The organism is Enhygromyxa salina (assembly GCF_000737335.2).
Taxonomy (GTDB): domain Bacteria; phylum Myxococcota_A; class Polyangia; order Nannocystales; family Nannocystaceae; genus Plesiocystis; species Plesiocystis salina_C.
On the sequence record NZ_JMCC02000074.1, the window covers coordinates 1 to 57,671 of the forward strand.

47 protein-coding genes and 1 pseudogene (1 of these 48 running past the window's edge) are annotated in these 57,671 nt (G+C 67.7%); 24 read left to right on the top strand and 24 right to left on the bottom strand.

Annotated elements, in window-relative coordinates:
- A pseudogene (locus tag DB30_RS25890) lies at positions 1 to 801 on the bottom strand (hypothetical protein); the annotation flags it as partial.
- A gap of 316 nt (positions 802 to 1,117) precedes the next feature.
- Here DB30_RS25890 and DB30_RS25895 point away from each other — a divergent pair.
- Positions 1,118 to 1,549, top strand: a complete 432-nt coding sequence (locus DB30_RS25895; RefSeq protein ID WP_052553731.1) for a YeeE/YedE family protein — start codon at positions 1,118 to 1,120, stop codon at positions 1,547 to 1,549.
- Entirely contained in the window at positions 1,546 to 2,013 is a 468-nt protein-coding gene (locus tag DB30_RS25900) for a DUF6691 family protein (RefSeq protein WP_052553734.1), read from the top strand. The genes DB30_RS25895 and DB30_RS25900 overlap by 4 nt, the downstream gene beginning before the upstream one ends.
- A 167-nt stretch (positions 2,014 to 2,180) precedes the next feature.
- Here the strand turns inward: DB30_RS25900 and DB30_RS25905 are convergent, their stop codons facing one another.
- The 4 genes from DB30_RS25905 to DB30_RS25920 all read right to left on the bottom strand — a co-directional run bounded on the left by DB30_RS25905 (position 2,181) and on the right by DB30_RS25920 (position 7,310).
- Positions 2,181 to 2,660, bottom strand: coding sequence for a winged helix DNA-binding domain-containing protein (locus DB30_RS25905; RefSeq protein ID WP_052553736.1), 480 nt, complete (start codon positions 2,658 to 2,660; stop codon positions 2,181 to 2,183).
- Entirely contained in the window at positions 2,661 to 4,139 is a 1,479-nt protein-coding gene (locus DB30_RS25910) for a GMC oxidoreductase (RefSeq protein ID WP_052553738.1), read from the bottom strand.
- Between the two features lie 73 nt (positions 4,140 to 4,212).
- Positions 4,213 to 6,639 (bottom strand): hypothetical protein, encoded by a 2,427-nt coding sequence (locus DB30_RS41665; RefSeq protein ID WP_052553740.1) that lies wholly within the window; start codon positions 6,637 to 6,639, stop codon positions 4,213 to 4,215.
- Positions 6,640 to 6,845: 206 nt separating this feature from the next.
- Positions 6,846 to 7,310 (bottom strand): GatB/YqeY domain-containing protein, encoded by a 465-nt coding sequence (locus tag DB30_RS25920; RefSeq protein WP_052553742.1) that lies wholly within the window; start codon positions 7,308 to 7,310, stop codon positions 6,846 to 6,848.
- Positions 7,311 to 7,692: 382 nt separating this feature from the next.
- Here DB30_RS25920 and DB30_RS25925 point away from each other — a divergent pair, with 382 nt between their 5' ends.
- Positions 7,693 to 9,075 carry a Vgb family protein gene (locus DB30_RS25925; RefSeq protein WP_146660633.1) on the top strand — a complete coding sequence of 461 codons (1,383 nt, stop codon included), beginning with the start codon at positions 7,693 to 7,695 and terminating at the stop codon, positions 9,073 to 9,075.
- 96 nt (positions 9,076 to 9,171) lie between these two features.
- Positions 9,172 to 9,633 carry a host attachment protein gene (locus DB30_RS25930; protein ID WP_052553747.1) on the top strand — a complete coding sequence of 154 codons (462 nt, stop codon included), beginning with the start codon at positions 9,172 to 9,174 and terminating at the stop codon, positions 9,631 to 9,633.
- Positions 9,634 to 9,733: 100 nt separating this feature from the next.
- Here DB30_RS25930 and DB30_RS25935 read toward each other — a convergent pair whose 3' ends face one another.
- A complete protein-coding gene (locus DB30_RS25935) occupies positions 9,734 to 10,207 on the bottom strand; it encodes a YbhB/YbcL family Raf kinase inhibitor-like protein (protein WP_052553822.1) in 474 nt (157 codons plus the stop codon).
- Between the two features lie 133 nt (positions 10,208 to 10,340).
- On the bottom strand, positions 10,341 to 12,509 hold the full coding sequence (locus DB30_RS25940; RefSeq protein WP_240480328.1) for a copper-transporting P-type ATPase: 2,169 nt from the start codon (positions 12,507 to 12,509) through the stop codon (positions 10,341 to 10,343).
- A gap of 124 nt (positions 12,510 to 12,633) precedes the next feature.
- Here DB30_RS25940 and DB30_RS25945 point away from each other — a divergent pair, with 124 nt between their 5' ends.
- Complete coding sequence (locus tag DB30_RS25945; protein WP_052553749.1) at positions 12,634 to 13,740, top strand: NHL repeat-containing protein; 1,107 nt, start codon at positions 12,634 to 12,636, stop codon at positions 13,738 to 13,740.
- A 4-nt stretch (positions 13,741 to 13,744) separates the two neighbouring features.
- Here DB30_RS25945 and DB30_RS25950 read toward each other — a convergent pair whose 3' ends face one another.
- The 6 genes from DB30_RS25950 to DB30_RS25975 form a co-directional block, all read right to left on the bottom strand.
- Entirely contained in the window at positions 13,745 to 15,004 is a 1,260-nt protein-coding gene (locus tag DB30_RS25950) for a hypothetical protein (RefSeq protein WP_146660635.1), read from the bottom strand.
- A 14-nt stretch (positions 15,005 to 15,018) separates the two neighbouring features.
- Complete coding sequence (locus DB30_RS25955) at positions 15,019 to 16,332, bottom strand: HTTM domain-containing protein (RefSeq protein WP_052553753.1); 1,314 nt, start codon at positions 16,330 to 16,332, stop codon at positions 15,019 to 15,021.
- A 3-nt stretch (positions 16,333 to 16,335) separates the two neighbouring features.
- Positions 16,336 to 17,403, bottom strand: coding sequence for an imelysin family protein (locus DB30_RS25960; RefSeq protein ID WP_165703948.1), 1,068 nt, complete (start codon positions 17,401 to 17,403; stop codon positions 16,336 to 16,338).
- A gap of 26 nt (positions 17,404 to 17,429) precedes the next feature.
- Positions 17,430 to 18,827: a di-heme oxidoreductase family protein gene (locus DB30_RS25965; protein ID WP_052553758.1), complete on the bottom strand. Its 1,398-nt coding sequence runs from the start codon at positions 18,825 to 18,827 to the stop codon at positions 17,430 to 17,432.
- Between the two features lie 14 nt (positions 18,828 to 18,841).
- On the bottom strand, positions 18,842 to 20,002 hold the full coding sequence (locus tag DB30_RS25970) for an imelysin family protein (RefSeq protein ID WP_052553827.1): 1,161 nt from the start codon (positions 20,000 to 20,002) through the stop codon (positions 18,842 to 18,844).
- A gap of 842 nt (positions 20,003 to 20,844) precedes the next feature.
- A complete protein-coding gene (locus DB30_RS25975; protein WP_052553763.1) occupies positions 20,845 to 21,579 on the bottom strand; it encodes a DUF7873 family protein in 735 nt (244 codons plus the stop codon).
- Positions 21,580 to 21,809: 230 nt separating this feature from the next.
- Here DB30_RS25975 and DB30_RS25980 point away from each other — a divergent pair, with 230 nt between their 5' ends.
- Positions 21,810 to 23,213, top strand: a complete 1,404-nt coding sequence (locus DB30_RS25980) for a porin (protein WP_052553765.1) — start codon at positions 21,810 to 21,812, stop codon at positions 23,211 to 23,213.
- Positions 23,214 to 23,273: 60 nt separating this feature from the next.
- Here DB30_RS25980 and DB30_RS25985 read toward each other — a convergent pair whose 3' ends face one another.
- From DB30_RS25985 to DB30_RS26000, 4 genes are all read right to left on the bottom strand, one after another.
- Positions 23,274 to 24,023: an enoyl-CoA hydratase/isomerase family protein gene (locus tag DB30_RS25985; RefSeq protein ID WP_052553768.1), complete on the bottom strand. Its 750-nt coding sequence runs from the start codon at positions 24,021 to 24,023 to the stop codon at positions 23,274 to 23,276.
- 126 nt (positions 24,024 to 24,149) lie between these two features.
- On the bottom strand, positions 24,150 to 24,614 hold the full coding sequence (locus tag DB30_RS25990) for a hypothetical protein (RefSeq protein ID WP_052553770.1): 465 nt from the start codon (positions 24,612 to 24,614) through the stop codon (positions 24,150 to 24,152).
- A 46-nt stretch (positions 24,615 to 24,660) separates the two neighbouring features.
- Entirely contained in the window at positions 24,661 to 26,460 is a 1,800-nt protein-coding gene (locus DB30_RS25995) for a hypothetical protein (RefSeq protein ID WP_052553772.1), read from the bottom strand.
- A gap of 7 nt (positions 26,461 to 26,467) precedes the next feature.
- Entirely contained in the window at positions 26,468 to 27,412 is a 945-nt protein-coding gene (locus DB30_RS26000; RefSeq protein ID WP_165703949.1) for an ABC transporter ATP-binding protein, read from the bottom strand.
- 205 nt (positions 27,413 to 27,617) lie between these two features.
- Here DB30_RS26000 and DB30_RS26005 point away from each other — a divergent pair, with 205 nt between their 5' ends.
- Both DB30_RS26005 and DB30_RS26010 read left to right on the top strand, forming a co-directional pair.
- A complete protein-coding gene (locus DB30_RS26005) occupies positions 27,618 to 29,075 on the top strand; it encodes a S1 family peptidase (RefSeq protein ID WP_165703950.1) in 1,458 nt (485 codons plus the stop codon).
- A gap of 104 nt (positions 29,076 to 29,179) precedes the next feature.
- On the top strand, positions 29,180 to 30,277 hold the full coding sequence (locus DB30_RS26010; protein WP_052553779.1) for a hypothetical protein: 1,098 nt from the start codon (positions 29,180 to 29,182) through the stop codon (positions 30,275 to 30,277).
- 64 nt (positions 30,278 to 30,341) lie between these two features.
- On the opposite strand, the gene truA is transcribed toward DB30_RS26010, so the two are convergent.
- The 3 genes from truA to DB30_RS26025 all read right to left on the bottom strand — a co-directional run bounded on the left by truA (position 30,342) and on the right by DB30_RS26025 (position 34,825).
- On the bottom strand, positions 30,342 to 31,142 hold the full coding sequence (truA, locus tag DB30_RS26015; protein ID WP_052553781.1) for a tRNA pseudouridine(38-40) synthase TruA: 801 nt from the start codon (positions 31,140 to 31,142) through the stop codon (positions 30,342 to 30,344).
- A gap of 7 nt (positions 31,143 to 31,149) precedes the next feature.
- On the bottom strand, positions 31,150 to 33,285 hold the full coding sequence (locus DB30_RS26020) for a hybrid sensor histidine kinase/response regulator (protein ID WP_052553784.1): 2,136 nt from the start codon (positions 33,283 to 33,285) through the stop codon (positions 31,150 to 31,152).
- An 85-nt stretch (positions 33,286 to 33,370) separates the two neighbouring features.
- On the bottom strand, positions 33,371 to 34,825 hold the full coding sequence (locus tag DB30_RS26025) for a L,D-transpeptidase (RefSeq protein ID WP_052553785.1): 1,455 nt from the start codon (positions 34,823 to 34,825) through the stop codon (positions 33,371 to 33,373).
- Between the two features lie 104 nt (positions 34,826 to 34,929).
- Here DB30_RS26025 and DB30_RS26030 point away from each other — a divergent pair, with 104 nt between their 5' ends.
- Together DB30_RS26030 and DB30_RS26035 are read left to right on the top strand one after the other, a co-directional pair.
- Entirely contained in the window at positions 34,930 to 35,760 is an 831-nt protein-coding gene (locus DB30_RS26030) for an AAA family ATPase (protein ID WP_052553787.1), read from the top strand.
- Complete coding sequence (locus DB30_RS26035; RefSeq protein ID WP_146660646.1) at positions 35,757 to 37,028, top strand: VWA domain-containing protein; 1,272 nt, start codon at positions 35,757 to 35,759, stop codon at positions 37,026 to 37,028. The genes DB30_RS26030 and DB30_RS26035 overlap by 4 nt, the downstream gene beginning before the upstream one ends.
- 86 nt (positions 37,029 to 37,114) lie before the next feature.
- Here DB30_RS26035 and DB30_RS26040 read toward each other — a convergent pair whose 3' ends face one another.
- Positions 37,115 to 39,580, bottom strand: coding sequence for a response regulator (locus DB30_RS26040; RefSeq protein WP_052553789.1), 2,466 nt, complete (start codon positions 39,578 to 39,580; stop codon positions 37,115 to 37,117).
- 54 nt (positions 39,581 to 39,634) lie between these two features.
- Between DB30_RS26040 and DB30_RS26045 the strand changes: the two genes are divergently transcribed.
- From DB30_RS26045 to DB30_RS26055, 3 genes are all read left to right on the top strand, one after another.
- Positions 39,635 to 40,003, top strand: coding sequence for a response regulator (locus DB30_RS26045; RefSeq protein ID WP_052553792.1), 369 nt, complete (start codon positions 39,635 to 39,637; stop codon positions 40,001 to 40,003).
- 190 nt (positions 40,004 to 40,193) lie between these two features.
- Positions 40,194 to 41,666 carry a protein kinase domain-containing protein gene (locus DB30_RS26050; protein WP_146660648.1) on the top strand — a complete coding sequence of 491 codons (1,473 nt, stop codon included), beginning with the start codon at positions 40,194 to 40,196 and terminating at the stop codon, positions 41,664 to 41,666.
- Between the two features lie 113 nt (positions 41,667 to 41,779).
- Positions 41,780 to 43,150: a hypothetical protein gene (locus tag DB30_RS26055; RefSeq protein WP_052553796.1), complete on the top strand. Its 1,371-nt coding sequence runs from the start codon at positions 41,780 to 41,782 to the stop codon at positions 43,148 to 43,150.
- A 102-nt stretch (positions 43,151 to 43,252) separates the two neighbouring features.
- Here the strand turns inward: DB30_RS26055 and DB30_RS26060 are convergent, their stop codons facing one another.
- Positions 43,253 to 44,632, bottom strand: coding sequence for an esterase/lipase family protein (locus DB30_RS26060; RefSeq protein WP_052553798.1), 1,380 nt, complete (start codon positions 44,630 to 44,632; stop codon positions 43,253 to 43,255).
- A gap of 124 nt (positions 44,633 to 44,756) precedes the next feature.
- Here DB30_RS26060 and DB30_RS26065 point away from each other — a divergent pair, with 124 nt between their 5' ends.
- Positions 44,757 to 45,824, top strand: coding sequence for a fibrinogen-like YCDxxxxGGGW domain-containing protein (locus tag DB30_RS26065; RefSeq protein ID WP_052553799.1), 1,068 nt, complete (start codon positions 44,757 to 44,759; stop codon positions 45,822 to 45,824).
- A gap of 240 nt (positions 45,825 to 46,064) precedes the next feature.
- On the top strand, positions 46,065 to 47,483 hold the full coding sequence (locus tag DB30_RS26070) for an ATP-binding protein (RefSeq protein WP_052553800.1): 1,419 nt from the start codon (positions 46,065 to 46,067) through the stop codon (positions 47,481 to 47,483).
- Positions 47,484 to 47,682: 199 nt separating this feature from the next.
- Here DB30_RS26070 and DB30_RS26075 read toward each other — a convergent pair whose 3' ends face one another.
- Positions 47,683 to 48,999 carry a hypothetical protein gene (locus DB30_RS26075; RefSeq protein ID WP_052553801.1) on the bottom strand — a complete coding sequence of 439 codons (1,317 nt, stop codon included), beginning with the start codon at positions 48,997 to 48,999 and terminating at the stop codon, positions 47,683 to 47,685.
- Positions 49,000 to 49,260: 261 nt separating this feature from the next.
- Here DB30_RS26075 and DB30_RS26080 point away from each other — a divergent pair, with 261 nt between their 5' ends.
- The 6 genes from DB30_RS26080 to DB30_RS26105 all read left to right on the top strand — a co-directional run bounded on the left by DB30_RS26080 (position 49,261) and on the right by DB30_RS26105 (position 55,341).
- Positions 49,261 to 49,824, top strand: a complete 564-nt coding sequence (locus DB30_RS26080) for a ClpXP protease specificity-enhancing factor SspB (RefSeq protein ID WP_146660654.1) — start codon at positions 49,261 to 49,263, stop codon at positions 49,822 to 49,824.
- Positions 49,825 to 49,866: 42 nt separating this feature from the next.
- Positions 49,867 to 50,910: a hypothetical protein gene (locus DB30_RS26085; protein WP_052553803.1), complete on the top strand. Its 1,044-nt coding sequence runs from the start codon at positions 49,867 to 49,869 to the stop codon at positions 50,908 to 50,910.
- A gap of 65 nt (positions 50,911 to 50,975) precedes the next feature.
- Entirely contained in the window at positions 50,976 to 51,527 is a 552-nt protein-coding gene (locus DB30_RS26090; RefSeq protein ID WP_165703951.1) for an RNA polymerase sigma factor, read from the top strand.
- Positions 51,511 to 52,329 (top strand): hypothetical protein, encoded by an 819-nt coding sequence (locus DB30_RS26095; RefSeq protein WP_052553805.1) that lies wholly within the window; start codon positions 51,511 to 51,513, stop codon positions 52,327 to 52,329. The genes DB30_RS26090 and DB30_RS26095 overlap by 17 nt, the downstream gene beginning before the upstream one ends.
- A gap of 18 nt (positions 52,330 to 52,347) precedes the next feature.
- Positions 52,348 to 53,211 (top strand): hypothetical protein, encoded by an 864-nt coding sequence (locus tag DB30_RS26100; protein ID WP_146660656.1) that lies wholly within the window; start codon positions 52,348 to 52,350, stop codon positions 53,209 to 53,211.
- 105 nt (positions 53,212 to 53,316) lie between these two features.
- Positions 53,317 to 55,341: an RCC1 domain-containing protein gene (locus DB30_RS26105; protein ID WP_146660658.1), complete on the top strand. Its 2,025-nt coding sequence runs from the start codon at positions 53,317 to 53,319 to the stop codon at positions 55,339 to 55,341.
- On the opposite strand, the gene DB30_RS26110 is transcribed toward DB30_RS26105, so the two are convergent.
- A complete protein-coding gene (locus tag DB30_RS26110; RefSeq protein ID WP_052553808.1) occupies positions 55,264 to 55,980 on the bottom strand; it encodes a CPBP family intramembrane glutamic endopeptidase in 717 nt (238 codons plus the stop codon). The genes DB30_RS26105 and DB30_RS26110 overlap by 78 nt on opposite strands.
- Positions 55,981 to 56,104: 124 nt before the next feature.
- On the opposite strand from DB30_RS26110, the gene DB30_RS26115 reads away from it, so the two are divergent.
- From DB30_RS26115 to DB30_RS26125, 3 genes are all read left to right on the top strand, one after another.
- The gene (locus DB30_RS26115; RefSeq protein WP_146660662.1) at positions 56,105 to 56,308 is read left to right on the top strand and encodes a hypothetical protein; all 204 of its coding nucleotides are present in this window, start codon (positions 56,105 to 56,107) and stop codon (positions 56,306 to 56,308) included.
- Positions 56,245 to 56,940 (top strand): tetratricopeptide repeat protein, encoded by a 696-nt coding sequence (locus DB30_RS26120; protein WP_052553809.1) that lies wholly within the window; start codon positions 56,245 to 56,247, stop codon positions 56,938 to 56,940. Before DB30_RS26115 ends, DB30_RS26120 begins: the two co-directional genes overlap by 64 nt.
- A gap of 409 nt (positions 56,941 to 57,349) precedes the next feature.
- Positions 57,350 to 57,671, top strand: the start of a protein-coding gene (locus DB30_RS26125; RefSeq protein WP_052553810.1) for a DUF2228 domain-containing protein. 1,205 nt of this gene lie beyond the right edge of the window; the window shows 322 of its 1,527 coding nt (coding positions 1-322); its start codon is at positions 57,350 to 57,352; its stop codon lies off the right edge, out of view.

Here is a 57,671-nt window from a genome sequence, read left to right on the forward strand (position 1 = left end):
TGATTGCGTGCTCGGGGCTCCGGCATCCCAAGCGGCCGGTGGCGCGGGCTCCGGGCGGCCGCGTGGTCGCACGGGGGGCACCGACCACGCCGGCATCTCGGGCTCGGGCGCGCGAGCGGATTGCTGCGCACGCTGCTGCGGGGTCAGCCACTCGGGCGCGCGCCAGACCGAGTCGCTGGTGGTCGCTTGCGGCTCGGGGTTGGATTGGATGTCGGCGCTGAGCGGGGGACGCCACGCGGGACCCGGGGCCGCCGACTTGGGGCCGCTCTCTTCACGAATGCTGCCGGGCGTCCAGCGCGGGGACGAGCGCGGCGCCGGCTGACCGAGCACCCGCCCTGACATTGGACCCGAGGCGGGTGCGGGCGCGTCGGGTTGTGCGGCCCACTCTTGCTCGCCAGCCAGACCCGGGTTGGCTGGATCGAGGCCGGGATACGGCCCCGGGGACTCGTAGGCGGGAGCGTAGCGCGGCTCGGGATGCGGGCGCCCGTCAAACTCGACGCTTCCTGCCGCGCGGCCCGTGCCGTCGGGTGCAACCACCGTTGGTTGTTGCGGTTCGCTTGGAATGTCGCGCGTGGACGCTCGCCGTCGCGGTGGGCGAGCAGGCGGCGACGCGGGTCGTGCGTCGCGGTCGAGTTGGCGCGTGACCTCGCGGGTGATCTGCTCGGTCAACGCGGCGAGCTCACCCGAACCGCCCAGACCTGACCACGCAGGACGCTGGGAGGGATCGAGCCACTCGCTGCAGAACCGGCACTTCACGGCCGCTGCCTGAATCTTTTCACCGCAGAAGGGACAAGGCTTCACTTCCCGCGGAACGTATCACACCGACCGGCTTGCACGCACGGACAGGCGCGCATGGTCGCGCCCGAGGTTTGGGGTCCAGTCGGGCCGTGGGCACCGGCGCGCAACGCCGCGCTTGCGCAGGTGCGCAGGCGAACAGGTTGCTCCCCCCGCGCCACCTTGCGCCACCTTGCGCCAATCCCGGCGGCTCCGCCTGTTGCGCTGGCGTTGCGGGCGTTCCTGCAGGTGGGACGCGATTCCGCCCCAGTCGCGTGTGCACAGCTTCAGCCCCAGCTACGCGGTGGCATGGGGATTGAAATCGCGTATCCGTGGAGGACCCATGGTTACAGAATTTACACCGCTCGCCGCGCTGATCGGCGGGGCGCTAATCGGGCTGGCATCGGCCCTGATGCTCGCTTTCAACGGCCGGATCGCGGGGATCAGCGGGATCGTCGGCGGGCTGCTGCAGCGCAGTGACGATCGAACGTGGCGCGGCATGTTCCTGATCGGGATGTTGCTTGGCGGGGTCGTCCTGCAGGCGTTGGTCCCTGGCATGATGCTCGGCGCCGCGACCAGCTCGCTGCCGCTCCTGGCCGTCGCCGGTCTGCTCGTCGGGTTTGGCACGCGGATGGGGGGCGGGTGTACCAGCGGGCACGGGGTCTGTGGGATCTCGCGGCTGTCCACCCGCTCGCTGATCGCAACCGCGACGTTCATGGTCAGCGCAGGGCTGACGGTCTGGATCCTTCGCCACGTGGTTGGAGGCCTGTCATGACCGCGGCGGTGCGGCAGCAGTTGGTGGCGCTCGGCTCTGGCCTGCTGTTCGCGGTGGGGCTGGGGATCGCCGGCATGACCAATCCCCACAAGGTCCTGAATTTTCTGGACGTGTTCGGCGACTGGGACCCAAGCCTCGCGCTGGTGATGCTCGCCGCGATCCTGGTCTACGCGCCGGTCTACCAGTCGCAGAAGCGCCAGGGCGCGCCCAAGCTCGCCGACCGCTTTCACTGGCCAACGAGCCGCGACGTCGACGTGAAGCTGGTCGCGGGCGCGGTGTTGTTTGGGGTGGGGTGGGGGCTGTCGGGCTTTTGTCCGGGCCCTGGGATCGTCGCGGCGACGTTGGGGACTGCGCCCGTGTTGGTGTTCGTTGGGGCGATGATCTTGGGGATGCTGCTCTACCAAAAGGTGACGCGCGCTCGCGGTGGCCCCAGCTCGAACCAGAGCGCTGCCCGCGATGGGTGAGGCTCGCTCGTAACGGCCGCCCACGACATCGCTCGGCCTGAGCGCGGCGGGCTGCCGGGTCGCGCGTCCGCGGATCTTGGTGACGGCCTGCACCTCGTCGGCGACTGGGTTGGCGATCGCCGGGCCTTGCTCGACGCGAGCCCGCGCCGGTCCGCGCCAGCGCCTGATTAGGCATACCGCAGCGGGTTGTAGCAGACCGACACGTAGGGATCGTAGTAGGTCACAAAGCGCAGCGGCTTGGACTCGTCGGCGGCCGGGAAGAAGTCCGTGGACAGCAAGAAGTTCTGCAGATCCTTGCGCGAGACCTTCTTGCCCTTCCACGGCTTGCGGTGCTTCTCGTACAGGTTGACCCACTTGGCGATCGTGGTCTCTGGCAGCTCGAGCATGTCGAGCCGCTCGCGGACCAACCCCGCGAGGACCTCGCCGGTCTCGCTCAGCGGCTCGGGCGGATCGAGCTCGTCGATCTCACCCGCCGTCGTTGCGCCCAGATCATGGGTGACCCACCAGGTCAGGCCGGCGGCACCGCTCACGACCACCGCGCCGCCGATCGTCATGGCCAAGAAGCTCCGCCGCGTCGGCTTGGGGGCGGCCTCCGGGACCGGAATGCCCCCCGAAGGTGGCTGCTGGTTGGTGTCGTCGCTTGCCATCTAGTTTGCCCCCGCAAACATCCGCCGCGCCGATCGCAGCGACAAAGCGGCGATCGTGAGTGACGGGTTGGCGACAGATCCGGTCGTGAAGCTGCTGCCGCCAAGCACGTACAAGTTGCGCAGCTTGTGATGCAGCTGATCGCCGTCGACGACGCTGGTCGCGGGATCGCTGCCCATCCGCGCGGTGCCCAAGATGTGTCCTTCGCTGTCGCGCGGCGTGCCCACGCTGATCTTCTCGACCGGGAGGCCCTCGAACATCTGCTCGAGATCCTGCGCGAAGCGATCGACGGCCCGCTGGGCGTAGTCCGAGTGCTTGGCGTAGGTCGTGACCGGCTTGCTTGGATCCGCGCGGTCGACCTGGACGCGGTTTTGGGCCTGCGGCAGATCTTCGAACACGCCCGTCACGCGCATGTTCTGACGCCACTTGCCCTTGGCGATGCGCAGCCACGTGCGGGTGAAGGTCTCGAGCAGCAGCGCCGCGCGCTCGCGTCGGTGCTCGCCGCGGGCGAAGCGATAGTGGTGGCCGGTGCAGCTGGTGCTGCCGTTGAAGCCATCGACCCCGTCGAAGTTGATGAACCCGGCGACGCCGACCTGCTCGTGCAGGTAGCGGCCAACCACGCCGTCGTCGAGATCCGAGCGCAGCAGGATGTGGGGGTTGAAGATCGCGTTGGCGCCCAGCGCGATGAGCTCGCCGGTGGCCGACGCGTCCTTGCGCGATTGGGTGGCCTCGCGGGTGCCGTGCAGCTCGGGGTCTTCCTGCAGCCACTCCACGCCGGTGGCCACGCCGTCCGCCGAGGTCACCGACTGGACGACCGCCCCAAGCTTCAGCTCGACCCGCGGATCCGCGTAGATGTGCGCGAGCCCGTTTTGGACGGTGAACTTGGCGTCGACCGGGCAAAAATTACAAACGAAGTTGGCGCAGCAGCTGGCCCGATCCGTGCTGACCTCTGGGCGCGGCGGCGTGTGAGCGCGGGCGGTTGGGCACACGTAAAAGTCGTCGCCGTGGCGGGCGAGCAGCAGCTTCTCCGGGTTGGAGAGCTCGTGGGGCGCCTGTGGATAGGGGCGGCTGCGGGCGAAGGGCGTGTGATCGCTGGGACCCGAGATCGTCATGAGATCCTCGGCGTCGCAGTAGAAGGGCTCGAGATCGGCGTAGCTGATCGGCCAGTCCATGCCCTGGCCGTAGCGCGACTGCAGCTCGAAGTCCTCGGCCAGCATCCGCGGCGTGTTGCCGTACCACATGTTCGAGGTGCCCCCGAAGGTCGGGGCATACCACCAGGGCTTCTTGTCTTTGCGCTTGAAGCTGTTGTTGCCGATCTTCTGCAAGCCAAACCGAAGCGAGACCAGCTCCGCGTGGGGCCGCTTGCGACCCCGCTCGAGCACGAGGATCTTGGCCTCGGGCTTGGCGTGGCGCAGGTACTCGTGCAGGAAGAACGACGACGCGAAGCTCGTGCCAACGAGGATGAGGTCGTAGGACGCCACGTGGCGGGAGTATAGGGTAGTTTGAAGACGTCGTCGTGGCGTTGAGCGAGCTCATTGTCAGGCGGCACAGGCCTCAGGCGGCGTCGTCCCCACCGCCGTCATCGTCGTCGTCGTCGTCGTCGTCATCATCATCGTCGTCGTCGTCGTCATCGACGTCGTTGTCGTCGTCGTCGTCGTCGTCGTCCGGGGCGGGCACCCGGCGCCGGCTGGGAGCCTTGGCTTTGGACTTGGGCTTGGACTTGGGCTTGGACTTGGGCACGGGCGCGGGCGCCAGCCCGTACTTGCGGCGGAGCGTGAGCTGGTTCCACGGCAGGGCCCAGCGCGCAGCTGCGCGGCTTCGCTCGGACCGTTCGCGCCGCAGCACCTGCTCTTGCTTGCTGGCCGCGGCGCCCCGCTTTTTATAGGTGTCCCAGCGACCGGCTTCGAGCAGCGAGCGCGGATGCTTGCCCGCCTTGACCCACGCGAAATAGCGAATGAACGCTTGGTGACGCTCGGGGTCGTCGTTGTGATCGAAGTAGTAGCGCTTGAACAGCCGATACTCTTTGTGCGCCTTCTTCGGGCTCGTGTGCGGCAAGCGAGCGATGTACTTGTCAATGTAGACTTCGAAGTCCGTGAAGTAGGCGTCGGGGTACGCGACCCGGATCGCGTTCATCAGCTCGCGGTCGTACCAGAGGATGTACCAGCGACGACCGCCGGTGCCCTGTCCCCAGCGGATCGTCGCGTTGGGCTTGAACCACTTCGAGTAGCCCCCGCCGCGGCGAAAGTGGACCCCGCGCTCGGTCAGGTACTTGGCCTGGGCCCACTTTTCGTGGCCGGGGCGGCCTCGCCTGGTGATCTCGCGGTGGGCGACCTTCGCGTCGGTCAACCCAAGCCGATCGATGACCGGCATCCTCGAGTAGTAGCCAAGCAGCCCGATCGCGCCGGTCGCCAAGATTGGTTGCTTGGCTTCTTGCTCTTCTAGGCCGTCGTGGATCTTCTCTAGGATCACACCCACGCGGTAGTTGGCGTGGTCGATGACCATGGGCGACCACTGGACGATTGGGTAGTAGGTGGTCTCGTCGGTCAGGTACCACAGCGAGGTGCGCGGGCCGATCAGCCGGACCCCGACCGCGCTCGCGGCCATGCAACCTGCGATCAGCATCGCCCCAATCGCGAGCGGTGCGCGGCTCCGCACGGGGGGCGCCGCTTCGTCTTTCCCATGGGCATCGGCGTCCGCGGCCGACTGGGCACGCGCCGCCAATCGATCCGCGCGCAGCTGCTCGAGGGCGAGCTTGCGGGCCTCCCGGGTCAGCGAGAACTCGTGCACCAGCTGCTCGCCAGCGAGCAACAAAAGGGGGATCAGCGTGACGTAGAAGCGCCCCTCCATGAAGTCGCCGCCGACCCGGACGACGTACCACTCGTAGAGCAGCACGGCCGGGACCATGAAGGCCATGAACCGACGACCCGGGACGTTGCTGGGCGGGCGCCACGGCCACAGCAAGAACAACACGGCGACGACGATCCACAGGTGGCTCGACAGGTGGAACGCGGCCGCGTAGTTCACACCCTGCTCGTAGTAGGTCATGTACGCCGACTTGGCGTAGTAGGTGTTTGGCAGCAGCTCGCCGTAGTAGTGCAGCTTCCAGGCCGAGTAGAGCAGCCAGATCAAGAAGGGCGCTGCGTAGGTCGCCATCGGGCGCAGGCCCTCGCGCCAGATCGCCTGCAGCCCAGACTTGCGCGCGCGCCACGTTGGCCCGATCCACACGAACAGCACGACCGCCGAGCCGACCGCGTAGAACACCGCGTGGTCGGGCCGGGTCAGGGTCGCCATGATCCAGCAAAACCCGGCCCAGAACGTGGCCTTGGCGGTGTCGCCAGAGATCAGCGCGAGCACGCCGAGGTTGACCATCAAGCTGGCGAACGCGGTCTCGAGCCCGGTCGTGCCGTAGTCTGTGAAGATGTTCTGGACCGCGAGCAGGCCCACGGCGATCGGCACCGCGAACGCGTGGCGGTGAAAGGGTGGGGCGATCTTCAGGCTGATCCGCCACACCACCCAGAGGTTGAGGGCGAACGCCGCCATCGAGCCGAGCACGGCGATCAGCGGGGCCTCGACGGGCGTCAGCCACATGAACCCGGCCACGATCATCGTCCACAGGAAGTTCGTGTAGCCCTCGACGTACTCGCCCGGGTTGTAGACCAGCCCGTCGCCGGCCACGAAGTTCTCTGCGTAGCGCAGCGAGATGTAGGCGTCGTCAAAGCAGGTCGCGTTGTCGTAGGCCCGCCACAGCCCGACCCCGATCAGCGCGAACACCACGGTCAGCCGCAGCCACCGCTCGCCAGCCCAAGGCTCGCCCGCGCGGCGCCGCCCAACGATCACGCTCCACAACAGGGCAGCCGCGATCGCAGCCAGCGCGTAGCCCAGCATGTCCATCCACAGCGGCTCGACGGCGTCGAGGTAGGTCTCGAGGATGTCGGGGAGGACTTCCTCGCCGTCGCCGTTCAGTTTGGGCGCGAGCAGCATGGTGTGCGTGGGTCAGCGCGCGGCCGCGCGGCGGCTCGTGGCATGGGCGCGGACATTAACAAAAGTTTGGCGACACGGGCCAGGGTTTCTGGGCCGATCCCAGGCCACGACGCCAGCGCCAGCCCGCGACCAACGTGAGCAAAGCGCGGGTGGCTCGTCATGTCCGGGGACCGCGAGATCGGCCCGCCCGATCGCACAGGGCGCGCTCAGGCGAGCACGCGCTCGGCGGCCTGGCGCGCGAGATCGCCGTCAACCTCGTCGCGGTGGTTCTTCATGATCAGCCCCATCAGCCGACCGATCTGCTTCTTGTCGGTGATGCCGTTGTCTTGCGCCAGCTTCGCGACCAGCGCATCCGTGGCCGCGGCGTCGAGCTTGGTCGGGAGGAACTGCTCGCAAAAGCCCAGCTCGAAGCGCGCTTCTGCGAGCGCGTCCGCGGCCCGGTCCCCAAGCGGCTCGAGCTCGGCGATCGTCTTGCGCACCTGCTTGGCGTAGGCGGTGACGTTGTCGAACCACAGCGCGTCGGTCTCTTCCACGCCCGAGCCCGACTTGAGCTCCGTCAGGACCTTGTTCTTGATCATGCCGATCACGAGCTTGGTCGGCTCGTCACGCTCGAGCCGCGCCTTGCGGAAGGCCTTGTCGATCTGCGCCTTGATCCCCTCGGAGTCGCTCATGGCGCGGAGGTTACTCCAGTGCTTCGGTGGCGCAAGCGACGCGTCGCGCGCAGAATTGCGAGTTCGTTTTGGTTGATCTCCGCAGCGTTGGCAGCGCATTGGCCGAGCATTGGGCGCGCATTGGCCGAGCACTGTGCGCGCATTGGCCGAGTATTGTGCGCGCATTGGCCGAGCATTGTGCGCGCATTGGTTGAATGGTCGCTGGACTCCTGTACGTAGTCAGGGCGTGGTGAGACGTGATCGGCGATGACCGCCATCCCGGCTTCGAATTCATCTCTGCGGCTTTAACGCGGGTGCGCTAAACACCCGCTACTGGTGTGAGTGGACACCTCGCGGTCAGCCCCCAATGTGTGTTTGAATGATGTCAGTCTTGGTACTCACGATGCGCATACTTCCTGTTTCCGTTCTCCTCGCGTTCTCCGTTGCTGCTGTCGGGTGTGGTGGCGATGATCCTCGCAGCTCCGATGACGACGGCACGTCCGGGATCGGCACGGCCACGAATGGATCGTCGGACTCCGCCAGCGAGAGCAACGGCGAGGGCAACAGCGAGAGCACGACGACGGGCCCCACGACCGACACCGGGCCCACCACCACCGGCGACGGCGACGGTGATGGCGACGACGACGATGACAGCGGCGGCAGCGGGACCGTGTTCGATCTTGGCGGGCTGCCCGACGCGGGCATCAACTGTGGGGCTGGCGGGGGCAACGATCCTGAGTTCACGTTCTTGTGGGCCGCCAACAGCTCGCAGGGCACGATCTCCAAGATCGACACCAACACCGTCATGGAGGTTGGCCGCTATCAAGTTCGCCCCGACGGCCAGGGCAGCCCGTCGCGAACCTCGGTCAGCCTGACGGGCCACGTCGCGGTCGCCAGCCGCCAAGGCGGCGTCACCAAATTCTACGCAACGGAAGAATTCTGCGAGGAGTCCAACGGCATGCCCGGGATCCAGACCTCGCTCAACAACCAGGCGCTGCCGTGGGATCAAGAAGAGTGCCGGGCCTGGCACACGCCCTTCGACTACAACAGCCAGCGGCCGCTCGCGTGGGCGCCCGGGACCTGGAACGCCGGCACCTGCGAGTGGGACAACGAGATGTTGTGGACGGCCGGGCGCTACGGCAGTAACCAAGACCAGGTGTTGCTGCTCGACGGCGACACTGGCGTGGTCGTCGAGACCGTCGACATCCCCGGGCTCAAGTCCGACTCGTTTGGGATCTACGGCGCCGCCGTCGACTCCGAGGGCAACTTTTGGGGCACGGGCTGGGCGACCGGCAACCACCTCGTTCGCGTCGATCGTCAGACCATGGAAGCCACGGTCTGGGACGGCCCATCCTCGACCGGGTTCACCTCGCACTGGTACGGCATGACCGTCGACGTCAACGGTTACGTGTGGAACTGCGCCAGCCGGGTCGCTCGCTTCGATCCCATGACGGAAGAGTGGGCCGTCAGCGACGAGCTCGGGGCGTGGTCGGCAGGCTGCATGGCGGACGCCGATCCTGATGGGCTGCTGTGGCTCGGGGGCACCGGCGTGCGCGGCCTCAACCGCGAGACCTTCGAGGTCGTCTACAACTGGCCAACACCGTCTTCGTACGGCGTGAGCATCGACTTCAATGGCTACGTCTGGGCCGTCAATGGCAACGGTGCGCACCGGGTGGATCCCATGACGGGGCAGGTCACCTCGTACAACGGGCTGGTCGGGGCCTACACCTACTCGGACATGACCGGCGCGGCGCTCAGCGCCGTCGGCGGCAACCCGAACGGGTAGCCGCGAGCGAAGAGCGATCAAATTCGCGAGGCACCGCGGGCCACCGCGAAGCGGCTGCGCGTGTGCTTTGGATCGTCGGGACTAGACTCGAGCAGCATGCTGTTGCTCGAGAAGCAAAGTACGTTGATCGTCGTCGCCGATCGTGAATCGGCGCGCTTTTATCGTCACGCCCACCCCGGTGCCGTCCTAGAGCCCGCTCGCAGGGCGATCGATCGGCCCAGCCAAGGCGATCGCAACGCTGATCGGCCGGGACGCAGCTTCGAGTCGGTTGGCCAGGTCCGCCACGCGATGGAGCCGCCGACCAGCTACCAGGCGCTCGAGCGTCAGGAGATGGCCGCACAGATCGCGCAGACGGTGGAGGCGGCGTTCGAGGGGGACGAAGCGCAGCGGCTGGTGCTGATCATCGAGCCGCAGCTGCTTGGCGAGGTCCGGCAGAAGCTCGACAAGTCGGCGCGCGACCGGGTGATCCTCGAGCTGCCGTTGCACCTGACCCAGGCCGACCCGCGCGAGCTGGCGCGGCGTCTGAACGACTCGGGCAAGCTCGGCCGCGTGCTCTGATCTGCGATCCCGACAAGCACGGCACCGAGTGCTCGCCCACCGTGGCCGGCCGGCAGCACGCCTGTTGCGGTGCCCTGCGATCGAGCCAACGTCGCTCGAGCTAGTCGCCCGTGCGTTCGCGTCGATAGGTGCCGATCAGCTGGGCCTGCCCGAGGATGTGACCGCTCATCGCCTGCTCGAGCTCGGCCTTGGTCGGCTGCGACAGGTCTCCAAGCGGCGCGTCGAGGGCGTAGAGCTTGTGCACATAGCGGTGCTCGCCGATCGGCGGACACGGGCCGCGGTAGCCCGTGCTGCCCCAGTCGTTGCGGCCCTCGTGGGTCCCGGTGGGGAGCTCGCGTGCGCCCCGGTCCAGACCGGTCGCGTTGGCCGGGATCTCATAGAGAACCCAGTGCACCCAGGTTCGTTTGGGTGCCTTGGGATCCGGGGCGTCGGGGTCGTCAACGATCAGCGCGAGGGTCTGGGTGCCGGCCGGGATGTGTGACCAGTCCAACGGGGGCGAGATGTCCTCGCCCTCGCAGGTGTACTGGCGGGGGATCGCCTCGCCGTCCTCGAACGCGGGGGACTCCAGTAGCATGTCGGGGATCCTGGGTTTGTGGTTGGGCCTGCTGTCGGCAGGGGCCGTCTGTACGCAGGCGCTCGTGAGCAGCAGGCCAAGCACGGTCTCCACAGCAAGGTTCGCCATGAAGACAGTCTAGCGGTGTCTCCGGTCAAAGCTTCGCGCGGCGAAGACGTAGCGCGTTGCTGATGACCGAGACTGAAGACAAGCTCATCGCCGCCGCCGCGATCATCGGCGAGAGCAACACGCCCGCGATCGGGTACAGCAGGCCAGCCGCGACGGGTACACCCAGTGCGTTGTAGACAAACGCGAACGCCAGGTTCTGCTTGATGTTGCGCATGGTCGCGCGACTCAGCCGGCGGGCACGCAGGATTGCGCGTAGATCCCCGTGGACCAGGGTGACGCCAGCGCTGCCAATAGCGACGTCGGTGCCTGTACCCATTGCAATACCGACGTCAGCCTGGGCCAGCGCGGGCGCGTCGTTGATGCCGTCGCCTGCCATGGCCACGCGTTGGCCCTTGGCCTGCAGCGCGGCGATCTCGGCGGCCTTGTCTGCGGGCAGCTGCTCCGAGATGAGCGCATCAATACCGAGAGCATCGGCGACGTGGGCCGCCGTCGCGTGCGCGTCACCGGTCAACATCAAAATCTGCAGGCCGTCCTCGCGCAGACCGGCGAGCGCCTCGCGTGTGCTCGCCTTGATTGGATCCGCCACCGCGATCAGCCCGGCGACCCTGCGATCAACAGCGACCAGCATGGCGCTCGCCCCCTCGGCGCGCAGCGCCTCGGCCCGCTCGTCGATCGCCGCGAGCGCCTGCGCCTCGACGCCCTGGTCGTCGAGCAGCGCGTGGTTTCCGATCGCCACCGCGCGGCCGTCGACTCGCCCGAGCACCCCCTTGCCAGTCACCGACTCGAACCCCTGCGCCGGATCCAGCTCGAGCCCGCGCTGGACGGCGCCCGCGACGATCGCCGCCGCCAGCGGGTGCTCGGACCCCCGCTCGACGCTCGCGACCCAACCCAGCAGCTGATCTTCACTCGGCCCGCCAGGCACGGTCTCGACCCTGGTCAGGGTGGGCTTGCCCTCGGTCAGCGTCCCGGTCTTGTCGACGACCAGCCACTGAACGGCTTCGAGCCGCTCGATCGCCTCGGCGTCTGCAAACAACACCCCCGCTTGGGCGCCGCGGCCCATTGCGACCATGATCGAGATCGGCGTGGCCAGGCCCAGCGCGCACGGACAGGCGATGATCAGCACGGCGACGGCGTTGACGAGACCGTGGGCCATGCGGGGCTCGGGTCCCCAGATCGACCAGATCACAAAGGTAGCGATCGAGACGGCCACGACCACGGGTACGAACACCCCCGCGACGGTGTCGGCCAAGGCTTGGATCGGCGCGCGGCTGCGCTGGGCCTCGGCGACCAGCGCGACGATCCGCGCGAGCATGGTCTCGCTGCCGACCTTTTGCGCGCGCACGACCAACCCACCCGCGGTGTTGAGGGTCGCGCCGATCACCGGATCGCCGATCTGCTTGGTCACCGGCAGCGGCTCGCCGGTCAGCATCGACTCGTCGACGCTGCTGCGGCCGTCCACCACCTCGCCGTCCACGGGGATCTGCTCTCCCGGGCGCACCCGCAGCCGATCGCCGACCTGGATCGCCGCGATGTCCACGTCGATCTCGCTGCCGTCGTCCAGCAGCTTGCGGGCGGACTTCGGTGCCATGCCCAGCAGCGCCTCGATCGCCGCGCCGGTCCGCGAGCGCGCCCGCAGCTCGAGGACCTGGCCGACCAAGACCAGCGCCACGATCATCGCCGCTGCCTCGAAGTAGACCGGCACGCGATCGTGGTGGTCACGCATCGAGGCTGGGAACAGATCGGGGGCGATCGTCGCTACCACGCTGTAGACGTACGCGACGGTGACGCCAAGCCCGATCAGCGTCCACATGTTCAGATTCCACGGTCGCCTTGGCACCAAGGATCGCGCCCCCCGAACCAGGAACGGCCAGCCGCACCACAGCACGACCGGGGTCGCGAGCAGCAGCTCAATCCACGGGCGGATCGGGGCGGGGACGCTCGCCAGCGGATCCGCAGTGATCACCATGGGCAACATCGAGAGCACGAACAGGGGGATCGTGAAGATCAGCGAGACCCACAGGCGTCGCCGCATGTCATGGAGCTCGGGGTTCTCGACCCGGGCCCCCGTGATCGTGCGCGGCTCGAGAGCCATGCCGCACTTTGGGCACGCGCCCGGCTCATCCCGGATCACCTCGGGGTGCATGGGGCAGGTCCACTGAACTTTGCCGCCCGTGTCTCCATCTTGCTCGGACATCCGCGCCGGGACTGTGACGCCAAGACCCCGGCGCCGCATCGGGAGCGTTCATGCAGAGCTTGCGCATGGCCAACTCGGCCCAGACTTGGAACGCCGGACCGCGGCTCGGTCCAAGCCTACGACCATGCGCATCTCCCCCGTGCTCCTCGTGCTGCCCCTGCTCCTGACCGCCTGCCAGCACGACGGCGAGGCCGACGACACCTCCGCGATCGGCCTGTTCGACGGCCTGTTCGATGGGGTTGCAACCGGCCTGAACTACCCGCTCGACATCGGCGTGGCGCCCGACGACCTGCTCACAGAGGCTGACATCGAGGGCGGTGACATCTACCTTGCCAACTACGGCACCTCCGAGATCATGTGGGTCCGGGATCCAACCGGAGCGCCGGACAGCGGCGCCGCCACGCCGATCTTCGACGGCACCTCGGCTGGGTTTGCCGGTCCAACCGCGATCTCGGTCCCCACCCACGCCCGCGTGTGGGCGGCGTTCGAGCAGGGGGGCTCGGACAACGCAGGTGGCATTGCGATCCTCGATCAGGACGGCGCGCTGATCTCCACGATCGACGGCAGCGACAACCCCGACGCGTTCGCCAACCCCGGCGGCCTCTGCTACGGCGGTCGCTCGGCCGACGGCGCGATCGCGTACTTCTACTTGGTCAACCTTGGCGACGGCACCGCGTGGCGGATCGAGGCCAGCACCCTCGACGGCGACGGCCTCGCGTTCACCCAGATCGGCAGCGGGCTGGCGACCGGGACCCCGGGCAACCCCGGCTCGCCAGGCAACGGGCTGAGCAGCTCGTCAGATCTGCCCCAGGGCGGCGCGCGCGGCTGCGCCTACGACCTGGGCTCGCTCTACGTCGCGGACATGCAAAATGATCGGGTCGTGCGCTTCGACGATGCTGCGACCAACGATGGCATTGATGGCGTCGCGCTCGAGGACCTCCCGGCTGGGAACCTCAACGACCCCACGGATCTCACGGTCAACGCCGAGGGCTACTTGATCATCGTCTCCTACGAGAACGCGAAGGCGTTCTTGACCGTGGAGCTGCCGCGCGGCGGCTTCATCGACAACGGCCTGCAAGACCTCAGCGTCAACGCGGGCAACTACGGGGTCGCGGTCGCCAGCGGGACCGTGTGGTTCACCCGCGCCAACAACAAGAACGGAACACTGCGGGCCGTCACGCCCGAGCAGGACGTGCTGCCAACGACCGAAGGGCCGTTCCCGCCGCAGTGAACACTCACTCGTCGGCGCTGTCGGTGCACGCGGCGATCTCCAACGCCGCTTGCAGCTCGCAGTTCCTGGCGCACAGGTCCTCGCTCGCGCTGCTGGCTAGCGGGGCGTCGTCGTTCAGCACGGCGTCTCGATAGTCCGCCCAGGTCTGCATGTGTGCGCTGGGCTCGAAGCCAGTGTCCGACAGCAGATCCGTCATCACCGGCAGCACGATCCGCGTGTACATGATCCCCTCGTCGACGCCCTTGGCCGCTTCGGCGCTGCCGAGCGAACCGGCGAGCAGGGCCTCGTCACAGTACTTGCGCGCCCGCTTGACGAACACGATCGCCAGCTCGTGCTCGATCAGATCTGCGTTGATCTCGGCTGGTGCGCCCTCGAGCATTGTGGTGATCAGCTCGAGCGCCGGCGTGTTGCGCCCCAGGATCCGGTCTTCGATCAACGCCAACAGCCCCCGCGCCTCGCGGGCCGCGAGCGGGTCGTCCTTGGCTCGCGCCCGCTCGGCGAGCGCGAGCAGGTTGCGCTGGACGACGCCAAACGAGCCCTTCTCGACCACTTGCTTGGCAGACTTGGTAGCGAGCTCGTCGGGGGCCCACGCTTGCTCGGGTCCGATGATGCCCGCCGATCCGGTCGTGAACGCGCCCTCGATCGTCGCCTCCCAGTCTTCGCCCGCGACGGCGTCGGCCGAGCTGGCGAGCGTGGCGAAGCTCCCGCTCCACACACACCAGGCCCAATCCCACTCGGCGTGAAACAGGGCGGGGTCGCGCTGCGGGTCGGGGAGCGCGTCCGACACCATCGCAAGCCGGGCCCGGACGTCGAGTAGGGCGACGGCACGAAGCGTGGCGAGCACGTCTGCCAAGATCAGCTTGCGAGCCTGCCCCTGCTCGAGGGCCGCGAGCTCGAGGGCCTGCTCGATCGCCAGATCGTCGGTCAAGACGCCAGCCTCGACCCGACCGAGGCGGGCGCCGACCTCCCGTACCCAGCGCTGGACGGCGGTGCCCCCAGGCAGCGGCGACTCGCCGGACAAGTCCGGCGCGGACCCGCGATAGAGCTCGATCACGTAGTCCAGATCGGGGTCGGGCAGCCGCAGCTCCGCTTCGATCTGGGCGAGGCCGAACATCGCCGCCTCGCAGGCGGGCAGCGGCGTGTCACCGAGCGCGGGCTCGTCTTCATTGCCGACGTCGTCGGCCGAGCTGTCCGCGTCGTCCTCGAGGCCCTCGCAGGCGAACAGGGCGGCGCTGAGCAGCAGCGGAGCAAGTGTCCAATTCATGTAGTTCATGTGATTCATGGCGGGTGGGTCGTGGGTGCAGGCAAGATCCACGGCTTCGCGGCGAGGCCCTCGCGGGTGGCCGCGAGGTCCGTATTGGGATCGATCAAGCGATGGTGCGGGCGGCCGTTGAACGCCACGAACACGTCGGCGCGGATCTCGATCGCGCTGCCGGGCATCTCGCGCTCGAGCCGCGCGGCCAAGTGCCGGGCGTACTGGGCGATCAGATCCGGCTGGGTGCTCATCATCTTCACTTGCAGCGGGCTCAGCTCGGCGTGGGGGTCGAGCTTCCAGCGCCGGCCGGTGGCGCGGTCGTGGACCCGAAATTCGGCGAACCCAACCTTCTCGATCAACATCACGCGATAGCCGAAGCGAAACCCCTGCTCGTGCCACAGCGACGACCCCGGGTACAGCAGAGAGCGCCAGGGTAGCGCGATCTGAACGAGCAACAGCGCGCCCGCGGCCCAGGTCAGCGCCTGCTTCAACCGCGGGTCGATCGGCGTTGACGCAGGCGTCCGGTCTCGCGCCATGAACCGGCGCGGCCAGTCTGGCGCGAACATGATCGTTGCGCAGCCGATCATGAACCACGGGAACATGCCGATCGGAAACAATAGCCCCGTGATCACATGAAAGCCGACGACCGCCACATAGGCGTAGGCCCGGGTCGGCCGCCACAACAGCGCGGGGACCACCAGCAGATCGAAGCCAAGGCCCGACCACGAGGCCAGGTGGGCGAGCCAGGCTTCATCGAGCCACGCGCCCACGAGCGGAAGGTCCGCGCGACGGGCCAGCCAGGTCTTCAGGGGTTGGGCGTAAACCAGCCAGTCCGCGCCGATCTTGGCGATGCCGGCGTACAGGTAGACCAGGCCAACCTGGACCCGCACCAGCGTCAGCTGGATCTGGCTCACCCGGGCGTCTTCGTCGGGCACCGGCGGTAGCAGCACGAAAGTAGCGAGCAAGCAGCTGATGAAATAGTAGTGATTGAGGTAGTAGCTCAGGTCGATCAGCTCGATATACGTGAACGCGAGCAGACACGTCAGCGCGCTCAGGCGCGGCCGCAGCCCCGCCGCGAACGCGAGGCTCGCCGCGGCCAGGACCGCGAACAACCCGTACGCGAGCGTTGGCGTGGGCGCCTGGACCCACGCGAACCCCCAATAGTGAAAGTGAAAGCTTGGCGCGAGCAGCAGCTCGTCGACCCACCCGCGGGCCACGAAGCGCAGCGCGGACACGCACACCAGCAGGCCCACGAACACGCGCAGGATTACCAGCGAGCTGGCGTCGACCCGCTGCCTCGACCATGCGCGCGCGCGCTCGCAGCAGCCCGGGCCCATCGCCTAGTCCCCGTCGTTGTCGCTCAGCGAGACCGTCACCCCGAGCAGGCTCGCGACGTCGGCCGTCATCGAGATCCGCAGGCGCTCGACCGCGACTTGGGCCTGCTCGACGGCCGCGGCGTCGGAGCTGATCGAGAGCCGCAGCGGCTCGGGCACCGCCGCGAGCGCGAGCTTGGCCTGCTCGAGCTCCTCGCGGATCTTGGCGTCGACGTCGGGGCTGCGCTGCGCGACCAAGATCGTCAGGCCGCTCGCGCCATCGTCGGCCCCGAGGTACGCCGCCTCGAACCCCGCGAGTCCGTCGAGGGCGTCGCTCAAAGATCGATCCGAGAGCCGCGACTCGACCAGCTCGGGATCCGCTCCGCTGGCGCTGGTGAGCCCGAGCGGCTTGGCCAGCTTCATGTCGTCGATGTCGTGGAGCCCGCTGATCAGGGCGTTGACGATCGCGTCGATCGCAGACGCCACGTCTGGATATGCGTCGCCGACGAGCGTCGTCGTGTACTGGCTGCGCCAGGCGTCGTCGAGCTCGGCCAGGCGCAAGGCGACGTCGCTGGCCAGCAACTCGAGGTAGGCGCAGCGGGCTGGGCCCTGATCGCTGGTCAGCGCCGCAAGCACGGCCTCGTCGCCCGCCAGCGGATCAAACAGCAAGTACTCGATCGCCGGCATGCCCTTGCTCGCGACCCCGAGCAGATCGAGCTCGGCCTGCGAGGTCACGCCCGCCGCGACCCCGCCGTCGACGCTGGCTGGGCGCACGGGCCAAAAGTCGATCGCGGTGTCGAAGCCGTCGTCGACGATCGGCCCGAGCGGGACCGCCAGCAGCTGCTTCCACGGGGCTCGCAGCTGCCACCAAGCGTCCTGCGCCGCGGTCAGCGACGCGGCGTCGGGGGCCGCACACAGCTCGGTCGCCGCGCCGTCGAGCGCTGCGCCGCGCTGCCTCGCGTCGGCGAGCGTCGGCACCAGCTGGTCCTCGATCAGGCTGGTGATCACCTCGGCGCGGCGATCGGGCTCCTGGTCGGTCGGGCACGCGACCAGCACGCCAAGCGCGACGCTGCCAAGGGCAAGCAGCCCAGCCACCACGGCGCCACGACGCGTTGGATAATTCATAGGGACTCCAAGAATCGCAGCAACGCCGCGCGCTCGCTCGCGCTTTGTTCGACGAAGCCGTCGCGCGCGGCCTGGGCCTCGCCGCCGTGCCACAGGATCGCTTCGGCGAGCCCGCGGGCGCGGCCGTCGTGCAGGTACAGCTGGTGATCATTGACGACCGAGAACAGGCCAACGCCCCACAGCGGCGGGGTCCGCCACTCGTTGCCGGTCGCCTCGAAGTCGGGGCGGCCGTCGGCCAGGCCCTGGCCAAGATCGTGGACCAGCAGATCCGTGTAGGGCCAGATCACCTGATTTGAGAGCTCGGGGAAGCCCGCGAGCTCGCCGGTCTCGAGCCGCGGGACGTGACAGTCACCGCAGCCGATCTCCAAGAACAGCTCGCGGCCACGCAGGACCTCCGGGTCGTCGACCTCGCGCCGGGCCGGGACCGCGAGCAGCCGCGAATAGGTGGTGACCGCGTCGAGCAATTCTTCGCTCAGCTCGGGGCTGCCGCCGGTCGCCGCGGCGCCGCACTCGGTCTGGACAACCGGGCAGTCCTCGTCAGGCTGCAGGCCCGACGAGATCCCAAGGTCGCCGTGAAACGCGCCCGCGTTTTGCTGACGCAGCCCCGGCTGGTTGGCCTTCCAGCCAAACCGACCGAGGACCGTGGTCTCGCTGATCGGATCCCACACGTAGTTGGGCCGGCCCGAGATGCCGTCGCCGTCTGCGTCGTCGGGATCGGCGAAGCCCAGGATCGTCGCTTCGGGCAGGGCCTCGAGCAGACCCAGACCGATCATCTGGGGCGCGACGCGGGCCGACATCAGCGTGTCATCGGCGAGCGGACCAAACCCGAGCTCGACCAGCTCGAGGGTTGGTTGGCGCAGCGAGAAGGGCTCGCCGTCGGCGTAGTTGCCCGGCAGCTCCTGCCAGCTGACCCGCGCTTGGCCCTCGGGCGTGACGCCTGGGATCGCGTCGGGCTGCAGCTGCCCGCCGTAGTTGGGCTCGGGCAGCGGGCCGCCATGGGCGTCGAGCCCCGGGATCGACAGGCGAACCAACATCGAGAGCATGGGCTCGTCGTCGGTGAGCGGCGGCCGCCCGCGGCCGTCCTTGAAGTGGCAGGCCGAGCACGAGCGCGCGTTGAAGGTGGGCCCCAAGCCGTCGCGAGCCTCGGTTGAAGCCGGCGCGATCACCCAGTTCTTGTTGAAGAACGAGTTGCCAACGAAGAACGCGGACTCGTTGGCCAAGCTCAGGTTGCGGGCCGACAGCATGAAGGCCCGCGCGCCCGTCTCGAACACCGTCGTGTCGCCGCCAGCGAGCGCTTCACCGGGCTCGGGCGCGAGCGCGGCAGGATCGCCACACCCGCCCGCCAGCAGCAGCAGCAGCGTCACAAACGTCGAGCTGGCCCGGTGATCGTGCATTGTGCCCGCCACGATCAATCGAGCGCGAGGTTGATCTCGAACAGCGCCGCGACCTCGACGATCGTGTCGGTCTGCCGACGCAGCGCATCGACGGTCGCCTGCACGGCGTCGCGGTCGTTGATGATCGCCTGGTCAAACGGGGCTGGGATCGCCATCGCTGCGTCCAGGCTGGCCTGGATGTCGTCCGTGAGCCGATCCGCGAGGGCCTGATCCCGGGCCGCGACCAAGTCGTACAGCCCCGGACCCACGTGGGTGCTCGCGTAGTCGCCCAGGTACACGTTTTGGATCCCCACAATGTCGACGATGATGTCGCGGTGGGTGTTGTCGCTGAAGCAGGAGTGCTCGTCTTCTTGATCTTGGGTCGCGAGGGCGACCTCGATCCGCTCGCCCGCTAGCTCGGCGCCCGAAAGGCTGCCGATCCCCAGCAGCATCTTGCGGACGATCTCGTTCGGCGCCTCGGCCACGAACTGCGCGCGATAGTTGTCGGCCTGGTCGGGATCCCAGGCCGCGACCAGCCCGTCGATGTCGGCGACCAACAGCTCCGCGGCGGCGAGCAGGTACGCACCACGACGATCCTGGTTGTTCGCGGTGCCCGCTCCGCTGGTGTCAAAGTCGGTCCACGGCCGCGCGCCTGGACCCGAGGCCGACAGATCCTGACCCCACAACAGGAACTCGATCGCGTGGTAGCCCGCCGCGATGTTGGTCTCGCCGCCCTGCTCGTTGAGCTCGATCAGCAGCGCCGCATCGATCACCGGATAGCTCGCCGGGTCGTTGATGATGCCCGCGTCCGGCATGCCCTCGACGTAGTCGACGTAGGCCTCGTCCATCGGCCACGCGTTGAGCTGCCCCTCGGGCCCAGCGTGGGGCTCATCGATCGGTCCATCGTAGAACCGGAACGCCTCGGTCTGGCCGTAGAACTCGCGGGACGCCAACCAAGCTTCGCGGGCTGCTTCCAGGTTCGCTTCGCTCGGGTCCGCGACCAGCTCCACGATCGAGGTCTGTAGCGTAGCGGCCGAGGTCTGCACGTCGGCGTAGTTGGCCGCGACCACCAGGGCGTACTGCTCGGCGATCGGCGCGACCTCGGCCGCGTCGAGGGGCGCGCTGCCATCTGAGTCGGTGGTGCAGGCGCCCAGGGCGAGCGCGAAGAGGGCCGCGAGAGGTCCGAATCGGATCATGGCGCGCACGATATTGAAAACCGTTTTCAACGTCAAGCGCCTAAACCTTCCCCTCAACAGCATTTTGTCTGCCTTGGGTGACATAATGGAACACAAGTCTCAATATCATCGAGCGCTGCCCGCGGATGTCACCAAGCGCTGCTCGAGGGCCGCCACCAGCGCAAATCGTGCGCCCCAAGGACACAGGGAGGCGCCAAGCGACCAGACGCGCCAGCGGTCGCAGTCGGCGAAGCACCTGTACACGTCCGCCGAAGCCAAGGAGAGCCCCCTCTAGGTCTAGGGGGGCCACACATGCGGATGCGAACAGCCAGCCCGTCGGGAGCGAGCGAAGCGAGTGACCTGCGAAGTGCGAAGGCGGCTGTGGGGGTAATGGAAAAGCGGCCCTGGCGGGGTGTAGCCTCACCCGCCAGGGCCTAGAACCGACGCTCTCGAACGTCGGCGCCGAGTGTTGACCGATCAACGGCAGTCTTCACCCACGAGATTGAAAGCCCGCATCATTCCATTAGACCACGGGTCCACAGTGACGGACCCGCCGGGGGACGATCCCGGATCTCGGGCATGGGTGGGTGAAAGGAGAGATGATCGGCGGCTCGACTATTGAGCTTGGGAGCGAGGCTGAGCTTGAGCGATGCCTTGAACGGACACCCCCGCGAGTGTGTGCGGGGTTGTTGTGCCTGCGTCTACCAATTCCGCCACCCCGACCCATGTGTGAGTGTCGGGAGAGGGATTCGAACCCCCACGTCCTCGGCTGTCGTGACGATGAGCTTGAGCTTGAGCTTGGCTCCCTACGAAAGTCTGTGTTGGGTGGTCTCCTGTCGTGATGGGGCTGATCCAGGCGAGGATCAGAGCTCTGCGAACACGTAGTCGAGCATCGCCGAGGCGTCTTGGCGAACGACCTCGCGGGTGTTGGCCTCTTCGCGGGCGCACTTGACCGCGTTGGACAGCTTCTCGATCCGACGCTGCAGCGTACGCTTGACCTCGCGTGGGATCGCGCCCGAGCGCTTGATCGTGGTCACGTAGCCGACGATCTGATCCTCGGTGATGAGCTGGGCTTGGGCCGGGTGCTCCTCGGTCGCGGGGTACAGCACGATGCCCTTTTGGATCTTCTTGGTCCGGTGCCGCTTGCTGGGCGCGCTGACGTGGACACCCTTGTCGTTCTCGTCGCTGCGCCAGTCTTCCGCGGGGTCGAGCTCGACGATCCTTTCAACCATGGTCCCGATGTCCTTGAGCTGCTTCTCGAGGAACAGCAAGAAGGTCGTGGGCACCTGGGCCATCAGCGTCTTGCCGTCAACGACGACGTCGGCCTTGACCTCGCAGTTGGCGAAGTCCTTGGTGGCCTCGATGTTGAACAGCTCGCCCAGGCTCTTGTGAATGGTCTGTAGCACCTCGCGCGCGTTGTACTGCACGCGTTTTTGCTCGGTTGGGAAGTGCTCGCCGTCCTCGGCGAGGGCCTCGTAGGTGGCGACGAAGCCGTTGAGCAGATCGGGCTTGCGGCAGGCCTTGTCGAGCTCGGTGAGCTCGGCGAACACTCGCTTCTTCAGATCGCTCTCGATCGCTAAAAATTGGTTCAAGCGCATGGCGGACCGCGACCATACCAGCGCGGCACGCGGTCGGCATCAGCTATTCGCTGCCCGCGCCTAGCAGCCCGTGGTGCAATGCTTCGCGCCACCTCGCTTGGCCTTTTCGCCGAGGGCCTTGTCGCCAAACCTAGCCTCGCGCGCTAAGGTTCCCACGGCTCATGGAGGCACCCTGGCGGCACGTGGTTGTAACATCCGCGACGCTCGAAGCCTGCTAGGAGGCTCCCGAAATGCAATCGGCGTTGTCGCTGCTGCTCGTCATCGTTTGTCTCGCTCCTCCGTCTCCAGAACCGGCGCCTATCGTTCCGGTCGACCTCGTCGCCCCCCCTGCGGTGGTCGGGGAGGACGAGGATGATGCGGTCGATACGGCGCCGGTCGTCGAGCCGCCGCCAGTGGGGGGCTCGACGGAGATTGCGCCGGTCGGCGATGCTCTGGCCGGCGGGTCGGCGGTGGCCGTGAGCGAAGCGGCGCCAGCAGACGACCTGGAGGTCAGTCGGATTCGCTTCACGCCGGGCACCGGGCTGGTCGCCGACAGTCGCGACGGGAAGTTCTCGATGGCGATTCGTTCGCGTCTGCAGCTGCGCTACGAGGCAACCGACGAGCCTGGGGCGGACCCGGAGTTCGAGCACGTGTTCATGGTCCGACGCGCCCGCGTGCAGATCGCGGGGCACGTGTTTAGCCAGCACAACAAATACAAGCTTCAGATGGCGCTCTCGCCTAGCGACATGAACTTTGGCCCGAACGGGGCGCAGCGATCTCCAGTCCTCGACGCGATCTTGACCTTCGACTATCTGCGCGACTTCACGGTGACCGTGGGGCAGTTCATGGTGCCGTTCAGCCGCCAGCGGATCGTGTCCTCGGGCGACTTCGAGCTGGTCGATCGCTCGATCGCGCAGGCGGAATTTCAGCTCGATCGGGACATCGGCGTCCAGATCAGCTCCAACGACGTCGCCGGGTTGGGGCGGCTTCGCTACCTCGCTGGCGTGTTCATGGGCGAGGGGCGCGACGCGTTCTCGGGCCACGACAGCGGCCTGCTCTATGTCGCCCGCGTCGAGGTCCTGCCCTTCGGGGACTCCGAGTCGCGCTGGGACTATGAAGAAGGGGACCAGGCGCACGTTCGCCTGCCGCGGCTCTCGCTCGGGGGCGCCTATGCCTACCAAGATCGGGCCGTGAACAACCAGGGTGTGATGGGCTCGCGGCCGACCGATGGTGGGACCACCAACTTTCACGTGGTCACGGCCGACGCGGTCCTGCAGGTTCGGGGGGCGTCGCTGACGGGGGAATTCGCGTGGCGTCGCGGCCAGCGAAATTTTGGGACCGCGACGGTGACCGACGAGATGGGCAACGAGGCCCCAGCTCCGCGCGAGGCGGCCCACGATGGGCTGGGGTGGTTCGTGCAGGCAGGCTACGTCGTGCCTCGGGTTCCGCTTGGGGTCGCGGGGCGGTACAGCCAGCTGCGCCGGACCACGACGGCGAGCCCGCTCACGCAGCGCGACGAGCTTGGCGGGGGACCGAGCTGGTACTTGTTTGGCCACGACGTGAAGCTGCAGGCTGACTACTTTTGGATCTGGAGCGAGCGGAATTTCCGGGCCGGCGGCCACGCGGTGCGCGTGCAGATCTCGGCTGGCTTCTAAGCCCGACAGCGACGCCCAGCAGGTACGGACATGCTCACGCTGAACAACGAAGCGCTGCGCTCACTCGTCGCGCGAAGCTGCTGGTGAGGGGGCCAGGTGTCGATACGCCTCGCGCCGGGTCTGCGCGTGGGCGTTCAGCACGTCGGGCGGCAGCGCGGTCAGATCGAGCGCGCGCAACAGCTTGCGATTGCCCGCCACGCTGCGGGCCGACTGCGCGCGGATCCGCTGGGCGAGGGCGCGCGCCTCGGCGTCGAGCTGATCGAGCTGCACGAGGGCGCACAAGCTCGCGCGGACGTCCGTGATCTCGACCTTCTCACCCGCGAGCAACAGCCGACGGGTGATCGTGGGTCCAAACGCGGCGTGGATGCGGGTCAGTCCAGCCGCGTGATAGACGACGCCCAGCTTGCCCGCTGGCAGCCGCAGGCTCGCGCCGTGACAGGCCAGGCGAAAGTCGCAGACCGAGATCAATTCAACGCCGGCTCCAACCACGGCGCCATTGAGGGCGGCGACGAAGGTCGCGTCGGCCGTGTGGATCGCCGTGGTCGCGCGGATCAGCGCCTCGTCGGGGGGATGCGGCTGCTGGAACAGCTTGGGATCGGCGAGCGCGGTCAGATCAAAGCCAGAGGTGAACACCCGATCGCCAGCGCCACGCAGGATCACGACCTCGCCGCGCAGATCGATACAGCGCGCCGTGATCCACTCGAACATCGAAGGGTGGATCGCGTTGCGCCGGGCCGGGGTGTCCAGCACCCAGGACAGCACGCCCGGCTCGAGTTCGTGCTCTCGCAGACCTTCTGGGGGTGTCGGCATGGGGCGCGAGCGTACCCGCTTCGAACAACGGGTGTTGCGCCTGGCGCCCGACACACTCCTTCCTCGCTTCGCGCCAGGGACGCCAGGCCCGGCGCCTCAAACCATCAAATTCACTGCGGCAGGGTACTAGCCCGCTGGCTTGTCTTCGTGGAGCGACGGATCGTAGGTCTGATCCGGGTTGCGCAGATACTCGGGCGCCTCGATCACCATGCCCCCCTTCTCTTTGGGCGGCTGCCCCGGGATCTCGACCTGGCCGGCGAGCGCGGCTTCGCGGGCGTCTTCCAGCGCCTTCGCGGCGTCGGAGTCGGGGTTTTGCATGATCTTCTTGCGTAGCGCGTAGGCCCGTTTGCGGTTCTGCTCGGGGCCAAGGGTCTTGGGATCCCGCGCGAGCAGATCGACCTCTTCCTCGGTCAGCTCGTACTTGCCCAGCGCCGGCTTGGCGTCGGCTGGGGCCTCGGCTTTGGCCTCGGGTTGCGCGTTGGCGTTGGCCTGGTCGGCGTCGGCCTTGGTGGAGGCCGGCGGGTCAGCGACGCAGGCGAAGCAGGGCAGGGCAATCAACAGGGCCGCCAGCGGCACGCGAGAGAGGCTCATGCCGGGAGCTTAGCGGGTTTCCTGAGGAATGAAAGCTTTCCTGCCGCTAGGAGATGGCCCGAAGGCTCTTGCGCAAGTGGCGAACCAGCGACACCGGGATCCAGATCGTGAGCGCCACCTGCACCAGACCCAGCACCGGGCTGAGCTCGGTCATCGCGAACACCTCGCCCAGATCGCGGGGCTGTGAAGCTTCGGCCCAGAACACCGCTTGAGCAAACCCAACCGTCAGCGACATCGCGCAAAAGCCCGCCCACAGGTTCGCGGCGACCTTGCTCGGGACCGCGACGATGCGGATCGCAATCAGCGCGAGCACGGCCGTGCACCACATCAGCCAGCCAAGCGCCACCGGGTGCAGCGAGCTGATGCTGCTGCCGAACACCACGGCCACGGTCACGAAGTGCAGCACGCCCCAGCCGCCAAACTCGAGCAGCAGCGCGGGGACCGGCACCGCCCGCATGCGCGGGTGGCCGTCGCCCGTGGGCACCCGCGCCATGAGCAACAGCGCCAGCGGCAGGGCGAGCATGGCGAGGCCAATGTACTGGCGCACGAACGCCTCGCTGTGGTTGAGGTCCGGGATCGCGACGTTGACCAGGGCGATGCAGGTGAGCGCGCCGATCAGCGCCGACCAGCGATCCAGCAGCACGCCGCCGTTGCCCTCGACCCGACGCGCGAGCGCGTTCAAGGTCAGCCAGCCCAAGATCACCGCGCCGCAGGTCCACACGAACGCGCCCACGAACACCCGGCTGAAGCTGGCGGGGATGTCGAAGAAGACCTCACCGAGCAGCGCCGAGAGCCCCAGGTGTGGCAGCACGGCCGCGAACCCGGCGATCTCGTCTTCGTTGCTGCCGAGCAGACCGACGCCCGCCAGCCACGCGACGCAGGTCAGGCACATCAGCGCGATGCCGATGATGCCTGGCGTGCGCTTGTCTCCCATGAGCTGCCCGAGCAGCTGCGCGCCAAAGATGAACAGCGCGCCGGTTGCCGCGAGCGCGGCCAGCAGCGCGCCCGCGACGAAGATCTCGCCAACGAACAGCGCACAGATCAAGAAGATCGCCAGCTGCGGCGCCGCGAAGATGCCGATCACGAAGCTGGGCCCGGCGGCCAGGCCCACCGCGAGCTCGCGGGGCGACAAGGCGGTGCCGGTCAGCGGCATCAGGGTGTTCTCGTGCCGCTCTTGGGCCTGTTGAACCGCGACGAGCAGCGGCGCGAACACGGTCGCGAACCCGGCCAACAACAGCCCCGCGAACAGCCCGACGAGCTTCAAGCCGTCAGACACACCAAGCGGCGAGCTGTAGGCCCCGACCTGGGGGATGCCGTCGTTGGCGAGCACGGCCTCGAGCACGCGGACCTCCGCCGCGTCGTGCCACGCGAAGCTGTCGTCCCAGCCGCCGTACTGGTTGTAGCTGGTGTCGCCGATCAGCGCGGCAGCCTGCAGGTGCAGCTGGTTGTGGGCCGGATCGGGAGAGGGGGAGAGCGCAGCTTGACGCAGCATCGCGCGGCCCTGCTCGAACAGGTCATAGGCTTGGCCGTAGGTCCCATCGGGGTGGTCCCCGTTGGCCCGCAGCGTGGCGACCTCCGACTTGGCCTGTTGATGCTCGAAGGGATCGTGGGTGAGGACCGTGAAGCTCCGGCGCTCGACCTCGTACTCGTACTCTTCAACGCCGAGATCCGTGCGCAGGCCCTGCTCGAGGCTGCCGCTGCCCAGCGTGAGCCACATGCCGACCACGCTGGTGACGAACGCGAGGATCAGGCTGAAGATCACATAGCGCCGACCCCGACCACCCCGCAGCGAGCGGGTCACGAAGGGGAGGGCAAAGGCCGGAAGCTTGGAGAGGAGCGCGTTCATGGTGGACTCAGTTCACTTTGTCGGCGGAGATGCGGTCGTAGACGTCTTCGAGCCGCGAGCGCAGGCGGCTGCAGGTGACGACCTTGACCCCTGCGGAGATGAGCTCGGCGAGGATCGAGGCCATGAGCGCCTCGTCGCCTTGGACTTGCATGCGGATCAGCTTTTGACCCTCGGACTCGCCGGTGTGCTCGACCAGCACGCGGTGCCCGGCGAGCAGCTCGAGGGCGCGCTCGTGGCCTTCGATCGTGCGCAGCTCGTAGACGAAGCGGCTGACCTCGTGGCTGTCGATGATCGAGTCCACGTTGCCCGAGACGACCAGGCGACCACCCTGGATGATCGCGACTTGGTCGCACAGATCGTCGAGCTCGCGCAGGATGTGGGAGGAGATGACGATCGTGACGCCGCTGTCGCGCACGCGGTCGAGGGTGCGGCGAAGCTCCGAGCGCCCGCGGGGATCGAGGCCGTCCGCCGGCTCGTCGAGGATCAGCAGCTTGGGCTTGTGCAGCAGGCAGCGGGCGATCAGCACGCGCTGGCGCATGCCCTTGGACAGGTCACCGCAGACCGTGTCGCGCTTGGCGGTGAGATCGAAGGTCGTCAGGGTCTCGTCGATCGCGGCCTCGAGCTCGGCCTTGCCCATGCGGAAACACTGGCCAAACAGGCGCAGGTAGTCCGCTGGGGTCATGTCCTTGTAGAGCGGGTTGCCGTCGCCCAAGAACCCAATGCGGCGACGAGCGGCGAGCGGATCGCTGTTCGAGTCCTGGCCATCGAGGCGGACCTGGCCCTCTGTCGGGGTCATGACGGTCGCCATCATGCGCAAGGTGGTCGACTTGCCAGCGCCGTTGGGCCCGATCAGCCCAAAGATCGCGCCGCTCTGGATGTCGAGCTTTAGGTCGCGGACGGCCCAGCTGTCGCCGTCGTAGGTCTTGCCAACGTTCTCGAGCTCCACCCGCACGCAGCCCAACGATGGCACGAGTCGGCGCCGAGCGCATGCCGGGCGCGCGCAGTTTGGCTGCCGCTTCGATGGCTTTTGTGTGCAGCGTCCTTCGCTCGCGGTGCGCACCCAACGCTGTTCAGGAGAGACCCGGTCCGGCGCAATTTCGCACAGCCGCGAGACCCTCACTGGCCACGTCGCACACACCAGCGTAAGCTGGCCAACAGTGAGTTCGAGCGGTCCGTGGTGGAGGCTGTCGGCGGTCGCCGCCCTGGCGCTATTGCTGAGTTCGGCCTGCGCATCGGCCCACGAGCTCAACGGCGTGCGGGTGCTCGAGGGCGCCAAGCGCCGCTCCTTCGAGCCAGGCGCCGTGGCCGAGCGATCGGTCGGGGCGATCGGCGTGGTCGTCACCGACACGGGTCGCGGGCTTGGCTTCGTGGTCGATCCGGGCGGCTACATGATCACCAACCGGCACGTGGTCGAGGACGCGGACTACATCGACATGGTCAGCTTCCCCGGCCTGGATCCGGCGCCGGAGTTCACCCAAGTCGAGATCGTCTACATCGATCCGGTTCGGGATCTGGCGCTGCTGCGGATCGAGAGCGAAGCGCCGCTTCCCTATCTGGCGCTGGCCACGGGCAAGCGCGCGCCGGCCAGCCACTATGTCGCGGAGCGCGACGCGGTGGTGCTCTTGTCCCGCGAGGTCGGCCCGGACGAGGCCGCCGCGCTCGAGCACGATCCCGGGCTGTTGGCCCACACCGGCCGGGTCGAGCGCCTGGAAGTCTACAATCCCACGGTTGGACCTGGGCCCTACTTGGGGGTCAGCGCGCAGATCGAGCAGGGCCAGAGCGGCGGGCCGGTGCTCGATCGCTACGGTCGGGCGGTTGGCGTGGTCACCTGGACCTGGAAAGATCAAAAGGGTGGGTTCGCGATCCCGATCAGCGAGGCCGCGCGGATGCTGGCGGAGCGGCCCAAGCTCGGGACCAGCGGCGAGCAACAGCAGCGCGCCGAAGATCGGGTCAAGGCTTACCTCGCCGCGCTCGGGGCCGGATCGGGCGGTGAGCTGCGCCGGCTGACCTCACCCAGTCGCGCCCGGGAGGTCCGCGGGGAGACCGTCGACGTGCTGCTCGAGCGCAGCATCGAAGGCACGATCTTGCAGAGCTTCGTGACCTCGATCGACGAGCTGCTGGCCGAGGCTGCCCGCGGCGGGAACGACCCCACACCCATGTTCGAGGGGATGGTCGACTACACGTCCAGCGACGCGTTCATGCGCAAGCTGGGGGTCGAAGGCTCGATGTCCAAGCACGCGGTCGTGACCTTCTTTTACGAGCTTGGCAGCGCGTACATGGCCGCGCGCTGGTACGGCAACTACGATCGCCACGACGCCCTGATGCTCGCGGTCCAGCGGGTCCACAGCCTCGAGGCCGCGCGCAGCATCACGGTGCTGTCGACGATCGACGAGCTTGGCGGGTTGCGGGCGGTCGTCGAGCGCGTGGAGGTCCGGCCTGGGTTCTATACGCCGCAAGCGGTCGCAACCGTCGACGTCGGCAGTGGCAAGAAGATCAGCGTGCAGATGCGGCTCGAGTGGGGCGATTGGTACGTGGTCAGCGTCGAGGGCAGCGGCGCACCGGTCCGGCTCCAACCTGCTGGCGTTCAATCCAGCCCCATCGGCCGGCAAGAATAGACGGGCGCCCCCAGGTCTCGGGTCAGGGCCTGAGGTCAGGGCCTCGGGTCAGGGCCTGAGGTCAGGGCCCGCGGCAGCGACCAAACAGGTACACTGGCAGCGTTGTGGCCAACGCCAATGTCATCAAGCACGACTCCGAGTCGCCGTACCAGGTGATCACCGCGGAGTGCGACGCGATGCTGCGATACGCGATGGGCAGCGGTCGCGCGCTCTCTCCTTCGATCGTCGAAGACGTCGCGGCGGCCGTGGCTTGGGGTAGCGCGCGAGCCCTACACGCGGCCGAGCAGCTGTCGCAAGACCAGCTCGACGAGGCCAAGGCCAACGCGCCTTCAATCGGCAAGCTGAGCAGGACCCACCAGCGGCTCGCGCAGGTGATCGCCCCCGCGCAGCCGCGGTCGCTGCGGCTGCTGCACGAGGTCGCGGGCTACGACGCGAAGTACCTGTGGTTGCGGATGCCGATGCCGCGCAACATGACGATCGTCGCCGCGGTGTCGGTGATCGCGTTGCTCGCGGTTGGCACCTCGCCGCTGATCTCGGCCGATCCGGCGGCCGGCAACCCGCTGCTGTCATCGGGCTTTGCGCTGCTCGTGAATCAGCTGTTCTTCCTGTCAATCGCCTCGCTTGGGTCTTGCTTTCATGGGCTGTTCAAGGTCAATGAGTACATCATTCGGGGCACCTATGACCCCGACTATTCGTCGACCTACTGGGTCCGATATCTGCTCGGCGTGATCTCGGGGTTGATCCTCGCCTCGCTGATCTCGATCGACGAGAGCAACGCGCTGTATACCGTGGCGCGGCCTCTGCTGGCGTTGGTGGGGGGCTTCTCGGCGTCGGTCGTGCATCGGATCTTGGATCGCCTGGTCAGCACCGTAGAAGATCTCATCAGCAGTGATCCCAAGAAGCTCGCCGACGAGCAGCAGCGGCTCGCCAAGACCAGCGGCGACGCCCGGGTCCGCGACGCGCGGGTCGACGCGGCCTCGGCGTTGATGAAGCTGCAGGCCAAATTGAACGACGGCATGACCCCCGAGCAGACCCAGGCCGAGCTCTCGCGTCTGGTCAAGAAGCTGGTGCCGGGCGAATCGCACGAAGACGAGCCGCCCGAGGCTGCAGACGCCAAGCCGCGCGTGAACGGTGCGGCCGCCCCCGAGCTCGGCGCGGCCGGGCTGACCGCGGCCGAGCCCGCAGCCGAGCCCGCGAACTAGACTGGCCCGCTGCTCGTACCCCTGCCTGGACAGATCCTTGCGGACGCCGGGGTGAGGCGCGACTTCAAGCAGGGGGGGCAGGCAGGGGCGGATACGTGACTTCGTCCAAGAACAGGCCCGACGCAGGCGCGCTCCCGGACGCGGCCGCGCGGTCGCGGGCTTCCAATATTTGGATCAGCCGCGCGTTGTCGCAGCGACCCTCACCGACCTTGGCGACCGCTCGCACGATGTTGCGCACCATCTTGTAGAGAAACCCGTCGGCGGTGATGTTCAGGCTCACCCGCCGGCCCTCCATGGCGAGCGTGAATGCTTCGACCTTGCGGACGCTGGATACCCGCTCGAAATTGCTGCGCGTGGCGAACGAGGTGAAGTCGTGCTGGCCCACGAACACCGGAAGCGCGGCGCGCATGGCCTCTACGTCCAGGCGCCTGCGGACCTCCCAGACCCGGCCCTCGAGCGCGCGCGGGCACTTTCCGCCGTTCCAGATCTCGTAGCGATAGCGCTTGGCGATCGCGTCCTCGCGCGGGTGAAATTCCAGCGGCACGCGATCGAGCTCGAGCAAGCCAATGTCCTGTGGGAGCGCGTCCCCGAGCTGCGCTGTGAAGCGCTCGAGCCCGGCCGGATCGGCGGCGAGCGAGGCGGGCAGGGTCACCGTTGCGATCTGGCCCTCGGCGTGGACCCCCCGATCCGTCCGACCCGAGCCGCGCACCCGCAGCTCGATCCCCGTGACCGAGGCGAGCGCCGCCTCGATCGTGCCTTGCACGGTCGTTGACCCCGGCTGTCGTTGCCAGCCGCGGTAGCCACGTCCGTCATAGCGCAGCCGCATCCGCAGCTGGATCTGGACGACATCGTTGGGCGCGCTCATGACCGGCTCAGCCTGCGCGCGGGTGCGGCCCCGAGACGTCGGACCCCGGTGTGATCGGGACTGGCGTGAAGTCGCCGCGCATGTACCCGTCGGTGGGATTGAGCAGGTCGGTGAGCACGGCCGAGAACAAGCGGTTGTCCATGGGCTTGCGGACCGAGCGGGTCGGGCCCGCGGCGATCATGCGTTGCAGCATGGGATCCGTGGGCTGGTTCGAGAGCAGGATCACCGGCATCTCGGGGAACAGCTCGCGCACGGTCTTGAACAGGCGCTTGCCGTCGGTCGCGGTGATCTCGAGGTCGAGGATCAGCAGGTCGACCTTGTCGCCCATCTCGGTGAGCAGCGGGGTCGCACCCTTGGCGTCGTTGGTGCAGATCGGCGCGCACTCGGTCGCCTCGAGCAGCTCCTCGAATTCGTCGAGCGCGTCTTGATCTTCGGTCAGCACGACGACGACCGGCCCCTTGGCGTCCCCGCGCAGGACCGGCCAGGGCTTGGGTGCGTCGGCCTTCTCGTCGGTCACGGCCAGCGGCAGGTAGATCTTGAAGGTCGTGCCCTCGCCGACCACGCTCTCGACGTCGACGCGGCCGTGGTGGCGGGTGATCGTGCCCATGACCATTGCGAGCCCCAGCCCGCTGCCGGAGCCGACCGCCTTGGTGGTGAAGAAGGGGTCGAAGATCTGGCGCAGGTGGTCGCCTTCGATGCCGGTTCCGTTGTCGCTCACGGTCACGACCGCGCTGCGCTCGGCGTCGGGGTTGAAGTCTTCGTCGTCACTGGCTGGCTCGGCCTTCTCGCTGGCGGCCTCGGTGCTGGTCGTGAGCCCGACCGTGATCACGCCACCCTCGGGCATCGCGTCGCTGGCGTTGTAGACCAGGTTGACGATCGCTTGCTGAAACAAGTTGCGATCGACGTCGACCGAGACGCTGCGCGCGAGATCGATCTTGAGCTCGACGTTGCCGGGCAACGCGTTGGTAAGCATCGGCAAGATCGTGCTCTGCAGCAGCTGGCGCAGGTTCGAGCGGACTGGCTGATAGGTGTCTTTGTGTGCGTAGGTCAGCAGCGCTTGGGTGATCTGCGCGGCCGAGATCGCCGAGTCGAGGATCCGCTGGCCGTAGCGGCGGGTCTGCTCGACCTTGTGATCGCCCTCGACGATCAGCTCTGCGTGGCCGCGGATCGGCGTGAGGATGTTGTTGAGCTCGTGGGCGAGGCCCGCCGCCATGGTCCCGACCATCTTGAGCTTCTGGGCCTCGAACAGCTGCTCGCGCGAGAGCTCGAGCTCGTTGCTCTTGCCCTCGAGCCTGCGCTTGAGCTCCTCGCGCTGCTCTTGCAGCTTCGCGATGCTAGCGAGGAGGCTGTGCTCGGCGTTGCGCTGGCGCAGGTGCAAGGTCGCGCCCAGGCCCAGCGGGATCGCAATGAAGGTGATCAACACGGGCAGCGCGTACTGCCGGTTTTGGTCTGGGTCCGAATTGGTGGCCGAGTCGCCAGCCGCGTCGGTCGTGCTGGTCTGGACGCCGCCATCCGCGAGCTCCATCTGCGAGGGCGTGAGCACGAACTGACCGCCGAGCAGCCACATTGTCAGCACACAGTAGGCAGCCAGCAGCAGGTTGTGGCGGGGACGCAGCAGCATCCCGCTCCACATCAGGACCACCAGGACCCCGGCGAGCACCACCGAGCTGCCCATGCTCGTCGAGCTGAGCAGCGTGTTGAGCGAAGCAACGCTGATCAGCGCGGTCCAGATCTGCTGACCGCCGCGCTCGCGGAGCGCGAACGCCATCCACGAGAGCACGCCCGCGACGATCAACCAGACCAACCAGCCGTAGTTGTCACCGACTTCTCGAAAGTGGCCGGTTGCGAGCTCGGTGATCGTGAACGCGCTGGTGCACACCGCGGCGACCAAGAACAACATCGCGTTGCTGCGGACGAGCGCAGATGAGTCGACCAGCCCGCCCTGATCCGACTGTTCCGACTGTTCCGACTGTTCCGACGCCGGCCGCTGGCCACCGGCTAACGAGCGGGCGCCGCTCTGCATGACCGAAAGTTGCTTGTCACCCGTCTCCGGCTGCTCATCCCGACCACTGGCGCTGATCCGGATCCTGCCGCTCGCTGTCGCAGGGGCCGATCCTTCGCGCTCCGACTTCCGATCTGCCATCGCGGCGAGTCTATCAGTCGAGCGCCCACGCGGCTGGTGAGTTCGGACCCTCGGCGGGGGCGGCTCCGCCCCGGCGCGACGATGGTCACGGAGCTTGATCTTCGGACCAAACGCCGAGCGGGCCGCGAACATCGGGGGTCGGCGCGTTGGCCTTGCGCACGCGCACGACGGCGCCGGGATCGTCAGGGTGCTCGTGGATCAGCAGCCAGCCGTTCGGCAGGGTGGGGCTGGTCAGCTCGAACACCCGCCGGGCGTCCCGTGGTGACAAGTTCACGCAGCCGTGGCTCATGCGGTGGCCAAACATGTCGTGCCAGTACGCAGCGTGAAGCGCGTAGCGGCCCTGGAAGTACATCGTCCACGGGACGGCGTCGACGTAGTAGGGATCTCGGGCCCGCGCCGTGCTCTGCATCTTCCCGTAGGCGCGCTTGTTCTCGATCCGATAGATGCCTGGGGGGGTCTCGTCGTTGCGCTTGCCCGACGAGATCAGCGTGACGAACACGGGGGCGGCTTCGAGCCAGACCGAGAGCACCTGCTCGTCGAGGTCGATGTCCACGGTGATCTGCCCGCCGCGGACCGGCGTTGGGGGCGGGACCGGCACGAAGCGCCCAATGTCGTGGTCGCTGATCCACCCGCGGCCGTGATCTTGGGTGGCGGGGACCTCGAACCACCGCTCGCCGTCTTCGCCGAGCACGCCCTCGCCGGCCACGAGCAGCGTGTCGTGATACTTGATGCGGGCGACCGAGTCGGACGCGGCGCTTCGCTCGACGCGGATCAGCGTCTGCCAGCGGATCGCCCACGCGAGGGTCTGGCCGGCGGGGATCGGCGCCTGGTCCAGCTCGCGGCCGCCAAACTCGCTGGGATCGAAGAGCGTGAGCTCGGCCGCGCGGACCACCCGGCGGTCGATCGTGGTGAGCAGGGGATCGCCGTTGTTGGGCCGGTAGCGGGTGAACGCGTAGCTGCCGTAGGCCGGCAGCATCTCGACCGGCTTCGCGTGGGCGCGGGCGTCCGAGACGCTCGCGTAGGCGGGGATCGGCGGGGTCGAGTCGACGTCGTGGTGCTCGTGCCGCCCGTACAAGAACGGCAGCAGCGCGCCGTCGTCTAGGGTGGGCAGCGGCGCGGGCAGAACGTCGCTTGGCTCGGTGTGCTCGAGACAGATCCACGCGGCCGCGGCGACCAGCGCCCAGGCCCGCGAGCAGCCGGGACCCTCGCGCTTCTCGAACACCTCGAAGCTCTGCTTGCTGGGGATCCGCCCGCGGATCGCCGCGCGCTCGTCGAGGTCGGCGTAGACCATGCGGGTGCGCTTGGTCCGGCGGATCTCGATCGGCTCACCGAGCGACGAGGGCGGCTTGTAGGGCTCGAGCGCCGGGGGCTGCGACGCGCCGTCAGCGTCCGCGCTCGGGCCTGGCTCGACGGCAGCCGGCGGCGCCGCGCGTTCGTCCGCGACCCGCGGCCGGGACGTCGTCTCACCCCGGCAGGCGACCAGCGCAAACCCAAGGATGCTCGCCAAGCTGATCGCGCGTCGCGGTCCAAGTCCGATCACCGCTCAGGTATGCCATATCTCACCGATCCGCGCGCCTTTGTGGCGTGAGCCCGCTCCACGCCCGCGGCTCTGTTTTCAGCTCGGGCGAGTATACTTCGCCACGAATGAGCCAATTTTCGAGCAGTGAGCGCTATATCGTCTCTGACGATCTGGGGAAGGCCGTCGACGTGGCGATCGCGATTGGGCGACCGCTCTTGATCAAGGGGGAGCCCGGCACTGGCAAGACCCTGCTGGCCGTCGACCTCGCCAAGCAGCTGGGCAAGCCGCTGGTTCGCTGGCAGGTCAAGTCAACGACCAAGGCGGTCGAGGGGCTGTACCAGTACGACACCGTCAAGCGCCTGCACGACAGCCGGTTTGGCGACGGCGACGTCGGCGACATCGGCAAGTACATCGAGCTTGGCCCGCTCGGGCGGGCGTTCGCGGCCGAGCACCAGAGCGTGGTGTTGATCGACGAGATCGACAAGGCCGACCTCGAGTTCCCCAACGATCTGCTGCACGAACTCGACGCGATGAGCTTCTCGATCCCCGAGACCGGCGACGTCGTCGACGCCAAGCTGCGCCCGATCGTGGTGATCACCAGCAACAACGAGAAGGAGCTGCCCGACGCGTTCTTGCGCCGCTGCGTGTTCCACTGGATCTCGTTCCCCGATCGCGAGCTGATGGCCCAGATCGTCGCGGTTCATCACCCCGATCTCGAGTCCCAGCTGCTGGCTTCGGCGCTCGAAGCATTTTACCGGCTGCGTCGGCTCGAGGGTCTGCGCAAGCCGCCAAGCACCAGCGAGCTGATCGACTGGATCGCCGCGCTGCGCCACGCCGACATCGATCCGGCCAAGCTGCTTGGCGCTGGGTTGCCGTTCTTGGGGGTGCTGCTCAAGAAAGAGCAAGACGTGAGCCTGGCCGAGCGGGGCGGCGCGCGCGGGGGAGGCCGGCATTGAGCGCCGCTGAGGTCGCGCCGCCAGCCGGGGGCCGTCGGGGGATCCCGCTGTTCCTCGACTTCTTCTACAAGCTGCGCGAGCGCGGGCTCAAGGTCAGCGCCCACAACTGGTTGGCGCTGCTCGAGGCGCTAGGCCAGGACCTGCACGAGTCTTCGCTCGACGGGTTTTACGCGGTCGCCCGCTGCATCTTGGTCAACGACGAGGGCGACTACGACGGCTTTGATCTGGCGTTCGCCGAGACCTTCCGCGGGGTCATCACGGATCTCGAGCACCTGACCGATCAGCTCGAGCAGTGGCTGCGCGATCCCAAGCAGCTGATGTACCTCGACCCGGCGATGCGGGCGCTGCTCGAGAGCATCGGGATCGACGAGCTGCGCCGGCAGCTGCTCGAGCGCCTGGCCGAACAAAAAAAGCGTCACGAAGGCGGCAACCGCTGGGTCGGGACCGGCGGAACCTCCCCGTTTGGGCAAGGCGGCATCCACCCCTCGGGCGTGCGGATCGGCGGCAGCGGCGGTGGGCGCTCGGCGCTGGCGGTCGCGGACTCCAGGCGGTTTCGGGACTTCCGCAAGGACCTGGTCCTCGACACCCGGCAGATGGGCACGGCGCTGCGACGCCTGCGTCGGTTGAAGCGCAAGGGTGCGATCGAAGAGCTCGACATCGACGGCACCGTTGACGAGACCGCCCGCAATTGCGGCGACCTCGAGATCGTCATGCGCCCGCCCCGAAAAAACGACGTGCGCATGATCTTGCTGCTCGACGTTGGCGGCAGCATGGATCCGCACACCGAGCTGGTCAGTCGGCTGTTCTCGGCCGCCCACCAGCACGGCGGGTTCAAGCAGCTCGAGAGCTACTACTTTCACAACTGCGTGTACTCCAAGGTCTACGAGGACGCGGCCTTCACCAAGCCCGTGACCATTGACTCGGTGCTGCGCCGGACCGACAGCAACTGGTACCTGGTGTTGGTCGGCGACGCGTGGATGCACCCTGGCGAGCTGATGATGAACAGCTCGAGCTTCTGGAGCGTGGAGGCGGCGCCCAGCGGCCTGCGGTGTCTGGCCAAGCTCGCCGATCACTTTCCGCGCTCGGCCTGGATCAACCCCGAGCCCAAGCGGCTGTGGGACGCGCCAACGATCAACCAGATCGCGCAGCTGTTCGAGATGGTCCCGCTGACCCTCGACGGGCTTGGCGAGATGGTCGAGAACATGCGCGCGCCCCCGCGGGCCGGCCGGCGCACGCGCATCGCCAAGGTCCTGCGCGAGCGCGAGTGAGCTGCTTTCAGCTCGGGCGAGGGCTTCTCGCCCGCTTGCGGACGCCTTCGTAGACTGGATCAACTGGGCATCAGAGAACTTTGGGCTCAGAGCTTCTTGGCTTTGAGGTCCACGAGCGAGCGGATGTGCTTGACCAGCTGCGTGCGCGAGTAAGACCCCTTTTGCATGATTGAGCCGACCCGCTGCGCCAACGCAGTCCGCTCAGTCTGGCCCAGCTGCTTGGCCGTGATCACGATCACCGGCAGCGAGGCCAGCGCAGGGTCGCCGCGCAGGATCTCGAGCAGCTCGAACCCGTCCATCTCGGGCATCATGAGATCGAGCAGCACCAGCTTGGGCCGCGACGCCCGGATCGACTCCAGCGCCCGGGCCCCGTTGACGGCTTGCTGCACCTCCCAGCCCTCCTTGAGCACCGCGCGGCACAGCAGGTCGCGGGCCTCGGGATCGTCGTCAACCACCAACACGTGCTGGGAGCTCGCGTCGGTCCCAGCGCCCGCGCCAAACCGGGACAGCACGCCGCGCAGCCGATCGATCTCGATCGGCTTGGCGAGCACGTCGGCGGCCCCGAGCGCGTAGCCCATGTCGGCGTCGGGCATCAGCGAGACGATCACCACCGGGATGTCGGCGAACTCGGGGCGCTGCTTGAGCCGCGACAGCACCGCCCAGCCGTCCATGCCCGGCATCATCACGTCGAGGGTGATCACGTCGGGCTTGTGCAGCTCGGCCAGCTGCATCGCGCGCGCCCCGGTTGGTGCGGTGAGCACCGCGTAGCCCTCGGCCTCGAGCAAGCGCGCGAGCATGCCGCGAGACTCGGACTCGTCGTCGACGACCAGCACCGTGCCGATGTTGTCGCCGGTCACCGCGCGGAACGTGCCCGAGGCGCTGGCTGCTTGTTGCTGGGCGTGGTGGCTGGGCAGCCACAAGGTGAAGGTCGAGCCCACGCCGTACTCGCTCTCGACCTCGATCCGGCCACCCAGCATCTGCGCGAACTGATCGCTGATCGAGAGCCCGAGCCCGGTGCCGCCAAATCGGCGCGAAGTCGAGGCGTCGGCCTGGGTGAAGGGCTTGAACAATTTGGCCAGCTGCTCCGGCTTGATGCCGAGCCCGCTGTCGGTCACGTCGAAGCGCAGCCAGGCCTCGGTCCCGACCCGGAGCTCCTGCACGCGCAGCGCGACGCGCCCTTGCTCGGTGAACTTGCACGCGTTGCTGAGCAAGTTGAACAGCACCTGGCGCACGCGGGTGATGTCGGTGCTGATGACCCCGCCGGTGAGCTCGAGCGACAGGCTCAGCTCGTTGCCGTTGTTGTGGGCGAGCGGCCGGACCGTATCGATGATCTCGTCGATCAGCGCGGGCAGGCGCACGGACTCGATGAACAGCTCGATCTTGCCGGCCTCGACCTTTGAAAGATCCAAGATGTCGTTGATGATCCCCAGCAGGTGCTTGCCGGCGTTGCGGATCCGCTGGAGATCCGGGACCAGCTCCTCGCTGCCGGTGTCCTCGGCCTCCTCCATCAGCATCTCGGAGTAGCCGATCACCGCGTTGAGCGGGGTTCGCAGCTCGTGGCTCATGCTGGCCAGGAACTGGCTCTTGGCCAGGTTGGCGGCCTCGGCCGCGCGCATGGCCTTGTTGAGCTCTTGCTCGGTTCGCTTGCGCTCGGCGATCTCTTGCTCGAGGGCGGCGGTCCGCTGCGCGACCAGCTCGTCGAGCCGCTCGAACATCTCGCGCCGCTGGGTCTCGATCTGCTTGCGCTCGTTGATGTCCTCTATGAACGCGACCGTCCGCGCCTCGTCGGTCTTGGGGTCACCGTAGCGAAACGCCGACAGCTGGGCCCACAAGATCTCGCCGCCACAGCCCGCGTAGCGCTTCTCGACCCGAACAAACTCGCGCTCGCCGCGATGCAGCTGCTCGAGTTCGCTGCGCCCGACCTCGAGGTCGGCCTCGAAGGTGATGTCGTCGAGCGTGCGGCCGATCAAGCCGCCAGGAGCAGCGCCGAGCATGGTCTCGAGCGCGGGGTTGGCCGCCATGATCGTGCCCTTGGCGTTGATCAGGACCAAGCCGGTGGGGGCACCCTCGAACACTGCTTGAAACCGCAGCTCTTCGCGACGCCGCGCGGCCTCGGCCGCCTTGCGCTCGCTGATGTCACGACAGATCGCGGCGAACAGGCGCTGGCCTTGTTCCTCGAACGGCGCGACCACGACCTCCATCGGGATCTCGTGGCCGTGCTTGTGGACGAGATGCGTCTCCACGGTCACCGAGCTGTCGAGTGGCATCTTGCGCCACTGCTCACCCAACCGCTCCTTGGGGATCGACCCGACATCGGGGTTGACGTCGCCGATCGACAGCTGCAGGAACTCGTCGCGCGTGTAGCCAAGGCTGTCGTGGCCGAAGCGGTTGGTCTCGAGCAGGCGGCCGCGCACGTCGTGCAACATCAGGGCGTCACGGCTGCGGTCGACGAGCAGGCGCAAACGCCGGAGCTCTTGCTCGACCTCTCGCGTTCGCTCGGCATCACCTGGCTCGCGCGGCCCGCTGTGCGCGCCCGACTTTGAGTCACTCATCTGTTACTGCTGCTCCCCACTCGTGTTGGCTTGGTGTATCGTCGCTCGACCCCAATGGTGTCGATCCTCATCGTCGAAGACAATGAACTCAGTCGCGACATGTTGAGTCGTCGGCTGCGCCGACGTGGGTTCGAGGTGCTGACGGCAGCGGACGCCGAGATCGGCATGGATATCGCGCATCGGGAGCAGCCGTCGATCATCTTGCTGGACATGAGCCTCCCACGAATTGACGGCTGGGAGGCCGCTCGTCGGCTCAAGGCGCACGAGGTCACCCGGGCGATCCCGATAATTGCGCTTACCGCTCATGCGATGGCGGGCGACCGCGAGTCCGCGCTCGGTGCGGGCTGCGACGACTACGATACCAAGCCTGTCGAGCTGCCGCGCCTGCTAGCGAAGATCGAGCGCTTCGTCGGAACAGCGTAGGGTCTGGCGCAGCGCTGGCCAGGGGGGTGGTAGCGAGCCTCGCAGCCGTGGTGCGATGCGGGGCGATTTCACCCGTGGTCGTTGACGCGCGGTCGGATGTGACCGCGGGGAATCGCAAAGTGCACACCGCGAGCGGGCTAGAAACAGTTAGAATCGACGCGAGGCGGCGCTTCGGTGCCTCTTGGCGATCGTGCCTGGCGATCTACCACAGACGACGTTTACGGCCGAGCCGCATGGCGAGCGCTTGCTCGTGGTCGATGACAACCAGGACAACCTCGACATGCTCGCGCGTCGGCTGAAGCGACGCGGCTACGAGATCACCACGGCGCAGTCGGGGCCCGAGGCGTTGGCGGCCGTCGCTCGGCTTCGCTACGACGCGATCGTGCTCGACATCAACATGCCTGCCATGAGCGGGCTCGACGTGTTGCGAGAGCTGCGTCGGCACTACTCGAAGCTCGAGCTTCCGGTGTTGATGGCGACGGCGCGCAGCGAGAGTGACGACATGGTCGAGGCGCTGTCGCTCGGCGCCAACGACTATGTGACCAAGCCGCTGAACTTTGCCGAGGTCGTCGCGCGACTCGCCACCCACCTCGCGCTGCGGCGCGAGTTCACGGCGATGCGTGGAGAGGTCGCCAGCAAGGTCCGCTCGACCGACGCGATGGTCACCGGCACCGTGGTCGATCGTCGCTACGAGATCGAGTGCCAGATCGGTCACGGCGGATTTGCGGTGGTCTATCGGGCGCGCCAGCTCAGCACTGGACAGGCGGTCGCGCTCAAGGTCCTGCGCGCACGACGGGCGATGCGGGCCGGGGCCGACGGGATCGAGTACACCCGGTTTCGGCGTGAGATGCAGGTCATCGGCGCGGTGAAGCATCCCGCGATCGTGCGCTTGATCGACTCGGGCAGCCTCGAGCTCGAGGGCGGGTGGAGCTCGTTCGACGACGAGACGCCGGACGGCTCGACCCAGACCAACGCGGTGACCGAGGACTCCAGCAGCGATCATGTGGCCCCCGCCATGCTCCCGCCGACCGCCCGGGTGCCGTTCTTCGTGATGGAGTGTCTCGAAGGCGAGACCCTCGCCCAGCTGCTCGAGCGCGATCAAAAGCTATCGCTCGAGGACACGCTGGAGCTGTTCTTTCCGATCATCGGGGGCGTCCACGCGCTGCATCGCCGCGGCATCGTCCACCGGGACATCAAGCCCTCGAACGTGTTCTTGCACGACGGTGACCAGCGCCGACCGCAGCCCAAGGTGCTCGACTTTGGCATCGCCAAGCTCAAGTCCGAGGAGGCCGAGGAGCAGATGACGGTCGGCTTTGTCGGGACCCCGAGCTACATGTCGCCGGAGCAGGCGTTGGGCGAGCGTGACATCGACGCTCGATGCGATCAGTACGCGCTGGGCGTGATGCTCTACGAGTGCCTGTGTGGCCAGCGGCCGTTCACGGCCGACAATTACACGCAGGTGCTGCTGCTGGTCACCGCTGGCGAGTTCACCTCGCTCGCGAAGCTGTCTGCCGAGCACGAGCAGGTCAGTGGGATCATCGAGAAGGCCATGCATCGCGAGCGGGCGCATCGCTACGCAGATCTTCAGGACTTCGGTCGCGCGCTGCTGGAGGTCGCCCCCGAGTCCGTGCGCGCGCGCTGGCGCGGATCGCTGGACGAGTGAATTCGCTGCCCTCGGTGAACCAGTCGACGAACGCGTCCGCAAGCGGGCGAGAAGCCCTCGCCCGAGCTGAAAACAGTGTCGGTATGGGGGCGCAAAATAGGTAGTCTTGCCGCGTGTTTGGCTTGGCCCTCTCGCTGCTGCTCGCGCTTGGACCCCAGAGCGCGCCCGAGGACGGCGTGCGCTTTGCCCCGCCCCCCATCGAGCACGGCTTCGATCTGCGCGAGAACTGGGATGATCTGTGGCGGCGCTTCGAAGATCGACATGGGCGCCCCGATCCCCGCGGTCCGCTGCTGCAACCAGCCCCCGAGCTGCAGCGGCCCGAGTACGAGCTGACCTTGGCGGTCGCCGAGGCGCCGCTGTACCTCCAGCGCGACTGGAACCGGCGGACCCGCGGCGCGCAGATGTTCCTGCACTCCGACGATGAGTTCACGTTCTTCAACCAAGTCCGGCTCAAGGAGCAGACGCCGATCGGCCCGATCGGTGCGTTTGGAATTCGCTACGATCGCAGGGAGCTGCGCGAGGTCCAAAGCTCGCTGGTCCAGCTCTCGTTCGCGTTCCCGGACATCCGCGGGACGGGGCTGTTCGTCGAGATCCGGCCGATCGCGCGGCTCGAGAAGCCGGATCTCGACGTCGACTTCGCGGTGGGCTGGGCCCGGCCAAGCTTGGGTAGCGTGCGGACCCGCGTGTTCGTCCTCGATCCCTTCAACAACGCCAGCGACGCGCTCGCCCAGAATCGCGCGAACACCCAGGACCTGCGGGTGGTCCAGCGCAACCCTTCAATTGGCTTGTCGGCCGAGGCCGAGGTGTTCGTGCTGCCAAGCCTGCGCGCGCAGGCGTTCTTTGGTGGGCTCTTGCCCTCGCGCTCGAGCTACTACTATTCGACCCTGCTCGAGGACGAGCAAGGCAAGTTCGACGTCGAGCGTGAACAGTCCGCGCTGCTCGGTGGCGGGTGGCTCGAGTGGGCGGCGCGGCGGGCCCCCGTGCGCGTGGGGGTCAGCGCGACCTCGGTCCGAACCCACCAGCACGACTTTGACGCAGGCGGCGCGCGGCTGCGTCGGTTGCCCGAGCGCGAGACGCGAGCGCGGGCGTACCTGCTGTTGCACCTCGACGCCGAGACCGTGGGGCGGTTCTTGGGCCAGCTGGATCTCGAATTTGCGGGCAGCACACGATTGACCGAGCTGCCAGCGCACGTCTCGGAGTTTGGCGCGGTCCCCCGCGACCAGAGCTGGCTGGGGATGGTCCGAGCCCAGTGGCTGCCAACGCGCACGTTTGGCCTGGAGCTCGGGTACTTCGTGCTGGATCGCCAAGCGGAGGGGGACAGTGAGCTGTCGGCCTATTTGAGCGAGACCAACCATCGATTGAGCACGCGATTTTCGTTGGCGTTTGATCCCTATGTGCGACTCACCTTTGGAGTGGGGTGGGACCTCGACGACGCCAGCAACCGCTATGATCAGGGCGGGATGACGCTGATCGCCCGCTGGTAGGGCACTAGGGGGCTTTCAAAAAGCCCCCTCGCTTCGGCGGCGGATCCCCCTTCGCTCACCCCAAACGCTCGCCTGTCGGCTCCTAGCCTAGCCTAGCCTAGCCTAGAATGCGTTGTCCCGCAGCATGCGGGCGTTGTCGCGGAAGAACTGGTTGTGATTGTAATTGAGCCCCGTGAGCCCGCTGATCTGGCCGATCTCGTCGATGTGATCGGCCGGGATCAACCCAAGGTACTCACCCCAGATCGCGCTCTCGAGCGGCACGAGCCCGTCGTTGTCGCCCGCGACGCCAAAGATCAAATTGTAGCTGAACAGCAACAGCGGATCGACGGCGTCTTGGCAGCCGATCGCGGCGACGCAGGTCTGGCCCATCCAGCTGTAGTACTTGACCCGCGGATCGTCGGGGTAGAGCACGTTGAATTCGCCCTGCATGTAGGTCTCGCTCAATGTGTAGAGCGAAGCCTCGACGTCGGATTGTTGGCTCTGGGCGGCGCCAAGGAAATTGAGCAAGAACACCAGCACTTGCTCGGCAGGGCCGGGGATCAGCCCCAGCGCGATGTCGGTGAACGGCGTGCCGTAATGTGGGGTGCCAAGCGTGATCACGGCGCCCACGCGATCCCCGTAGCCGCCGCCCGCCGCGGCCGCGACATAGCGCGAGTCAATGCCGCCTTGGCTGTGGCCGAACAGGTTGACCTTGCGCGCGCGTTGGTTCTGCAAGGTGGCCTGGACGAAGCTCACCAGCTGCTCGCCGCGGATGTCCACGGAGTTGTAGGGATCGAGCACGGCGATCGCCAACGGGTAGCCAAGGGCCTCGAGGTCGGATTGAACGTTGAAGAAGTAGGTAAGCGGGCCGATGTTCTCGAACCCGGTCCACCCGTGGACCATGACCATGGGAAATCGGGTGGTCTCGCGGCCGCACTCGTTGGAGCAGCTACTGGCGATGTCGTAGTCGAGCTGGAGCTCGGGGTCGTCGCCGGGGTTGATCGCGCGCAGGACCACCGCGAACTCGCCCGAGCGCGGCGCGACGAACGAAATTGAGCCGGGCTCGTACAGCGAGTCTGCGACCAAGGTCTGGGTGAAGTTGGGGTCGTCGGGGTAGCTGATCGCCACGTCGACGGCCTCGCTTGGCGAGATGAAGATCGTGAGCTCGGTGCCGGCGGCCGCGGACACCCACCACACATGGTTGTCGCAGGCGCTCAGCTGCACGGCGTCGCGGCTGTCGCCGTAGGCCAGGTAGGCTTGCTCGACCAGCTCGGGGGTGGACAGATCGCAGGCGGCGTCGCCCGTCTCGGTCGTGGTCTCTTCGCCCGCCTCTGCCGTTGGCGTGGATCCGTCGGTGCTCTCGTCTCCGGTCTCGTCGTTGGTGGTCTCGCCCGTGTCGGTGGTCTCGTGGCCCGCGACCTCGGGAGCATCGCTGCCGCACGCGAGCGCGGGCACGAGCAGCGAGGCGGCCAGGTATGCGGTGAAACGGCGACTCGAATCCATGGCGGCGGAAGTCTAGCGAATTTGGTCAGCGCGGGGCAGGCCGAACCGAAGACAGTCAATTGGATCAGTGGTCGTGGATCCAGGACCGGTGTAGATTCGCGCTCCGTTGGCACACAAGTGGTCCATGGAGTGTTCGGGCGCGGTCACACACTGGCCGATGTGGCTGGTGGGGCTCGCGTTGCTCACATGCACGTCGGCGTGCAGCGACGACGACTTGCGGCGCGAGTTTGGAGCCGAGAGCTTTGGCACAGGTGAGCTCGAGGGCGGGGCAGGGGACGCGACGGGGGACGGCGATGGAGACGGTGACGGTGACGGTGATCCTGGCGGCGACGGCGACGGCGACGGCGACGGCGACGGCAGCTGCGGCGACGGCGTGGTCGGCGGCGTCGAGGTCTGCGACGACGGGATCAACGACGGGGGCTACGGCGGTTGTCTGCGCGACTGCAGCGGCTTTGGCCCACGCTGCGGCGACGGACGGATCAACGGCGCCGAGCAGTGCGACGACGCCAACTCGGGCACCTCGGACGGCTGCCTGGGCGACTGCAAGGTTCCCCGCAGCTGTCGAGAAATCTTGGCCTACGATCCCAACGCCTCCGACGGCCTGTACATCATCGCGCCCAAGAGCCCCGCGCTGGCGTTCGCTACCAACTGCGACATGAGCACCGACGGCGGCGGGTGGACAGAGCTCAGCTTGCCGCACCTGTGCAACGGAGACCTCGATACCGTGCTGAGCGCGATCGAGTCGGCGGGGACCGAGGGCATTGACGCAATGTGTCGGCCCTATACGCGCGACGGCGGGGGAGACCACACCTACGTATTCGACGTGATCTTTCCGCCTGGGTTCGAGTCGTTCTATTTGAGCGCGCACGTGATGAAGGCCAACGCGGCCGACGGCGACACCGCAGAGATCAAACCGGCGAGCTTCGTGCAGACCGACTGGAACATCGGCTACGGGCAAGCGGGGGACATCTCATTTGGGTCGGCCGACGACGCTGGCCCGGTGGTCAGCTATGCGGCGCTGCTGAGCGATCCGGTCGGGTGCCAGAGCTGCGAGACTGCGCTACCGCTCGATCCGGCGGGGCCGTATTTGGTTGGTTCGGCGACGACGTTGTTTCGGGTCGGATGGGGTGAGGTCGGCGGGCAGTCGGAGGGGTGGTATCCGTGGTGGAGCGGCAGCGTGTATCTGCGTTGAGGTGTCGCTCGTCGGTCGCGACGCGCGTGGCACTTGGCGATGGCTCACGGAAGCTCGCCAACCCCCGGGCCGCAACTGCTCGCAAACTAGGTTCTGGGCCGCTGATGACCTGCGCTCCGACCGCTGTCTGCCGAGAGGCCACCGCATGATCAATTCTGGCACCGGGTGCACTTCGCGCGATATTCTGTGGGGGCCACGTGGCAGTGTTAATGCTATGTGTGCGATCGCCGCGGCTCCCGAATGGACACCCTCGACTTCACATCACTCGACCTACTTCCAGGCATCGCCTTGGTGCTGGATCTAGGCGGACGTGTCGTCCACTCCAACCGCGCTTGCGCGGAGCTGCTGGGCCACCCCAGCGCGGGGCTGCGTGGCCAGCCAATCGCAGCGCTGCTCGCCGACCCCCAAGACGCCGTGTGCGTGCAAGCCATCATCGAGGCGCTCGAGGCCGGAGAGCCCGCCAAGACCTTCGAGTGCGGCTGGATGAGGCCCGGGGGCGAGCGGCGGATCTTTGCGATCTCGGGCGCGATCGCTCCAGGCCCCGACGCGGGCGAGGCCTTGCTGGTGCTCACGGGCGTCGACGTCACGCAGATCGTGTGCCGCCGCGAAGAAGATATCGTTCGACTTAGAGCGCTGCTCGAGCAGGCGCCCGACGGCATCTTCATCGCCGATCTAAACGGGCGCTTCACCGACGTGAATGACGCGGGGTGCCAGATGTTGGGGTACGCCAAGCACGAGATCGTGGGCAAGCCCATCATCGACGTGATCTTGCCTGAGGACGTTGAACGGATGCTGCGATCCCGCACGCAGATGCTGGGCGGCGCGGTGGAGGTGGGCACTTGGTTGCTGTGCAAAAAGGATGGCTCGCACCTGCCCGTCGAGGTCAGCACGAAGCTGCTCCCAGACGGTCGCTGGCAGGGTCTGGTGCGAGACATCACCGCGCGGCTGCAGATGGAGTCCGCCATGCAAGACAGCATCATCGCCAGGCGGGCGATCGCGGCGCGTGACGAAGTCCTGGGTATCGTCGCGCACGATCTGCGGAACCCGCTGAACATCGTGTTGCTACATTCAGAGATCCTGCGGCGTCGCGGCGCCGAAGCCCCGAAGTCACTGGTGGCGATCCGGCGGGCGGCGCTACGAATGAGCCGGCTGATCGGGGACATGCTCGACGTGACCGCGCTCGAGGCAGGCTCGCTCGCGGTCGAGCGCGACGAGGTCCCGGTGCGAAGCCTGCTCGACGAGGCGATCGACACGGAGTCGGATGCTGCCGCGCGTGCCCAGCTTCAACTGCGGATCGAGGCCCCCGAGCAGACGCCGGCCCTGCTCGCGGATCGAGATCGGCTGCTGCAGGTGTTCGACAACCTGATCGGCAACGCGATCAAGTTCACGCCCGCCGGGGGCGAGGTCGTCGTCGGCGCGCAGCATCAGGACCAAATGGTGCAGTTTAGCGTGTCCGACACGGGCGCTGGCATTCCACCCGACGAGCTCGCCCATGTGTTCGATCGCTTCTGGCAGGCGAAGAAGACCGACTCGCGGGGCGCCGGGCTTGGTCTGCCGATCGTCAAGGGGATCGTCGAGGCCCACGGCGGGATGATCTGGGTGCAGAGCGAGCCCGGCTGCGGGACAACCTTTTACTTCACCGTGCCCACGAAGCTCTAGAGCGCCGATCAGTTTGGAGTCGCGGCGTCAGGTGCGTCTGGGGCCGTTCCTGCCTAGGAGGGAGGCCGAAGCTGTATCCGGCATACTGCGAGCGCCGACCGACAACGGCAGGGGCGGTCCCAGATGTGCCTGGCGTCGTGAATTCAAACTGATTGGCGCTCTAGCAGCCCGTGCAGCCCGTGCAGCTAGCAAGAGCCGCTCAGAGCTCCCGGAGCACCACCACCGAGCCATCGCTGAGCTGCACCGCGACCTCGTCGTCGCCATCTCCGTCGAGGTCGCCGGCCGCCGCCCCGGCGACTTGCGTGAGCGGCGTTGCAACGGTCAACCAGCAGCTGCCCGGACCGAGCGGGTCGACGTGCACGCCAACCTGCGCAGCGGGGCTGCTCAGATATACGACATCGCCGCTGCTGTCGCCGTCGAGATCAGCCGCGATCGCGCGCACGGGCGTGGCAGGGATCGTGGTCTCCGTCAGCAGGCCGGCCGTCGTCGAGTGACGGACCAGGCTCCACTCGCTCGACGACGAATAGTGCTGCAAGCTCAGAAAGCGCGCGTCGGTGCTCGAGCTCACGCTCACGATGAGCTTGGGCTCGCCCGCATCGAAGAGCGTCGTGACCAGCGGGCCCTCGTCGATGCCAAACAGCGACTGATCTTGCGGCCCGCGCAGCGCGTAGCCCCCGGTGGGGGCGTCGCGGTCCAGGACCGCGGCGGCGAGCACTTCGGTCAGGATCAACGCGATCGGGACCCCGGAGCTCTGGTCGACAAACGCGCCGCCTGGACCCCAGATCAGCAAGTCGTCGGGCAGACCGGTCGCGTCGAAATTACCCGACAGCAGGCCGGTCGTCCCGGTGATCGGTGAATCCTCGATCGTCGCAGCGACGAACCCGTCGGCGCCGTTAGAGCCGTGGCGCCACAATTGTTCATCGACGAGCAGCATGAGATCGCTGCCAGGTTGAGGATCGAAGGCGCCGGCGATCATGGACTCGATCGCTGGCGACGTTGGGCTGCGGGCGCTGGTGATCGCCGGACCCTCGAGATCATGGAATACATGGAATTCGTCCTGCGTCGCGACCACCAGCTCGTCGTCTCCGTCGGCGTCGAGATCGACGAACTGCAGGGCCAGCGCCGAACCAACGAGGGGGATCTGGGTCGCGCCGATCGTCAGTTCGGGGGCACAGGGCGGGGGCGGTGCGCCAAGGCTCTCGCAGTAGTTGCTCACCGAGCACAGCTCGAACGCGCCGCAGTCCTGGTCGAAGTAGCATTCGTAGTAGGGGTGATGGCCGTCGTCGTATCCCCAGTAATTACAAACTCCGGCCTCACAGGTGTAGCCCGTCTCGCAGTCGGAGTTGGAGACGCACTCCGGCCCGGTGTCGTCGGTGTCGTCGGTGTCGTCGGTCTCGCCCGTGTCGAGGGTGTCGCCTGCGCTGCCGTCCTGGCCGATCGTTCGAGCGCCGCAACCAGCGACGAGCCCAACACCCACGACGATGTTCCAGATGCGAGGGTCGAGCTTGGCGTCCACGGCCTATCGTATCCGATGACGGTCGAGGGCCGCGGCTGACCTTCGTCAGCGGTGCTCTCGTCCGCCGTCGCGGTCCCCGGCGGTCGAGTCGCCGCCGCCGTTCGAGCCCCGCACGCCACCAAGCCCGCGGCCATCGGGGCTGCGAAGATCGCGTCCGGTGATCGCGTAGGCCGTGAAACACGGCGTAAACGTCCGGTCCGGCGCCGGCCGCCAAGACGGGCAGCCCGCATCCAGGCACTCTGGTAGGGTCGGCCCCCAGTCGTGAAGCCAATTCAAAGCGCAATCGAGTCCCTCCAGGCCAAGGGCGGCTGCCCTCGCCTGCACGTTGACGTGACCCACAAGGACGCCGTGTGTCCAGACTTCGTACGGGAGCAGTGGAAGGAGCGCCTGGTCATCGACCTCGACCCCAGCTACCCGCTGGAGCTCGAGTTCACCGGCCTCGGTGTCGAAGCCAACTTGTCGTTTGGCGGCTACGTGACCCGCTGCACCTTCCCCTGGGCTGCGATCTACGTCGTCGCCGAGCGCGAGAGTGGAGGCGGTCGCGTGTTCGAGCAAAACGTCCCGGCGTCGCTGCGGGCCAAGCTCGTGCCCGCGGGCGTCGACCCGTCGCTGACCAAGGTCAGCGACAAAGATCGCACCCGGGGTTCGCGTCGCCGCAAGCGCAACCGGCCAAGCAAGGAACCGGTGAAGTTCGGGCTCGCGGCGGCCGAGGACAGCAGCGACGAGACCGAGACCGAGTCCGAGACCAAGGTCGAGGTGCAGGCCGATCAGCAAGAGGTGAAGGCCCGTCGCGCCACGTTCACCGTGATCGACGGCGGCAGCTGAGCGGAATGATCGGCTCCTGAGACCGGGTGTATACCCTCCCGCGTGTTCGCCCACCTCACGCTCGCGGTGAGCTTGATGCTTCGCCCGCCGGTTCAGCGCCCGGACGAGCGCATGGCGGTCAGCTGGGAGGCGCCCAGCGAGTGCCCCGACGGCGGCGAGCTCCTCGACCAGATCGAGCGCTTCGCCCCTGGTGTCTCGATGCGGGCGCCCACGGCTTCGCTGCGTGGCACGGTCGAGCGCAGCGCGACGGGCTACGTCGTCGCGCTCACCTTCACGAGCCCGGAGGCCGCGACCCTTCATCGTCGGTTCGAGTCGCGCGAGTGCGATGTGCTCGTTGGCGCGGCGGCGCTGCTCGTGGCCGTGCTCCTCGATCCCATAGCGAGCGCGCAGACCGTTCAGGGTCGGGTGACATCCAAGCCACAGGACGAACCCGAGCCCGAGCTCCCGCCCAACCTGCAGCCGGAGCCAGAGCCGGAACCGGAGCCGGAGCCGGAGCCGGAACCCGAGCCCGATACGCGCCCGCTGATTCGAGCGGCGGTCGCCGAGCGCGGTGGCGAGCGGCGGGCGTCAGCTGTCCGCGCGGCGCTGCGGCTCCACGTCGGCGGCGGCTATGGACCCACGAACACTGGCGCGGCGATCCTCGGTGGTGGCATCGCGCTGCTCGGCCCACGCTGGCGCGCGCAGCTGGACGCGAGCTGGGTGGTCCCTCGGGTGATCCGATCTCAGGCCAACGTCGGCGGGGTCTTCGACGGGTGGTTCGTCGCCGGCCGCGGCTGCTTCGTGCCCGCGGTCGGTGCCCGTGAACGCGTCGAGCTGCCGGTCTGTGGCGGCGGCGAGCTCGGTCAGATCCGCGGCCGCGGCGTCGACGAGCTCCCCGTGGTCAGCGAGGCCAGCTTGCTGTGGGTCGCCCTCGCGCTCGGCCAGGGTCTGTGGTTTCGCCCGATCGATCGCCTCGCCGTGGGTCTCGATGTTCAGCTCGCCGTGCCGCTGCAGCGCGGGAGCTTCATGGTCGAGACCGCCGAGATCCAACACATTGCCCCCGTCAGCGTCCGGGGCCTCGCTGGCGTCGAGCTGCGGCTTCCGTGACCGCGTCGTTGCGGCGATCCATGATCGAGCGAACGGATCGCGGACGAGCCGGCCATGGGGATGCGATGGGGTCAGCGACCCGCAGCGCCGACGCGGAGTTCGCGGCGGCTTACCGCGCACACGTCGACTTCGTCTGGCGTGTGCTCGCGCGTCGCGGTGTTGATCCCGCTGCCCTCGAAGATGCGACCCAAGAGGTGTTCGTGGTCGCTCACCGGCAGTGGGGGGCGTGGAAAGATCGGGCGACGATGCGCGCGTGGCTGTACGGCGTCGCCCGGCGCGTGGCGTCCACCCATCACCGCGGCCAGCGACGTCGCCAACGCAAGCTGGCCTCGTTGATCCCGCCCGAGGGGCAGGATCTCGAGGCCAGGATCGAGGGGCGTGCGCGCCTCGTCGCGCTGGCCCAGGCGATCGACGCCCTCGATCCTGTCCACCGTGAGATCTTCGTGCTCGCCGACATCGATCAAATGACCGCGCCCGCGATCGCCGAGGCTCTGGGCTGCAACCTCAACACGATCTACACGCGCCTTCGTCGGGCGCGGGCGCGCGTCACCGAAGCCATGACCGCGCGTGAGCTCGACGAGCCCAATCAGGAGCGACAGCATGCAAAATCTCGATGAGTCGATCCGCGCGGACCTCGACCGTCTGCGGGCCCTCGCCCAGCCCGACGGCCCCACCAAGGATCGGATCTGGACTGGCGTCGCTGCGCGACTTGGGCCGGGTCCCGATGACGGTGGCCCCGATGACGGTGACGGTGGTCCCAATGACGGTGGCTTCGAGGGAACCGGTGGTGAGCTTGGCCTGGGCGCGAGCGGATCGCAGCTTGGCTTCGCGGCCAAGGTCATTGGCGCAACGGTTGGGCTCACGGGGGCCGGGCTGCTGGGTCTGCGCGTGGCTGCGCTGGGCTTTCACGCGCTCGCGCCCGCTGGCCCAGCCACGCCGGACGTCATCGAGCAGATCGAGCCGACCGCTCAGATCGAGCCGACCGCTCAGACCGAGCAGCAGCTCGAGCAGGCCGCTCAGACCGAGCAGCAGCTCGCGGCTCCGACGACGACCCGCGAGACCACCGCAGCGTCAGCCAAGGATGTCGCTGATGCGCCGACCCAGCCGCGCTCGGGCCCAGCGTCCACGTCGAAGGCGGGGCCGAGCGCACCGGACACCGACGCCTTGACCGCCGAGCTCGCGCTGATCGAGCGGGCCCGTACAGCACGCTCGGCGGACGAGACCCTCGCGCGGCTCGACCAACATCGCCGCGAGTTTCCCCGCGGGCAACTCGCGGACGAGCGCGAGCTCCTGCGGGTTGGGGCCCAGTGCGCCCTCGGGCAGCTCGACGACGCGCGCAAGACCGCCGCAGCCTTGCGCGCGGGGGGCCGCATGCCCGCCGCGCGACTCATCGAAATTTGTCCGGCCCTGAGCGAATAGTTACCGATCGAGCCGGCCATGAAAGAGGCAATGAACGAGCCAATGATGCGATCCCACCTGCGCTTCCCCACGCTGCTCAGCTTGGCGACCGGACTGGCGCTGACCCTCGCCGCCTGCGATGGACCCGACAAGCAGATTGGCCAGCTCGATGGCGATTCGGGTGCGTCGGGTGAGTCGGGCGAGTCGGGTGAGTCGGGCGATTCGGACGAGTCGGGCGATTGGGACGAGTCCGGGGACAGCAGCGACACATCCAGCAGCGATGACACCGGCGCCGACGACAGCTGCGCCCCAGCCCTCGCGGATCTCCAGCAAAAGCTCGCCGACGAGCAGGACAACGGCAACAGCTGCGCGCTGGTCCTTCGCTTTACCTACGAGAGCGCCGAGTTCCTTGGCTGGCATATCAACTGTGCGCCGCCGACTCCCGACCTCAGCCTCGATGAAGCGCAGATGATGAGCGCGTGGCCAGGCGACGACGAGAGCGGGACCGAAGACGCCTACGTGCTGTACACGGAGCCCGGTGACTTCGGCGGCGTGACCTACATCAGCAAGCGCTCGGGCATGCTGTTCGAGGGCAGCATCGTGTGGGGCGGGATGGGCGACATCCTCCATCCCGAACATGTCGAAGACCCGCTGATGCTCGGGACGGGCTGCCTCGACACCCAGCCGCCAGCGGCCGTGGAGGTCTGGGCATATAACTTTGTAGGTGGCGATCTTCAGGTGCTCCCCGACGAGTCATCGGCGGTCTGGGATGTGCTATGGGACACGGCCGCGCTCTACGCTGTGACCCCGGGGTCCACGATCGCCATGATCGCGTATCCCCGATCAGTCGGGGACTTCGTGTCAGACGTGGCCGAGTTCGTGGTCATCATCGACTACCCGTGATCGCGCGACGTGGTGAGCCCTCGGAGCCCGTTCGCTTCGAGGCCGTTCTGCGACCAGCTGACCGATGGGCAACCCCTCGGCTCGGTGTTGGGCTACCGTGAGCCCGTGAGGTCCGGCTCGCACCAGGTGTTCCCCGTGCTGGCCCTCGTGCTCGCGTGCCGGGCCGATCCGGTCTCGCCGACCTCGAGTCCGGCCACGAACCTGGTCGACGAGCGAGCGCCCATGTTTTCGGACATTGTCGTGTCGACCAACTACGGCTGCGTGCTCCGGGCCGACGGTGCCGTGTTGTGCTGGGGTCAGGACCCGACCCACGCTCGCGCGGCGCCCGTGGCCTGGACCGAGGTCTTCGAGATCGACGGGCTGTCCGATGTCACCCTCCTCGCCGCGAGCGAATACCTGTTTTGCGCGGTGTCCGAGCCGGGCACGGTGAGCTGTTGGTCGACCAAGGAAGCAGGTCCGCGCCGTCACATCGATGTGTTCGGAGGGGTCCCAATCGTCGAGCTCGCGGTCGACGACGACGTCTGCGTCCGCTCGGCAGCGGGCGAGGTCAGGTGCTGGGGCCACGAGGCTCACGATGCCCAACTCGTGTTCGATCGCGCCATCGACATCGATGTCGGGCCCCGCGACGGCTGCGCGCTCGATGCCGCGGGTGAGATCTGGTGCTGGGATCTGGGACAGCCCGACTCATCTCGCCACGTGGCCACCTTCGAGGGCGCAACCTCGGTATGGATCTCTCACGCCTCGCTGTGTGTGCGCCGCCGAACGGGTGAGGTCGCGTGCCGCGACCGCGTGGGTCCGGGGGCAGCCAACGGTGGGCTGGACCCGCTCGATTCAGGGGAGCTTCGCTCGCTGGCACTGGCCGAAGACCACGCCTGCTACGTCGTCGCGGACGGCGCCGTACGCTGCTTTGGCAACAACGCCTGGGCCCAGCTTGGCGCGGGTACGACAAGCCAGACCGCGGACGTCGTCACCGTCGCGGACGTCACGGGTGCGGACGCGGTCGCAGCCGTGGCCAAGCTCAGCTGCGCGCTGACGGGCGACGCCGCGCTGTGCTGGGGCACGCGCGGGCGTGGTTGGCGCGATCGGCCGACCGTCGAGCGCAGCGTCGTCATCCGCGACGCGACCAGCCTCGTCGTCGACGCCGACTTCACCTGCGTGACCACGACCGCGAGCGAGGTGCTGTGCTGGGGCTCGTTCCACCATCTCGACTTCGATGCCGAGGGCCTCGCCCGCGCGGCGACGCCCACCCCGGTCGGCATCGATCTCGGGCCGCTCGCCAAGGTTCAGGATCGCTGCTTGCTCGATCGCCGCGGCGAGTTGCGCTGCTGGAGCATCGGGGGTGTGTGCGCGGTGACGCGGGCAACGGTTGGCTGCGGTCCGCTGGCGATCGACGCCCGCTACAGCGACGTCAGCGACTTCGCGCGCGGGAAGATCGACTGCCTGATCCGTCGGGGCAAGCTCGAGTGTACGGACACCTTCGGCGACCATGAACCGCTCGCAACCCCAGCCCTGCGTGACGTGACCCGCGTCCACACGTCCCCGTTCTCCTCGCGTGTGTGCGTGGTTCACGGACCTGGCCATGTCTCGTGCTTCCCCGTGTCGCGGCCGCGTAGCGACGACCCTGTGAGCATCGGAGCGGCGGTCCGGGTGCCCACGCTCTCGCAGGTGGAGTCCCTGTTCGGGGGACCGGGGTCGACCGACTGCGCGATCACTCGCGAGGGGCAGGTTTGGTGCTGGGCTGACGGCGATGCGCCCACGCGCGCCGATCTACCAGCCGGCGACCAAGGCGTGCACTACGGCGACGCGACCTGTGTGCGAACCTTCGACGGTGAGGTCGCGTGTAGCGACGCGCTTGGTCAGCTGACCTGGCTGGACCTCCATGACGTCGCCGAGCTCCGCGGTGGATCAGCGCACGTCTGCGCCCTCGACCACCAGGGCGTCGTGACGTGTATTGGCGATGGCGGGTCGGGCCAGCTCGGCACGACGCCAGCGGGGCTGATGGCCACGCCCGTCCGCGTACAGCTGACCACCGTGGCCAACCAGGCTCGGACTTCACAACCCGCCAAACTCCATGCGCGAGGCGACCGTGAGGGCGTTGAAGCCGACATGAGTCAAGATCGCCGCCGATAGCCGCCCGGTTCGCCAGTACACATATGTGAACACCAGCCCCATCGCCAGGTACCACGGCATCAACACCAGGCTCTGGTGCTGCAGCGCGAACGCCAACGTCGCCAGGACCCACGCCGCGCCCGCGGAGATCGGCATCAACCGACGAAACAGCAGCCCGCGGAACAAGACCTCTTCGATGATCGGCGCGGTCACGACCACCATGATGATCAGCTCGATCCGTGCCGCCGGATCGCGCTGATCCAGGTTATCGAGCACGCTCGGCTGGTTCGTTGGACCGAACAGCCAGCCGAGCACCGCCGCGATCGCGATGACGGTAGCGGTCCCAAGGGCCACGGCCAACAGCGCGATCCCGATCGACCGCAGCCACGGCTCGCGCTCGGCCGGAGTCCGCAACATGGGCGCCGGTTGACCCCGGCGCACCCGCCAGCGCTCCAGCCCCCAGTACGCCAGGATCGTGCTCACCATCAGGATCGTGCCCCAGCTAAACAACCACTGCGGACGCAGGCGCGCGACGCCGGTCCAGATCGCCAGCTGAGCGATGGTGAGCCCGACCAGGCCCGCGAGGGCGAACAACAAGAGCTCGCCGCCGGTCGCTTGGAGCGTCTTCGCCAGGGGCCGGCGGCGTGGGTCGGCGTCCATCGCGGTCGGAGCATAGCCCGGTGACAACGCCTGTGCGGGGTGGCGCGAGAGCGGAAGAGCCCGATTGCGGAGGCGTCTGCGTGACCCGCGTACTCCGCGGCCGCATGACCGATCTTGCACCCGCATGGCACGGAACGATCGTGCGCCACCACGACAACCTCCAAGCCATCCCTACTACTACCTGACCCAGGCCTTGCGCGCGCTCGATCCCGAGGACCCGCGTCGCTTCGCGGTCTTGCTCGAGCGCGAGCCGATCCTGCGCGCGTGGGGCCGACGTGCATTGTCGTCGCGCGGCTCGGCGATCCCGAGGCCGCGCACGTGCTGCTGACCGACGCGGCCAAGGTCGCGGCGCGGCGCGGTGATACTCGCACGCAGCTGCGCGCCGAGGTCCGACTCGCGCGCGTGCTCGTGACCACCCCCGTCGACGAGCACGGCGTCGCGCATCCGACCGACGAAGCCGTGGCCGAGGCCGACGTGACCGCGACCACCGTCTACGATCGCGACCGCGCCGAGGGCCTGCGCTCGAGCACCGCCCGGGCCGCCCACGTGCTCTCGCTGATCGCCGAGCGCCGCGGCGACGTGGACAAGGCGATCGAGCTCGAGCGCGACGCCGAGCGGCTGATCCGCGCCGGGGCTGCGCCGCTCGACGGCGTGCGGTCGCTGCATCACCTGGGCGTGCTGCTGCGCCAGCGCGGGCGCGAGTCCGAGGCCCGCGCGCTGCTCAGCGAGGCCGCGCGGGCGGTCCAGAGTCGGCTCGACGATCTGCGCGATCACGATCTGCGCGAGGGCTATCAGGCGCTCTCCGACGTGCGCCGCATCCTCGCCGACGGCGGACGGTACTTAGCTCGCGACTACACGGGCGTGGGCCCTGGGACGAAGCACTCGCGCGGTGAGATGCACACGCTGCCGTTACAAGTCTGGCTGTCCGGGCAGTGCTCATTGCCCGTACACCACTTGTAGCAGCCCCCACAGTCGTCGCTGTAGTACCCGTCCGGACACGACCGCATCTCGGGCGGAAGCGGCATGCCGCACTGATTGTGGCCAGCCTCTTCTGGACTCGCGCACTCCTGGCCCTCCTCACAGTCAGCGTCGGTCTCGCACGCAGAGACAGGTCGCGAAGCAGTGGGATCGCTGACGACCGTCGGGCTGGCGACGGACGGAGTATCCGCGGACGGAGTATCCGTGGCTGGAGGCGCGTCCTGGGCTCGACAACCAAAGGTCAGCCCCAGCACGAGAGCAACGATGGACACACACGACCACGAGCGACCTGACGAGCTTTGGTGCACGCCGCAGTCTAGCGGATGGCGGATGGCATTTATCTGGAGCTGAGCGGCTTGCGTGCTAGGCGGCGGGTGCGGATCATCTTGGGATGAGCAAGGCCGCGAAGAAGAAAGTCGGCAAGAAGAAAGTCGGCAAGAAGAAGGCGGTCAAGAAGGCTGCGGCGAAGAAGAAGCCGGCGGCGAAGAAGAAGCCGGCCGCGAAGAAGAAGCCGGCCGCGAAGAAGAAGCCGGCGGCGAAGAAGAAGCCGGCCGCGAAGAAGAAGCCAGCCGTTAAAAAGCAGCCAAAGAAGATCGGCCAGTTTGCGATCGCCCCCAAGCTCGACGTCTCCGACTTCATCCTCGAGCCCTTCCAGACCCGCTTCCCGATCCTCGGCGACGGCTTCTCGCTCGAGGTCGTCCGCATCACCAACT

What these genes read in the sequence shown, in the direction of transcription:
- DB30_RS25900 (WP_052553734.1), top strand. Translation starts at nt 1,546, where the DNA reads ATGACCGCGGCGGTGCGGCAGCAGTTGGTGGCGCTCGGCTCTGGCCTG.
- DB30_RS25950 (WP_146660635.1), bottom strand. Translation starts at nt 15,004, where the DNA reads ATGAATTGGACACTTGCTCCGCTGCTGCTCAGCGCCGCCCTGTTCGCC.
- DB30_RS26020 (WP_052553784.1), bottom strand. Translation starts at nt 33,285, where the DNA reads ATGGCAGATCGGAAGTCGGAGCGCGAAGGATCGGCCCCTGCGACAGCG.
- DB30_RS26060 (WP_052553798.1), bottom strand. Translation starts at nt 44,632, where the DNA reads ATGGATTCGAGTCGCCGTTTCACCGCATACCTGGCCGCCTCGCTGCTC.
- DB30_RS26045 (WP_052553792.1), top strand. Translation starts at nt 39,635, where the DNA reads ATGGTGTCGATCCTCATCGTCGAAGACAATGAACTCAGTCGCGACATG.
- DB30_RS25955 (WP_052553753.1), bottom strand. Translation starts at nt 16,332, where the DNA reads ATGGGCCCGGGCTGCTGCGAGCGCGCGCGCGCATGGTCGAGGCAGCGG.
- DB30_RS26100 (WP_146660656.1), top strand. Translation starts at nt 52,348, where the DNA reads ATGAAAGAGGCAATGAACGAGCCAATGATGCGATCCCACCTGCGCTTC.
- DB30_RS26070 (WP_052553800.1), top strand. Translation starts at nt 46,065, where the DNA reads ATGGACACCCTCGACTTCACATCACTCGACCTACTTCCAGGCATCGCC.
- DB30_RS25895 (WP_052553731.1), top strand. Translation starts at nt 1,118, where the DNA reads ATGGTTACAGAATTTACACCGCTCGCCGCGCTGATCGGCGGGGCGCTA.
- DB30_RS25930 (WP_052553747.1), top strand. Translation starts at nt 9,172, where the DNA reads ATGCTGTTGCTCGAGAAGCAAAGTACGTTGATCGTCGTCGCCGATCGT.
- DB30_RS25925 (WP_146660633.1), top strand. Translation starts at nt 7,693, where the DNA reads ATGCGCATACTTCCTGTTTCCGTTCTCCTCGCGTTCTCCGTTGCTGCT.
- DB30_RS25980 (WP_052553765.1), top strand. Translation starts at nt 21,810, where the DNA reads ATGCAATCGGCGTTGTCGCTGCTGCTCGTCATCGTTTGTCTCGCTCCT.
- DB30_RS25940 (WP_240480328.1), bottom strand. Translation starts at nt 12,509, where the DNA reads ATGTCCGAGCAAGATGGAGACACGGGCGGCAAAGTTCAGTGGACCTGC.
- DB30_RS26115 (WP_146660662.1), top strand. Translation starts at nt 56,105, where the DNA reads ATGGCACGGAACGATCGTGCGCCACCACGACAACCTCCAAGCCATCCC.
- DB30_RS25995 (WP_052553772.1), bottom strand. Translation starts at nt 26,460, where the DNA reads ATGAACGCGCTCCTCTCCAAGCTTCCGGCCTTTGCCCTCCCCTTCGTG.
- DB30_RS25905 (WP_052553736.1), bottom strand. Translation starts at nt 2,660, where the DNA reads ATGGCAAGCGACGACACCAACCAGCAGCCACCTTCGGGGGGCATTCCG.
- DB30_RS25990 (WP_052553770.1), bottom strand. Translation starts at nt 24,614, where the DNA reads ATGAGCCTCTCTCGCGTGCCGCTGGCGGCCCTGTTGATTGCCCTGCCC.
- DB30_RS26090 (WP_165703951.1), top strand. Translation starts at nt 50,976, where the DNA reads ATGGGGTCAGCGACCCGCAGCGCCGACGCGGAGTTCGCGGCGGCTTAC.
- DB30_RS25985 (WP_052553768.1), bottom strand. Translation starts at nt 24,023, where the DNA reads ATGCCGACACCCCCAGAAGGTCTGCGAGAGCACGAACTCGAGCCGGGC.
- DB30_RS26065 (WP_052553799.1), top strand. Translation starts at nt 44,757, where the DNA reads ATGGAGTGTTCGGGCGCGGTCACACACTGGCCGATGTGGCTGGTGGGG.
- DB30_RS26110 (WP_052553808.1), bottom strand. Translation starts at nt 55,980, where the DNA reads ATGGACGCCGACCCACGCCGCCGGCCCCTGGCGAAGACGCTCCAAGCG.
- DB30_RS25935 (WP_052553822.1), bottom strand. Translation starts at nt 10,207, where the DNA reads ATGCTACTGGAGTCCCCCGCGTTCGAGGACGGCGAGGCGATCCCCCGC.
- DB30_RS25975 (WP_052553763.1), bottom strand. Translation starts at nt 21,579, where the DNA reads ATGCGCTTGAACCAATTTTTAGCGATCGAGAGCGATCTGAAGAAGCGA.
- DB30_RS41665 (WP_052553740.1), bottom strand. Translation starts at nt 6,639, where the DNA reads ATGCTGCTCGCGCCCAAACTGAACGGCGACGGCGAGGAAGTCCTCCCC.
- DB30_RS26030 (WP_052553787.1), top strand. Translation starts at nt 34,930, where the DNA reads ATGAGCCAATTTTCGAGCAGTGAGCGCTATATCGTCTCTGACGATCTG.
- DB30_RS26095 (WP_052553805.1), top strand. Translation starts at nt 51,511, where the DNA reads ATGCAAAATCTCGATGAGTCGATCCGCGCGGACCTCGACCGTCTGCGG.
- DB30_RS25920 (WP_052553742.1), bottom strand. Translation starts at nt 7,310, where the DNA reads ATGAGCGACTCCGAGGGGATCAAGGCGCAGATCGACAAGGCCTTCCGC.
- DB30_RS26040 (WP_052553789.1), bottom strand. Translation starts at nt 39,580, where the DNA reads ATGAGTGACTCAAAGTCGGGCGCGCACAGCGGGCCGCGCGAGCCAGGT.
- truA (WP_052553781.1), bottom strand. Translation starts at nt 31,142, where the DNA reads ATGAGCGCGCCCAACGATGTCGTCCAGATCCAGCTGCGGATGCGGCTG.
- DB30_RS25970 (WP_052553827.1), bottom strand. Translation starts at nt 20,002, where the DNA reads ATGATCCGATTCGGACCTCTCGCGGCCCTCTTCGCGCTCGCCCTGGGC.
- DB30_RS25965 (WP_052553758.1), bottom strand. Translation starts at nt 18,827, where the DNA reads ATGCACGATCACCGGGCCAGCTCGACGTTTGTGACGCTGCTGCTGCTG.
- DB30_RS25945 (WP_052553749.1), top strand. Translation starts at nt 12,634, where the DNA reads ATGCGCATCTCCCCCGTGCTCCTCGTGCTGCCCCTGCTCCTGACCGCC.